Origin of the sequence: Streptomyces sp. NPDC056835 (genome assembly GCF_042789485.1) — a bacterium.
Classification (GTDB): domain Bacteria; phylum Actinomycetota; class Actinomycetes; order Streptomycetales; family Streptomycetaceae; genus Streptomyces.
Genome location: NZ_JBHUBB010000004.1, coordinates 229161 through 286091, shown reverse-complemented (window position 1 = coordinate 286091; position 56931 = coordinate 229161). Strand labels below are relative to the sequence as shown.

General features: G+C 61.8%; 53 protein-coding genes, 19 tRNA genes, 1 other RNA gene and 1 pseudogene (1 of these 74 cut by a window edge). 3 read left to right on the top strand and 71 right to left on the bottom strand.

Going from position 1 to position 56931, the window contains the following annotated elements; all coding sequences use genetic code 11:
* The 9 genes from ACFRMN_RS07035 to ACFRMN_RS06995 form a co-directional block, all read right to left on the bottom strand.
* Positions 1-179, bottom strand: the 5' end (the start) of a protein-coding gene (locus tag ACFRMN_RS07035; protein WP_383014422.1) for a cytochrome P450. It extends 1102 nt beyond the left edge of the window; only the first 179 of its 1281 coding nucleotides appear in the window; the start codon lies at positions 177-179; its stop codon lies off the left edge, out of view.
* Between the two features lie 54 nt (positions 180-233).
* On the bottom strand, positions 234-1874 hold the full coding sequence (locus tag ACFRMN_RS07030; protein WP_383014419.1) for an FAD-dependent oxidoreductase: 1641 nt from the start codon (positions 1872-1874) through the stop codon (positions 234-236).
* Positions 1875-2047: 173 nt separating this feature from the next.
* Entirely contained in the window at positions 2048-3829 is a 1782-nt protein-coding gene (locus tag ACFRMN_RS07025) for an ABC transporter ATP-binding protein (protein ID WP_383014416.1), read from the bottom strand.
* A complete protein-coding gene (locus ACFRMN_RS07020) occupies positions 3826-5250 on the bottom strand; it encodes an ABC transporter transmembrane domain-containing protein (RefSeq protein WP_383014413.1) in 1425 nt (474 codons plus the stop codon). Before ACFRMN_RS07020 ends, ACFRMN_RS07025 begins: the two co-directional genes overlap by 4 nt.
* A 618-nt stretch (positions 5251-5868) precedes the next feature.
* Entirely contained in the window at positions 5869-6003 is a 135-nt protein-coding gene (locus tag ACFRMN_RS07015; protein ID WP_383014409.1) for a hypothetical protein, read from the bottom strand.
* A 110-nt stretch (positions 6004-6113) separates the two neighbouring features.
* A tRNA-OTHER gene (locus tag ACFRMN_RS07010) sits at positions 6114-6198 on the bottom strand.
* A 445-nt stretch (positions 6199-6643) separates the two neighbouring features.
* On the bottom strand, positions 6644-6889 hold the full coding sequence (locus ACFRMN_RS07005; RefSeq protein ID WP_383014406.1) for a hypothetical protein: 246 nt from the start codon (positions 6887-6889) through the stop codon (positions 6644-6646).
* The gene (locus ACFRMN_RS07000) at positions 6886-7173 is read right to left on the bottom strand and encodes a hypothetical protein (protein WP_383014403.1); all 288 of its coding nucleotides are present in this window, start codon (positions 7171-7173) and stop codon (positions 6886-6888) included. Before ACFRMN_RS07000 ends, ACFRMN_RS07005 begins: the two co-directional genes overlap by 4 nt.
* Positions 7174-7189: 16 nt before the next feature.
* Positions 7190-7426 (bottom strand): hypothetical protein, encoded by a 237-nt coding sequence (locus tag ACFRMN_RS06995; protein WP_383014400.1) that lies wholly within the window; start codon positions 7424-7426, stop codon positions 7190-7192.
* A gap of 281 nt (positions 7427-7707) precedes the next feature.
* On the opposite strand from ACFRMN_RS06995, the gene ACFRMN_RS06990 reads away from it, so the two are divergent.
* Both ACFRMN_RS06990 and ACFRMN_RS06985 read left to right on the top strand, forming a co-directional pair.
* Positions 7708-8514, top strand: a complete 807-nt coding sequence (locus ACFRMN_RS06990) for a Scr1 family TA system antitoxin-like transcriptional regulator (protein WP_383014397.1) — start codon at positions 7708-7710, stop codon at positions 8512-8514.
* Positions 8504-8725: a DUF397 domain-containing protein gene (locus ACFRMN_RS06985; RefSeq protein ID WP_383014394.1), complete on the top strand. Its 222-nt coding sequence runs from the start codon at positions 8504-8506 to the stop codon at positions 8723-8725. Before ACFRMN_RS06990 ends, ACFRMN_RS06985 begins: the two co-directional genes overlap by 11 nt.
* Before the next feature lie 81 nt (positions 8726-8806).
* Here ACFRMN_RS06985 and ACFRMN_RS06980 read toward each other — a convergent pair whose 3' ends face one another.
* The 62 genes and pseudogenes from ACFRMN_RS06980 to ACFRMN_RS06675 form a co-directional block, all read right to left on the bottom strand.
* Positions 8807-9202 (bottom strand): hypothetical protein, encoded by a 396-nt coding sequence (locus ACFRMN_RS06980; RefSeq protein WP_383014392.1) that lies wholly within the window; start codon positions 9200-9202, stop codon positions 8807-8809.
* 988 nt (positions 9203-10190) lie between these two features.
* Entirely contained in the window at positions 10191-10424 is a 234-nt protein-coding gene (locus tag ACFRMN_RS06975) for a hypothetical protein (protein ID WP_383014389.1), read from the bottom strand.
* Positions 10425-10567: 143 nt separating this feature from the next.
* Positions 10568-10771, bottom strand: coding sequence for a hypothetical protein (locus ACFRMN_RS06970; protein ID WP_383014386.1), 204 nt, complete (start codon positions 10769-10771; stop codon positions 10568-10570).
* A 103-nt stretch (positions 10772-10874) separates the two neighbouring features.
* Positions 10875-11108 carry a hypothetical protein gene (locus ACFRMN_RS06965; RefSeq protein ID WP_383014384.1) on the bottom strand — a complete coding sequence of 78 codons (234 nt, stop codon included), beginning with the start codon at positions 11106-11108 and terminating at the stop codon, positions 10875-10877.
* 489 nt (positions 11109-11597) lie between these two features.
* Complete coding sequence (locus ACFRMN_RS06960; protein WP_383014382.1) at positions 11598-11843, bottom strand: hypothetical protein; 246 nt, start codon at positions 11841-11843, stop codon at positions 11598-11600.
* An 87-nt stretch (positions 11844-11930) separates the two neighbouring features.
* A complete protein-coding gene (locus ACFRMN_RS06955; protein WP_383014379.1) occupies positions 11931-12170 on the bottom strand; it encodes a hypothetical protein in 240 nt (79 codons plus the stop codon).
* 60 nt (positions 12171-12230) lie between these two features.
* Positions 12231-12455, bottom strand: coding sequence for a hypothetical protein (locus tag ACFRMN_RS06950; RefSeq protein ID WP_383014376.1), 225 nt, complete (start codon positions 12453-12455; stop codon positions 12231-12233).
* A 101-nt stretch (positions 12456-12556) separates the two neighbouring features.
* The gene (locus tag ACFRMN_RS06945; RefSeq protein ID WP_383014372.1) at positions 12557-12772 is read right to left on the bottom strand and encodes a hypothetical protein; all 216 of its coding nucleotides are present in this window, start codon (positions 12770-12772) and stop codon (positions 12557-12559) included.
* Between the two features lie 1920 nt (positions 12773-14692).
* The gene (locus ACFRMN_RS06940) at positions 14693-14911 is read right to left on the bottom strand and encodes a hypothetical protein (RefSeq protein WP_383014369.1); all 219 of its coding nucleotides are present in this window, start codon (positions 14909-14911) and stop codon (positions 14693-14695) included.
* 10 nt (positions 14912-14921) lie between these two features.
* Positions 14922-15365 carry a deoxycytidylate deaminase gene (locus ACFRMN_RS06935; protein WP_383014366.1) on the bottom strand — a complete coding sequence of 148 codons (444 nt, stop codon included), beginning with the start codon at positions 15363-15365 and terminating at the stop codon, positions 14922-14924.
* Positions 15366-15602: 237 nt separating this feature from the next.
* Entirely contained in the window at positions 15603-15860 is a 258-nt protein-coding gene (locus ACFRMN_RS06930) for a thioredoxin family protein (protein ID WP_383014363.1), read from the bottom strand.
* A gap of 164 nt (positions 15861-16024) precedes the next feature.
* Positions 16025-16207 carry a hypothetical protein gene (locus ACFRMN_RS06925; protein ID WP_383014360.1) on the bottom strand — a complete coding sequence of 61 codons (183 nt, stop codon included), beginning with the start codon at positions 16205-16207 and terminating at the stop codon, positions 16025-16027.
* Positions 16208-16783: 576 nt separating this feature from the next.
* Complete coding sequence (locus tag ACFRMN_RS06920; RefSeq protein WP_383014357.1) at positions 16784-17020, bottom strand: HNH endonuclease; 237 nt, start codon at positions 17018-17020, stop codon at positions 16784-16786.
* Between the two features lie 448 nt (positions 17021-17468).
* Positions 17469-18311 carry a sigma factor gene (locus ACFRMN_RS06915; protein ID WP_383014354.1) on the bottom strand — a complete coding sequence of 281 codons (843 nt, stop codon included), beginning with the start codon at positions 18309-18311 and terminating at the stop codon, positions 17469-17471.
* A gap of 449 nt (positions 18312-18760) precedes the next feature.
* Positions 18761-20626: a DNA polymerase gene (locus ACFRMN_RS06910; protein WP_383014351.1), complete on the bottom strand. Its 1866-nt coding sequence runs from the start codon at positions 20624-20626 to the stop codon at positions 18761-18763.
* Positions 20627-20694: 68 nt separating this feature from the next.
* Positions 20695-23112 (bottom strand): phage/plasmid primase, P4 family, encoded by a 2418-nt coding sequence (locus ACFRMN_RS06905; RefSeq protein ID WP_383014347.1) that lies wholly within the window; start codon positions 23110-23112, stop codon positions 20695-20697.
* An 88-nt stretch (positions 23113-23200) separates the two neighbouring features.
* Positions 23201-23392 carry an HNH endonuclease gene (locus ACFRMN_RS06900; protein WP_383014563.1) on the bottom strand — a complete coding sequence of 64 codons (192 nt, stop codon included), beginning with the start codon at positions 23390-23392 and terminating at the stop codon, positions 23201-23203.
* Positions 23393-24176: 784 nt separating this feature from the next.
* Entirely contained in the window at positions 24177-24479 is a 303-nt protein-coding gene (locus tag ACFRMN_RS06895; RefSeq protein WP_383014343.1) for a hypothetical protein, read from the bottom strand.
* 11 nt (positions 24480-24490) lie between these two features.
* The gene (locus ACFRMN_RS06890; protein WP_383014340.1) at positions 24491-25186 is read right to left on the bottom strand and encodes a hypothetical protein; all 696 of its coding nucleotides are present in this window, start codon (positions 25184-25186) and stop codon (positions 24491-24493) included.
* A gap of 590 nt (positions 25187-25776) precedes the next feature.
* Positions 25777-25953, bottom strand: a complete 177-nt coding sequence (locus ACFRMN_RS06885) for a hypothetical protein (protein WP_383014337.1) — start codon at positions 25951-25953, stop codon at positions 25777-25779.
* The gene (locus ACFRMN_RS06880; protein ID WP_383014334.1) at positions 25953-26780 is read right to left on the bottom strand and encodes a hypothetical protein; all 828 of its coding nucleotides are present in this window, start codon (positions 26778-26780) and stop codon (positions 25953-25955) included. Before ACFRMN_RS06880 ends, ACFRMN_RS06885 begins: the two co-directional genes overlap by 1 nt.
* A gap of 457 nt (positions 26781-27237) precedes the next feature.
* A complete protein-coding gene (locus ACFRMN_RS06875; RefSeq protein ID WP_383014331.1) occupies positions 27238-27534 on the bottom strand; it encodes a hypothetical protein in 297 nt (98 codons plus the stop codon).
* Complete coding sequence (locus tag ACFRMN_RS06870; RefSeq protein WP_383014327.1) at positions 27531-27725, bottom strand: hypothetical protein; 195 nt, start codon at positions 27723-27725, stop codon at positions 27531-27533. Before ACFRMN_RS06870 ends, ACFRMN_RS06875 begins: the two co-directional genes overlap by 4 nt.
* A 41-nt stretch (positions 27726-27766) precedes the next feature.
* Positions 27767-28318: a hypothetical protein gene (locus tag ACFRMN_RS06865; RefSeq protein ID WP_383014324.1), complete on the bottom strand. Its 552-nt coding sequence runs from the start codon at positions 28316-28318 to the stop codon at positions 27767-27769.
* A gap of 99 nt (positions 28319-28417) precedes the next feature.
* Positions 28418-29719, bottom strand: a complete 1302-nt coding sequence (locus ACFRMN_RS06860; RefSeq protein WP_383014321.1) for a hypothetical protein — start codon at positions 29717-29719, stop codon at positions 28418-28420.
* Positions 29720-30324: 605 nt separating this feature from the next.
* The gene (locus tag ACFRMN_RS06855) at positions 30325-30717 is read right to left on the bottom strand and encodes a hypothetical protein (protein ID WP_383014560.1); all 393 of its coding nucleotides are present in this window, start codon (positions 30715-30717) and stop codon (positions 30325-30327) included.
* A 430-nt stretch (positions 30718-31147) separates the two neighbouring features.
* Positions 31148-32026, bottom strand: a complete 879-nt coding sequence (locus tag ACFRMN_RS06850; protein ID WP_383014318.1) for a peptidoglycan-binding protein — start codon at positions 32024-32026, stop codon at positions 31148-31150.
* Between the two features lie 75 nt (positions 32027-32101).
* Positions 32102-33316, bottom strand: coding sequence for a hypothetical protein (locus ACFRMN_RS06845; RefSeq protein WP_383014315.1), 1215 nt, complete (start codon positions 33314-33316; stop codon positions 32102-32104).
* Positions 33317-33602: 286 nt separating this feature from the next.
* On the bottom strand, positions 33603-34259 hold the full coding sequence (locus tag ACFRMN_RS06840; protein WP_383014312.1) for a hypothetical protein: 657 nt from the start codon (positions 34257-34259) through the stop codon (positions 33603-33605).
* A 188-nt stretch (positions 34260-34447) separates the two neighbouring features.
* Entirely contained in the window at positions 34448-35536 is a 1089-nt protein-coding gene (locus ACFRMN_RS06835; protein WP_383014309.1) for a hypothetical protein, read from the bottom strand.
* 809 nt (positions 35537-36345) lie between these two features.
* Complete coding sequence (locus ACFRMN_RS06830) at positions 36346-38217, bottom strand: hypothetical protein (RefSeq protein ID WP_383014306.1); 1872 nt, start codon at positions 38215-38217, stop codon at positions 36346-36348.
* Positions 38218-39004: 787 nt separating this feature from the next.
* On the bottom strand, positions 39005-39337 hold the full coding sequence (locus tag ACFRMN_RS06825) for a phage tail assembly protein (RefSeq protein ID WP_383014303.1): 333 nt from the start codon (positions 39335-39337) through the stop codon (positions 39005-39007).
* A 108-nt stretch (positions 39338-39445) separates the two neighbouring features.
* Positions 39446-40015 carry a hypothetical protein gene (locus ACFRMN_RS06820; protein ID WP_383014300.1) on the bottom strand — a complete coding sequence of 190 codons (570 nt, stop codon included), beginning with the start codon at positions 40013-40015 and terminating at the stop codon, positions 39446-39448.
* A gap of 410 nt (positions 40016-40425) precedes the next feature.
* Positions 40426-40728, bottom strand: a complete 303-nt coding sequence (locus ACFRMN_RS06815; RefSeq protein WP_383014297.1) for a DUF5403 family protein — start codon at positions 40726-40728, stop codon at positions 40426-40428.
* Between the two features lie 775 nt (positions 40729-41503).
* The gene (locus ACFRMN_RS06810) at positions 41504-42517 is read right to left on the bottom strand and encodes a hypothetical protein (RefSeq protein ID WP_383014295.1); all 1014 of its coding nucleotides are present in this window, start codon (positions 42515-42517) and stop codon (positions 41504-41506) included.
* An 11-nt stretch (positions 42518-42528) separates the two neighbouring features.
* The gene (locus ACFRMN_RS06805; RefSeq protein ID WP_383014292.1) at positions 42529-42978 is read right to left on the bottom strand and encodes a hypothetical protein; all 450 of its coding nucleotides are present in this window, start codon (positions 42976-42978) and stop codon (positions 42529-42531) included.
* 751 nt (positions 42979-43729) lie between these two features.
* The gene (locus tag ACFRMN_RS06800) at positions 43730-45166 is read right to left on the bottom strand and encodes a phage portal protein (RefSeq protein ID WP_383014288.1); all 1437 of its coding nucleotides are present in this window, start codon (positions 45164-45166) and stop codon (positions 43730-43732) included.
* A 14-nt stretch (positions 45167-45180) separates the two neighbouring features.
* Entirely contained in the window at positions 45181-46428 is a 1248-nt protein-coding gene (locus tag ACFRMN_RS06795) for a terminase (RefSeq protein WP_383014285.1), read from the bottom strand.
* Positions 46429-47576: 1148 nt separating this feature from the next.
* Positions 47577-47897: an HNH endonuclease gene (locus tag ACFRMN_RS06790; RefSeq protein WP_383014283.1), complete on the bottom strand. Its 321-nt coding sequence runs from the start codon at positions 47895-47897 to the stop codon at positions 47577-47579.
* 19 nt (positions 47898-47916) lie between these two features.
* Positions 47917-47988 (bottom strand) — tRNA-Pro (locus ACFRMN_RS06785).
* 132 nt (positions 47989-48120) lie between these two features.
* Positions 48121-48192: transfer RNA gene (locus tag ACFRMN_RS06780), tRNA-Thr, on the bottom strand.
* Positions 48193-48242: 50 nt separating this feature from the next.
* Positions 48243-48316 (bottom strand) — tRNA-Leu (locus tag ACFRMN_RS06775).
* 57 nt (positions 48317-48373) lie between these two features.
* Positions 48374-48455, bottom strand: a tRNA-Tyr gene (locus ACFRMN_RS06770).
* A 1-nt stretch (position 48456) separates the two neighbouring features.
* Positions 48457-48538: a transfer-messenger RNA gene (gene ssrA, locus ACFRMN_RS06765) on the bottom strand.
* Positions 48539-48542: 4 nt separating this feature from the next.
* Positions 48543-48614, bottom strand: a tRNA-Phe gene (locus tag ACFRMN_RS06760).
* 5 nt (positions 48615-48619) lie between these two features.
* Positions 48620-48693 (bottom strand) — tRNA-Trp (locus tag ACFRMN_RS06755).
* A gap of 7 nt (positions 48694-48700) precedes the next feature.
* Positions 48701-48771 (bottom strand) — tRNA-Ser (locus ACFRMN_RS06750).
* 59 nt (positions 48772-48830) lie between these two features.
* A tRNA-Arg gene (locus tag ACFRMN_RS06745) sits at positions 48831-48902 on the bottom strand.
* Positions 48903-48976 (bottom strand) — tRNA-Met (locus ACFRMN_RS06740). It lies immediately after the preceding tRNA gene.
* Positions 48977-48978: 2 nt separating this feature from the next.
* Positions 48979-49050: transfer RNA gene (locus ACFRMN_RS06735), tRNA-Asn, on the bottom strand.
* Positions 49051-49080: 30 nt separating this feature from the next.
* A tRNA-Val gene (locus ACFRMN_RS06730) sits at positions 49081-49154 on the bottom strand.
* 178 nt (positions 49155-49332) lie between these two features.
* A tRNA-His gene (locus ACFRMN_RS06725) sits at positions 49333-49405 on the bottom strand.
* 1 nt (position 49406) lies between these two features.
* Positions 49407-49479: transfer RNA gene (locus ACFRMN_RS06720), tRNA-Asp, on the bottom strand.
* Positions 49480-49483: 4 nt separating this feature from the next.
* Positions 49484-49566 (bottom strand) — tRNA-Ser (locus ACFRMN_RS06715).
* Positions 49567-49571: 5 nt separating this feature from the next.
* A tRNA-Ile gene (locus ACFRMN_RS06710) sits at positions 49572-49647 on the bottom strand.
* Positions 49648-49649: 2 nt separating this feature from the next.
* A tRNA-Lys gene (locus ACFRMN_RS06705) sits at positions 49650-49722 on the bottom strand.
* Between the two features lie 4 nt (positions 49723-49726).
* Positions 49727-49797 (bottom strand) — tRNA-Gly (locus ACFRMN_RS06700).
* A 4-nt stretch (positions 49798-49801) separates the two neighbouring features.
* A tRNA-Glu gene (locus ACFRMN_RS06695) sits at positions 49802-49872 on the bottom strand.
* A gap of 419 nt (positions 49873-50291) precedes the next feature.
* Entirely contained in the window at positions 50292-51917 is a 1626-nt protein-coding gene (locus tag ACFRMN_RS06690; RefSeq protein ID WP_383014280.1) for a recombinase family protein, read from the bottom strand.
* Between the two features lie 78 nt (positions 51918-51995).
* Positions 51996-52403: pseudogene (locus ACFRMN_RS06685) on the bottom strand (ABC transporter ATP-binding protein); the annotation flags it as partial.
* 201 nt (positions 52404-52604) lie between these two features.
* Positions 52605-54020: a Gfo/Idh/MocA family protein gene (locus tag ACFRMN_RS06680; protein WP_383014277.1), complete on the bottom strand. Its 1416-nt coding sequence runs from the start codon at positions 54018-54020 to the stop codon at positions 52605-52607.
* 266 nt (positions 54021-54286) lie between these two features.
* Positions 54287-54730 carry a MarR family winged helix-turn-helix transcriptional regulator gene (locus ACFRMN_RS06675; protein ID WP_383014274.1) on the bottom strand — a complete coding sequence of 148 codons (444 nt, stop codon included), beginning with the start codon at positions 54728-54730 and terminating at the stop codon, positions 54287-54289.
* Between the two features lie 123 nt (positions 54731-54853).
* Between ACFRMN_RS06675 and ACFRMN_RS06670 the strand changes: the two genes are divergently transcribed.
* Positions 54854-56695 (top strand): ABC transporter ATP-binding protein, encoded by a 1842-nt coding sequence (locus ACFRMN_RS06670; protein ID WP_383014271.1) that lies wholly within the window; start codon positions 54854-54856, stop codon positions 56693-56695.
* The last annotated feature ends 236 nt before the right edge of the window (positions 56696-56931 follow it).

Here is a 56931-nt window from a genome sequence, read left to right as displayed (position 1 = left end):
CGGTCCGAGCTGAGCCGTGGGTCGTGGAGGAGGGCGACGATCTCCCGGTAGGTGCTCACGACATAGCTCCCGTCCTCCGCCCGCACCACGGGTGTCTCGCGCAGTTCGGCGTAGAGCGGGTACGGGTCGGCGCGGTGGGAGTGGTCGAGGATCCGCTGCCAGATGCTGGTCCGAGCCATGGTGGGTGTCTCCCGTACCTCAGGTGTCCGGACACGCGGTGAGCCGGGCAGGGGTCACAGATACGTTCGGCGGACCAACGCGGCTCGCCGTTCGCTGGGTCCGTGGCCGGTCACCACGACGGTGGCCTCGGGGGTGGGCCGGGCCGGGACCTCGGCCGCGACCGGGTGACCGTCGGTGGGCGGGTCGACGGTATGGAAGGAGGGCGGGAACGGCGCGGCCCGGTCGATCAAGCCCTCGTAGAACTCCAGCCACTTGGCCTGGTTGAAGGCGACCGCGGCGGTGACGCGCCCGCGGTAGCCGTAGACCGCGACGAAGCGGCGCTCGGCCGGCGATCCCTGGGCGATGACGACCTGGTCGGCGAAGGTCGGGACGCCGACGGACTTGATCTCGGTGCCGAACTGGGTGGACCAGAACTCCGGCAGCGCCAGATGCGGCCAGCGCTCGCTCTGGGCGCTGATCATGTTGTGCGCGGCGATCTCCGCCTGGGCGACCGCGTTGCCCCAGTGCTCCAGGGCGAGGTACTGGTAGTCGTAGAGGGGATGCGGGCAGCGCGCCACGTCGCCCGCGACGAACACATCGTCCGTGACCACACCGTTGACGTCGACGGCGCGGCACCCCGCGTCGCACGCCACTCCCCAGAACCCCGCCGCCAGCCCCGAGCCTTCCAGCCATTCGACGTTGCGGACGCTGCCGAGCGCGGCCACCGCGACATCGACGTCCAGGGTGCTGCCGTCGGACAGCCGGGCTCGCCGCAGCCGCCCGCTGTCGTCGCCTTCCAGCGCCTCGACCTGAACGCCGCACCGCAGGTCGACCCCGTGGTCGCGCTGCATCTGCGCCGCGACGCGGCCGATCACCGCGCCGAGCGCCCCGACCAACGGGGCGGCCCCCCGCTCGGTGACCGTCACAGGAACGTCCAGCTCGCGACAGGCGGAGGCGACCTCACAGCCGGTGAACCCGGCACCGATGACCAGCACCCGGCCGGGTCCGGCCGTCAGACGTTGGCGCAGCCCGTCCGCGTCGTCCGGGGTGCGCAGCACGAACAGCCCGTCGAGCCCGGCCTCGGCCCCGTTCGGCCAGGGGCGGGCACGCCCCCCGGTGGCGATGAGCAACCGGTCGAAGCCCACCTTCTCGCCGTCGGCCAGGACCACCTGCCTGCCGCTCAGGTCAAGACCTGTGGCCGCGACTCCCAGCCGCCAGTGCGCGTCGAGCTCGTCGCGGCGGGGCAGTGCGGTCCGCCGCGCCGGAACCTGGCCGGTGAGGACCTGTTTGGACAGCGGCGGCCGGTCGTAGGGGGGTTGGGACTCGTCCCCGATCACGGTCAGCGAGCCGGCGAAGCCGTCCCGGCGCAGCACCCGCCCGGCCCGCAGACCGGCCAGGGACGCTCCGACGATGACGATACGCCCGGTGCGCTTGAACGCCTCCTCAGGGCTCGCGGCGTCCAAACGCGTCTCAGTGCCCGGGGCGTTCACACGCGCCTCGGCCCCTGGCCGACGGTTCCCGCCGTCCTCACGGTCGAGGAAGATGGCCTGGACCGGGCAGGCCGCCGCGGCCCGCGCGATCTTCTCCCGCTGCGCGTCATCCGGATCGGTGTCGTACAGCAGCGCCTCGTCCCCGCGCATGGCGAACACATCCGGCGCGGCGAAGGCGCACTGCGCGTACCCCTGGCACCGTGTGAGATCCACGACGATCTTCATGTGGACGCCCCTTCCGAACGCCGTGGATCGACCGTTTCGTCCACCCCTACGCGCGCACGCGGTCAGGCCCGCTCTCTCAGTGGATCACGGCACACAGGGGACCGCACCCCGCCACGGGCCGGCGCCCCCCTACGCCCACGCCCACGCCCTACGTCCTACGCCCTCGCGCTCCGTCAGCCGTGCCAGGAGCGCCACAAGGCGGCGTACGCGCCGTCCGCGGCCACCAGCTCGTCATGGCTGCCCAGCTCGCTGATCCGGCCCTCCTCGACCACCGCGATCACGTCCGCGTCATGCGCGGTGTGCAGCCGGTGGGCGATCGCCACGACCGTACGGCCGTCCAGGACGCGGGCCAGTGAACGTTCCAGATGCCGGGCCGCGCGCGGGTCCAGCAGCGAGGTCGCCTCGTCGAGCACCAGCGTGTGCGGGTCCGCGAGCACCAGCCGGGCCAGCGCGATCTGCTGGGCCTGGGCCGGGGTCAGCGCCGTACCGCCGGAACCGACCTCGGTGTCCAGGCCCTTGTCCAGCGCCCGCGCCCAGCCGTCCGCGTCCACCGCCGCCAGCGCCGCCCACAGCTCGGTGTCCGCCGCGCCCGTGCGCGCAAGCAGCAGATTGTCGCGCAGCGCGCCCACGAACACATGGTGTTCCTGGTTGACCAGGGCGACCTGCTCCCGTACCCGCTCGGCGGGCATCCTGGACAGCTCGGCGCCGCCCAGTGTGATCCGGCCCGTGCGCGGACCGTAGATGCCCGCGAGCAGCCGGCCCAGCGTCGACTTCCCGGCGCCCGACGGACCGACCAGCGCGAGGCGGGTGCCAGGACTGACGTCCAGCGTCACCCGGTGCAGTACGTCGACGCCCTCGCGGTAGCCGAAGTGCACCTTGTCGGCGCTGACGTCCCGCCCGTCGGGGATCACCGACGCGTCGCCCGCGTCCGGCTCGATGTCCCGTACCCCCACCAGCCGGGCGATGGAGACCTGCGCGACCTGGAGTTCGTCGTACCAGCGCAGGATGATGCCGACCGGTTCCACCAGCATCTGGGCGAGCAGCGCGCCCGTCGTCAGCTCCCCGACCGTGATCCAGCCCTGGAGGACGAAGACCCCGCCGATGACCAGCACCGCCAGGAAGATCGTCGTATGGGTGACAGTGATGACGGGGAACAGCACGGAACGCAGCCAGAGCGTGTACCTCTCCCAGGCCGTCCACTCCTTGATCCGCCGCTCCGACAGCTCCACCCGGCGCCCGCCTAGGCGGTGCGCCTCCACGGTCCGTCCCGCGTCGACGGTCTCGGCGAGCATGGCCGCGACGGCCGCGTATCCGGCGGCCTCCGAGCGGTACGCGGAGGGCGCGCGTTTGAAGTACCAGCGGCAGCCGACCACCAGCAGCGGCACCGCGAGCAGCACCGCGAGCGCCAGCGGCGGCGCGGTCACCGTCAGCGCGCCGAGCAGCAGCGCCACCCAGACGAGGCCGATCGCCAGCTGGGGCACGGCCTCGCGCATCGCGTTCGCCAGCCGGTCGATGTCGGTGGTGATCCGGGACAGCAGATCGCCGGTCCCCGCCCGTTCCAGCACACCGGGCGGCAGCCCGACAGACCTGACGAGGAAGTCCTCCCGCAGATCCGCGAGCATCTCCTCACCGAGCCTCGCCGCGCGCAGCCGCATCATCCGTACGAAGACGGTCTGGACGACCAGCGCGATCGCGAACAGCGCGGCGGTGCGCTCAAGATGCAGCTCGCGCACCCCGTCGGAGAGCTTCTCGACGATGTCGCCGAGCAGATAGGGGCCGACCATCGAGGCGATCACGGAGACCGTGTTGACCGAGATCAGCAGGATGAACGGGTTGCGGTGCCGACGCAGCAGCTCGCCCACGTAGGCGCGTACGGTCGAGGGCGTCCCGACGGGCAGGGTCGTCGCCGACTCCGGCGCCGCCGGGTCGTACGCCGGAGGGGCCACGCCGATCATGCTGATTCCTCGATCTCTTCCCGTGCCCGCGCTGACGCCGGCGCCATGATCTGTTTCTGTTCGTCCTCGGTCTCGCGGGTGACGACCGCCCGGTAGCCCGGTTCGTTCCGTACCAGCTCGCGGTGGGGACCGACCGCGGAGACCTGGCCCTCATGGATGAACACCACACGGTCCGCGTGGTCCAGCAGCAGCGGCGAGGACGCGAACACCACTGTCGTACGGCCGGCCCGCAGCTCCTTCACGCTCTGCGCGATCCGGGCCTCCGTATGCGAGTCCACGGCGGAGGTCGGCTCGTCCAGCACCAGCACCTCCGGGTCGGTCACCAGCGAACGGGCCAGCGCCAGCCGCTGGCGCTGGCCGCCGGAGAGTGACCGGCCGCGCTCGGTGATCCGGGACCGCATCGGGTCCCCGCTGCCGTCCACCGACGCCTGGACGAGGGCGTCGAGGACATCGCCGCACTGGGCCGCGGCCAGCGCCTTCTCCGGATCGACCGCGCCGGACGCCGGGATGTCCAGCAGCTCCCTGAGCGTCCCGGACAGCAGGACCGGGTCCTTGTCCTGGACGAGGACGCTGGCCCGTGCCGCGTCCAGCGGGAGGTCGTCCAGCGCCACCCCGCCGAGCAGCACGGACGCGCTCTTCTCCTCGCCGGAGGCATGGCCCCCGAGGCGTTCGGCGAGCCGCCCCGCCGCGTCCGGATCTCCGCACACCACGGCGGTGAGCAGCCCGGACGGGGCGCGAAGTCCGGTGACGGGGTCGTACAGATCGCCCGTCGGCCTGGCGTCGTCCAGCCCGCCGCGCTCCTCCTCGAACGCGGTCCGCTCCAGCGAGAGCACCCGGGCCGCGCGCTTCGCGGAGGGCCGGGAGAAGGAGTACGCCATGGCGATCTCCTCGAAGTGCCGCAGCGGGAAGAGCAGCAGCGTCACCGCGCTGTAGACGGTCACCAGACCGCCGACCTCGATCCTGCCGTCCAGCACGAGCTGGGCTCCGTACCAGATGACCGAGATCAGCATGATGCCCGGCAGCAGTACCTGGATCGCTGAGATCAGCGACCACATACGGGCGCTGTGCACGGCGGCCTCGCGTACCTCCTGCGAGGCGGCGCGGTAGCGGCCGAGGAACAGCTCCTCGCCGCCGATGCCCCGCAGCACCCGCAGCCCGGCGACGGTGTCCGAGGCCAGTTCGGTGGCCTTGCCCGCCTTCTCGCGCTGGACGTCGGCCCGTTGGGCGGCGCGGGGGAGCAGCGGCAGTACGGCGAGGGCGAGCACCGGCACGCCGATCGCGACCAGCGTCCCCAGCTCCGGCAGATACAGCACCAGCCCGACGCAGATGAGCACGATCGCGATGGCGGCGGCCAGGAAGCGCGAGAGCGCCTCCACGAACCAGCCGATCTTCTCGACGTCGCCGGAGGTTGCACATAACAATAACCTCCCCTCTGACCTGCGTAAAGACAGCAAAAGGCCCCGCCCGGTGTGGTACCTGGTGGGGCCAAGAGCTAGCTAGTGCGGGTGGCCGTCCGGCTGTTCGACGGGTCTCGCAGGAGTGCATGGGCCCGCCGCATAACCGCGTCGTCGTTTACGGTCAGAATGCCGATGTACGCCCCTCTCCATCCGTACGCCGTGTTCCCGTACTGATGGGGTTTGATCTCTTGCAGGGTGTTACGTACTTCCAGCGTCCACGGCTTGCCCACGACTGCGAACCAGTCATCTCGTGGCTTGCCGCTGAGCGCCCATCCGGAGCAGAGGCACCAGCGTCCAATGTCCTCATGCGAAGCGTTTCGCGACTCATGTCGGGCAGCAATCGACCACAGGTCGGGTGCGTCTCCGTTTGGGTTGGGGACCGTTGCAACAACTCCCATGCTGCCTTCGCTGGTATATGCGAGTAGACAGTAGGTCTTGTGGTTCCAGTCGTACAGAAAGCGACCGATCGTCAGTCGGGTTGTTCCTGTGATCTGTTGTGGCATGTACTGACCCTATCCCCAGAGGGGCTACGCCCGGCCGGTAACTTGCCGCCGACCGGGCGCAGTTCAGCTGATCATGGGATCAGTGGCCGGGTGAGCCACTGCCCCCCTTGCCGTCGCCGTCCTCGATGTCCGTGTCGTCGGACCCGTGGCCGCCGTCGTCTTCGCCCCCCTGTGGGGTGGCCTTCCGCTTCAGTGCTTCCTTGAGAGTCAACAAGCTGTTTGCCTCCTCAAGTTACCGGCTCAGGGATCTCCTCAGCCGTTGTGCACTTTCTTTGGCCCTGCCCAGCCAATGAGCACCCCACATGCGTACTGGCCGGACAGGAGTCTCCGTGCCCGGAATCGAACCGGGGGGCCTGGACACCGTGACACACCACGGTGCCTCAGGGCTCTACCACTGAGCTACACGGAGTTGGGTGGCCCCGCCGCCGGGTGCGACGGGGCGCGTTCGAGCCTACTTACGCTGTTCACTTTCGTTCTTGATGGTGTCCCGGACCCTTTGCATCTCCGCGTCGGAAGACGTGCCAGAGGCCAACCGCCTCACGACGTCGCCCAGTTCCTCATCAGGAATGTCGTCGTTCCCGCCAGGAGGGGTTGTCATGTGTTGCCTTCCTTTCTCATGGGTTGCGTATTACCGGCTCTCCGTTCCTACCGGGCTCCCGTTACACTGGTTCCATCCGGTAGGAACGAAGTTTGTGCCCCCTCCCCTGCCGGATTACCTGGAATCAGCGGGGGAGCCTTTTCCGGTTGCCGTCGGCAGGGGAGGGGAATCTTCGGCTAGCTGAAAGCGATGACGGCACCCAGGGGCAGGAGCACCCAGAGCACTGCGAAGATCAGGGCCCACTTGACTAGGAACCTCATTCCGGCACCGCCAGGCACCCGGGGCAGTTGACTGCGCGGTCCCACTCGTCCCACTCGCACAGGTCCACCCGTGCGCGTGACCACTTGTCCAGGTCCGCATCCTTGTCCAGCTTGGCGCCGCAGTCAGGCGCTCCGCCTCTCCAGATGTGTGTCTTTGGCTTGGTGAGAGTCCCGCCACGCATCCGGTGCACGGTCAGCACGTCGCCGGGCAGGGTGCCCGGTACCCACTCGTCGGCGGTCACGTGGAAGGCCCACCAAGCACACGGCGCGCGTTCTCAAACTTTTCCAACTCGTCAAGTGCTGCGTTGACTGTCCTCGTCATCTGGCGGGCCTCGTCAAGCGAGATCCACCCGAGCGAGATCTGGTAGTCCTCTTGCTCACAGCGGCTACATGGGTTGTCAATGCCGATGTTTTCGAAATCGACTCCCACCCGCCGGAGCGCGTTAACAAACTGAGATGCCACTTCCTCAGCCGTTTCGCGTTCGTTGTTGACCCAGTACTCCGGGCCAACGGGTCCGTAATCCATGTCACCTACCTTCCTTTCAGAGCCTGCGGCGGTGGTTTGCCTCACTGACCTTGAGCCGGAGTTCCTGCATGGTCGTGCTGTCAGTTGCTGCGCGGTGCGGGTGCGCCGAGATGATTCCGCTGTACTTCTGGATTCCTGCCGCGTCACCGCGTGCTCGGCTTGAAGTACGTCCGTTGTGCGCCGCGTTGCAGATCACGCACTCAGGTACGGGTACGGGCTCAAGGTCCGGCGCCTGAACTTCGTTCTGGATCACAGCTTGCAACCTCTCCAGACGGGCGAGAGCTGCCCTGAGGGTGGCTGGCGTCGGCGGATCGTACGGGCCTCGGTGGATGCCGATGGGGTACGGAGCCCAGCGGTTAAGCCACGTTGCGCCCGCCGCTTTGAGGGGCGCCTGTGTCGTTCGTGTGGCAACCATCGTTCCGTCGTCCGCCCGTCCGTCGTTGGTTCTGTCTTGATCCATAGAACGGGCGGTTACGGGGTCGTCGCTACTGGCATCCTTGTGTCAAACCATGTGACACAGAGGAGCGTTGAGCTTTGGCCAACACCTACGGAGATTGGTTGAAGACCGCACGGGAGGCGAAGGGGTGGTCACAGCGGGAGTTAGCCGTCAAGTCGTTCCTGTCCCGCGCTCAGATTGCGAACTTTGAATCCGGTCGCAGGCACCCTTGTAAGTCGGACGCCATGCAACTTGACCGGGCGCTGGACACTCCGGGCGACGTACTGACGACGTTTCGGCCCGGTGCTGCGGATGAAGGGGACGTACCTGGCTGGTTCGAGCGGGGGAGGGCGCTTGAGCAACAGGCCGTAATAATCCGTGAGTTCGGTCTTGTCTTCGTTCCCGGCATCCTGCAAGTCGCTTCGTACGCCGATGGGCTCCTGAGGCAGGCATACCCACCGCTGAGCGCGGAGCAGCGTGCCAAGGACGTTGACACACGCACGAAACGGGCGGCTTTGCTTGAGGACCCGATGAGGCCCGTAGTCTGGGCTCTCCTGGAGGAGGGTGTGCTCAGGCGTCCAGTCGTTCGGCCCTCGATCATGGCCGAGCAACTAGGCCACATTGCAGACCTCGGTGAGCGTGAGCGCATCCGGGTACATGTACTTCCGTACGGCGCTGGGGTGGCGCTTCTTGACTCCATGGTCACGATCATGAGGTTTGAGGATCAACCACCCATCGCCTACACGGAGGGGCTACGCACGGGTGCCGTACATGACTCTCCGAGCGTGGTGCAAGAGATCGAAGACACATACGATCTTGCCTTGAGCGACGCCAAATCACATGAAGAGTCCCTAGTCATGATCAGGGAACAAACGGAGAAATACGGGAACCAAGATGCCAAGTAAGCACATCGCAGACGCGTCAACCCTGGACGGGTGGCGTAAGTCATCGCACAGCAGCACCCAGGGTGGGAGCTGCCTTGAGGTCCTGGACGGCTACTCAGGGGGCGTTCCGGTCCGCGACAGCAAAGACCCTCACGGCCCCGCGCTGATCGTCTCTACGGGCGCCTGGGGGGCGTTCATGGCCGCGACCAAGAACGGGGAATTCTCCCCGTAAAGCATCGATTCGGACATAAGGGACCCCCGGCGGCCGGCCTCCGGGGGTCCCTACTTTATGTAGTCAGTCGGTTACTGCTTGCTAGCAAGCACTCCGCAACCGGTTGGACGTCTCCGCAATCAGGTAATCCATCATCCAGCGCTCAGCGACGCGGGGCGTGTCTGTGATCAGCCACTGTCCGCCGGTCGCCACGTACCGCTGTTCCCGGAAGCTGAAGGCACGCGGCACGATGGCCAGCAGACTGCCCGTAGTGAGCCCTTGCATCATCACCCGGTGCCAGGGGACAACGGGCGTTTGTGAGAGCCCCATAGCGTCGCTCAGGGCCACGTATGACCGCAGGATGGCGAACACCTCTCGGATGTCCCGGCCAGTCTCAGTGGCCAGCATGCGTGGCTCCGGCCGCTTCCACGTTTCCCCGTTGTCGCTGACTTCTACCCACAGGTTCACCGTGAGATCGATTCGCGCCGTCTCGTCCATGTGTCGGACACTCCCCACTGCCGTTCGAACGCTCGTTCGTATTCTACCTGAGCCCTTCCCGCGTGTAAACGGATTACTACGCTCCGTTGTCAACGCGCGGAGACCACGTCATCTACTCAACACTTCCACATTTTAAGCCAAGTTGACGGGTTATTAGCTCCGCAGGCTACGCACTGTGCTAGTGCAATGACTCAGCGTAAGGGCCTTGGCCAAAGGTTGAGGGCGGCCCTTTGATTCCAAGGTGGGCGACTCTGAAACCCGTATAGACTCCGAGCTGCTATACGCTTGCGGTCCGGAAAGCCTCGGAATCGGGGTCACCCCCCACCCTTCACCTTCGATTCCAAGGCGAGACCCGCTTGTGACGTTGTGATCTCAAGGCGCGATTTGCACGCAACTATGTTTGCTCAAGCGAAGAGTCGTGATCTCGATGTGGCCTTACTCACAACCCAGGGCCATTGGCTTGACGCGGGTAGGCTTGCGTGATACCGGCTCATGCATGACAAGGCGCAGCAATAGCACTGAGCGACTGTTCGTGCTCATATGAGCGCAGCGTGAGGCGTAGCATAAGGGCCCGCCGCTGTCTACCCCGCGATGGAGGCGTGTGAGATACCCCACATAGGGGGCTCCATGAGGGGGGTGGCATCCGAAACACCCCCTAGAGGCGCAGCAAAGAGGGGCCGGTTTCCAGGCATCGCGCCCGCAACTCACCCTGAATGTTCAAGGTGGGGCGGCGGTCCTCGGTCATGGCTCACGGCGGCTCTGTGTGCCCGCGTAACGGCCTTGTGGGCTCGACTGGACTCCCCGTGTCGCCTAGGTGCTCACGGGCGCCAGCAAGGGCGTGTGGGCGCAGCAGGGTGAGGATGCCTCCTCGACCAGCGCCGACATCAGACGCGGCGTCGGTTAGTTCAGCGAACTACTCGGTGGGCCTTGTGAATGCGTTCACTTTCACAAGGGGGTCAAATGGGAAAGGGCCCTACGGGGCCCTCACTCACTGTCGCACTTGCCACTCTAGTAGGCTCTCGACGTTCAGTATCTCGAACCGATAGTCTGCGTCCGGGTCATTGAACTGTTCGGTGAACATGTCCTCATCCCACGCTGCCCGACACTCTTCCTGGTCTTTCATCAGATAGTACCGTTCCCGTACCACCGTTTCCCCGTAGGCCGCTTCGCTGTAGGTGACTACGTTCCCTTGTCCCTTGCGGACGCTCTTCGGGTGAGTCATTCTCGCGTCTCCCTCTGTGCTGTTGTGTCTTAATCATAGCACGATTCCGGGGCCACCTTGAACGTTCAGGGTGGGAATCGGTGTGGGCTACGCCACAAAGGAAGGCCCCTAGGATCGCTCCCAGGGGCCCAATCTACCGGCGCTTAGCCGATGTTGCGCAGACTGAATGCGCTAGCCAGAAGGGCATCTATGGTCTCCGTCTCGGTGCCGAGAGTCAGCGGCCAGTTCTCGCCCCGGTGAAGGTAGTATGTACCCTCAGACTGCGTCAGTTCCATTGCTTCGCCGTCTGCGCCCATCTCGGCGCGAGTTCCGGTGTAGATCGCCCATGCGCGGTTTACGTTCATCATGCTCTTGTCCTCTCGGCACCCCGGGCCTGCCCCTCGGTGTTGAGACAACAGTAGCACGAGAAAGGCCCACCCTGAACGTTCAGGGTGGGCCTTTCTCTGTGGGTTAGCTCACGTCGCCCGGAGCCTCAACCGGTCCACCGTTCGTGGGGCCGTCCGTCGCGCCGCTGGTCGGCTCGATCGTGGGGGACTCGCTCGGGGTGGTGGTGGGAGTGGCGGTCACGGTGACCGTGGGGGCCGTGACGGGCGCCGGAGAGATGGTGACAGTCTCGGTGACGGTCGGCCCCGGAACCTCGGTGATGTACTCCGTGGCCGGTCCCTGTGCGTCCCTTACGGTCATCGTGCCAGCCTCAGGGGCAACCTGCTGAGCCGGAGCCACGGGAGTCACCTGGGAGGCAGAAGGGGACAGCGTGGGAACCGGGGCGGAGGTGGGAGGTACGGGGGCGGGAATCACGGTGTCAGCCGCGCCGTCGCTGTTACCGCCCAGCATTGCGCCGAGTCCGAACAGCGCGACCCCACCCACGATGGCAACCTTCGTCTTGGTGGCCATCGTCCGGCGGTTGTTGTTCTCAGTCATTCTCTTGCCTCTCTATCTCCGCCTCGGGCCATTCCCTCGGCGTTGGAACAACAGTACCACGATTCAGGGGCCACCTTGAACGTTCAGGGTGGGGATCAGTGTGGGCTACGCCACATTATCGAGAGTCGTAGTTGGCCTTACGCTCCGTGACTTAGTTCGCTAAACTAACTATCCGCACCTTCGCTGCGTTCCGTTCTCTGGGCATGAAAAGGCCCCGCCCGACCACATGGGCCGAACGGGGCCGAGCGTGCGTTAGAGGGCTGTGTGATCCGACTCGTACGACTCAACCTCTCGCAGGTTGCCGCGCTGGTCCGCCTGTTGCCGCGCGGCAGTGAACATGACCTCAGCCTCTTCCGGGGTGTCGCACGCGATGAACTGTGGGGACTGGTCGGCGTAGATGAACGCGACAAGGAACGCGCCGTTCACGTCGCATCGGAACACTCGATCACCGTCATTCGTGCGAAAGCTTTCGATCTCTTCTGCTGCGTGCTGCGCCATGGTTGGTTCCTTCCGTTCGGTCTTGCTTACCGGTCTTACTATACACCACCCTGAACATTCAGGGTGGCCATCCGGTGTGACCTAACCTCACGCGCGCTCCCATCCATCCCCCAATAGATAGTGATCCGTCTCGTCTGCATAGTCCATCACGTCAATGATGCTGCGGAACTTTGCGCGGGTCACGGCCCGTTCATGTCCGACGCGCGTTACGGTGAGCGTCACATGAATGCGCACGTCTCCGGTTGAGTTGTACCGGGTCCGCAGCGTGATGGTTTCCACGTCCCACCGGCCCGGTACTGAATGATCCTTGCGCCACCGTCGAAGCATGAGAGCAGCATATCACAAAGGGCCCACCCTTGATGTTCAGGGTGGGCCCACGGGGGAGGGTTAAGCGGTAAGGCACTCCTCACTGCCCATGAACAGCGTCTCCCACTCCGCCGACAGGACCTCGGCGCGCTCGCAATCGGACAGCGTGGCCGTGCCCTCATTCACCTTACGGGCGAACGCATCAAGCTCTCCCAGGTAGTAGCGGAGCCCAACCTCACGACGGTTGGCGCGGCACTTGTCGGCAACGCGGCCGTTGGTGCACTTGCAGTCAGTGGTGATTGTCATTGCTACTCCCAGGGGTTCCGCCTCGGGCCATTCCCTCGGCGATGACTCAAGTGAAGCACGATTGGGGGCCGATCGCAACACCGGCCCCCGTGTGTGCTACCTCACTCGCTGTTCTCGATCTCGGCAGCCATGATCAGCAGCGTGTCTATGAGCTGTATGGAGTCCTGTACCCTATTGGCAGCAAGGCGGGCGGCGCTCATGTTCCCGCGCGAACGGGCCGTGACCATAAGGTTGATTCGGCTCTGTAGGATTCGACTTTCTCGGGCAGCAGCGGCGATGTAACCGGCGGTGGTGGGGATGATGCTGTTGCTGGGCATTCGGTGTCCATTTCGTCGCTGTCGCTCGGGCCGTTCCCTCGCCGACAACAGAACCATAGCATGTTCCGGCCCCCACCCTGAACGTTCAGGGTGACTAATTCGATGTGGCGCACCCCACATAGGGGAGGGGCCCCCGTTTCCGAGGGCCCCTCATACTTTAGGATGACGTGCAAGCTATGGGATGATCGCCTCTGTGGCGGATATCACGCGAACGTCAATGAGGCGCACGCCGCGCTTTGCGGCCTGCCGCTCTACAACCTTGCGAACCTCGGGAGCCAGTTCGTCAAGGTGGTTGGTCACGACGACAGCGGAGGTGCGGGATCGGCCGAGGGTAGTAACCTTACGGCGGACCGGTCCAATATTAGCAACCTCGCCCGTGATGCGAACCTGTGTGACGAATCCGTTCCGGCGGTTGTTCATGTGTTTACCTCTCCGTTATCCCGCTTCAGCGTGTCCGTTGCGGCGATGTCTACGACTGTACAGGACTTCCGGATCTTGCGCAACGCAATTCACGTCCCACCCTGAACGTTCAGGGTGACTCATCCTTGAGTATGACAAAGGGGCCCCGATTACCTCAGGGCCCCTCAGTTACTGTGGCTCAACGTCCGGGATGCGGTCCCATCCTTCGGCCCTCAGATCTTGTGTGACCGGCGCGCATATCTCGAAGCACTCCTCTACGGTTCCAAAGGTGGAGTGGGTTTCTGTGGCCTTTCCGCCGTGCGGATGGTCTATCAGGGTGAGGCTGTAGCCGATTTGTTCCCCGTTCCTGATTGCCTTACGCAGCCACATTGTGAACCGGTCTTCGCCCCGCATGAATACGCTGTACATGGTGTCCCCCAGGGTGGGGCCCCGAATCGCTCCGGGGCCCCTGTAGTGGTTGTCAGACGGTCGGGCGCGTCCATTCCACAGCGTCCGGGCAGAGGTACACAGGGAGGGGCTTACGCGACTTCCCGGGGATTGTGACGGTGGCGAAAAGGTTTCCCTTGCCCCCGCAATCGCCGCAAACTCCGTGCTTCCGGTACAGGTTGCCGTCCCTATTGACGTAGGTCATGGCGTCTATCCTCTCGCTGTGTCCCTCGGGCCAGTCCCTCGGTGACAAGAGAACGGTACCACGATCCCGCCCCACCTTGAACATTCAGGGTGGCTTTCCCGGTGTGGTGCGCGCCACATAAGCAAGAAACCCCCCGACCTGTAGGCCGGGGGGTTCCGAACTGTGGTTTAGGTCACTCGGCGTACGCGCCGATACCCTCGAACTCGTCTCGGCAATCGTCACCGCAGTACAGGCGATCCGGGGCGGCGGGTTCTGTCTCACAGTTCAGGCACGGGCGCGGGCCATATCCGCATCCTCCGATGTAATCCATGACATGTTCCTCTCGTCGCCCCTCGGGCTTGTCCCTCGGCGCTGATAGAACAGTACCACACGGAAGGGGCCCCGGTCTCCCGGGGCCCCGCCCTGTTTAGCCGATGAATCGACCGGCCCGGCATTGCTCACTGTCGCAGGAACTGTTCTCGAAGAGCCCGTCACAGTCACGTTCCCACGTGCGAGGGCGAGAGCCACACCATGCGCATGCGTTCGCTGCGCGCGTTCGAACATCCCGGGTTACGGTGAACATGTCTGCCACCTCGGGATGCTTCCGGGATTCGCGGAGCACGTAGGCAGCGTGGCTTTCGGCGACCGCTTTCTGAGTCTCGGTGCGGTTGTGAGTAGTCAGGATGTATCGCACGTCAACGTCTATGCAAGTCTTGCCGGGGAACCATGTCTGACCTTTGCCGTGTGCATTCTGCATTGCGCTGCCTCTCCGTCTCCGCCTCGGGCCGTTCCCTCGGCGACGACTCAAGTAGAGCATGGTCTAGTGGGTGCCGCAACATGAGAAAGGGCCCACCTTGAATGTTCAAGGTGGGCCCATGGGGGAGCGTCGGTCAGAACGGGCAAGCAGCCTCGGCAGCAAGCTCAGCCGGTGTGCGCTTCCAGAAGCTACGCCAGAACGGCTCACGCGGCTTCCATACGGGCGGCATGGTCGGGCAGGCCGTGCATCGGATGTACCTAATCAGCGCGTCAGTGCTTCCGTCGCAGATCTCGAAATCGCATTCATCGGCGCATGCGTTGCAGTTGTAGGCCGGTACCTTGTTCGTTGTCATGGGGGATACCTTACAGAGTCATGGGGTCGCGCGCAACCACCACCCTTGCAATACCGGCTGCTATGATCAGTGTTGCGCAGCGCGGGCACGGCTTGCGCGATATATACAGCGTGGACCCTGGTAGATCCTCGGAGCGTGCGCGTGTGATCGCGTTGTACTCGGCGTGATTAGCGGCACAGTTTGCGTAGTCGCTGTCGGGAGCGCACGCACTACGGCTCATCTGGCCACGCGGGCAGTTCCCGGCGGTTGCGCATCCGGGGATTCCGGAAGGTAGGCCGTTGTATCCGATGCTTACTCGGTGGTCGCGTGAGACGAGAACGGCGCCAACCTGTGCCCGTGTGCAGTCGGCGCGAGTGGCGGCCCATGTCGCACCGGCTAGATAGTACTCGTCCCATGAGGGGCGTTCCTGCGGGGCGCTGTCGTTGGCTTCTGGTTCCGGTCCGCCGCAGTTCATTGGGCATGATGCCCGGCAATGCGTCCGGCATGAGCATATGTGCCAACATGAACCGCTCTTAATCCTCATTGCGCCACTCCCGTACCCAACGTCGTTCTTCCGCGCGACGCGCCTTACGTTTGATCTTTTGGCGCCGTGCCATGCGCATAGGGGAACGCGCCGAACCGGTGTACTTGGTCGGCGCGTCCCCTTCACAACATGCGCAATGGTGGCGTAGCTCATGACTACGCCGCAGCATTAGCCGAGACGTCCGAAGAACTCATCTAGGGCACCCTGGCTCACGTTGCCCCGAATCTCCGCCGCAATGTCCCCGTGTTCGTCGTACGCGCGGAGCGTAGGAACCGCCGTAACGTCGTTTGCGCGAACGTCGTACGTCTCTACGTCGACGTAATCTAGGGCCATGTCGAATTCCTCGGCCATGTGCTGTACGAGCGGCCATGCGGCCTTACAGGGTCGGCACCATCCGGCACCAAAGAACGCTAGTCCGTAGGTCACTTCGTGATCTCCTTATAGCTGAAGTAGCCGGTAAAGGTCCCGTCCGCGTGGTGAACGAATAGTTCGTACCCGCGTGCGATCCACTTGTACGTGACCTCCGCCTCGGCGAGAATCAAGCCGTAGTGGCGCGGTTCGTCCTCGGCGTCCCGTTCGTACGCCGGGTGCTATCGGTCACCGCAACACGGGCAATCGCCCTCCCCGTCGAAGTAGAGTCCGATTTTTTCGGCCCTTGCGTTCGCGACGTCTGCGCTACCCGCTTCGATGATGACGTAAACGGAAATTCCGTTGTCCTCGTCGTAATCGAAACCGCCACCGCTGTTGTTCTGGTGAAATTCGTAGAAAGGCATGGGCTACTTTCCGTCTCGTTCGTGACAGATGGTGTGCGTGTGCGGACCCTTAGGGGCGGTTTCGGTGCGAGGGTTAGCCGGTGCCACGGGGGTCTTTGGCTTGTTGAGGTTCGGTGCCCTCGGCGCGGGGGCCGGACGAGGGGCCGGGACACTTACGGCGCTAGTGACGAACGTGTCACAATCCACATCATCGTTGCCGCCCACGTTGCACCCGGTAAGGGTGAGCGCGACAAGCGCCGTTACGGAAAGTGCGGTTTTCGTTCTCATGTGTTCCCCGAGCGAGTGTGTTAGTAGGCGGACCCACCCTGAATGTTCAGGGTGGGTCCGGGGGATGGTTGTGCTACCTAGGGACGATCTTTGTCAAGGCTCGGGAAGTACTTGCGGCCGTTCACCTGGTCAACTCCATCCCGAGGGCACGAAACAGGTTCCATGCTTCGTGGGAGTCGACAGCGACCGATGCGATTGTCTCGCCGTCGGCGTTCCGAACTTCAAAGTCAAAGCTATGCCCCGACTCTCGGGCCACGGTGACGGTTCCGCCGTCTTCGGTTTCAGCAATGTTGTGCATGAATGGGCCTTTCAGAAGGTAGCGGCCCATTCGGCGAGCGAACGGGCCCCCTTGTCGTAGTTGCAGGAAGCGCAAGCGGGAACGACGTTGTCAGGCGTGTCTGTTCCGCCCGAACTTATGGGGGTCACGTGGTCGACATGTTCGGCCGGTTCATCGCAGTAGCAGCAACCGGCAGACCAGCGGGAGAACAGGTCATTCCGCCGCACACTGGCACGAGGTTGCCTGGCGTGTGTGTTCCGCCCAGCCATACCGGCACGGCGTGCACTATCTCTTTCCATCCTCGTCCGCATCCGTTCCGGCAAGTGTTGGCTACGGCGGTCGCCTGCCAAAGGTCGATTAGCGCGCGTGTGTCTACGGGTTCGGCCCTCGGGTCCTCCCCGTACATCTCGTGCCACAGGCTGTAGATCACCTCTAGTTCCGTTAGGTGAGTGGCTACCCGTCGCCGGTACCGTGCTCGCTGTGTCTGTACGGCCCTGTGAGCCACGTTCTCATCGCGGTAGGCCCGAACCCTTGCCGGGTTGTTGTTGCGCCACTCGCGGGCCATCTCTGCGCGTTCTCGGCGCTGTCGTGCGTCCATCCGCTCACGGTGTTCGGGCCGTTGGCAGTCCTTACAGCGGTATTGAAGACCGTCGCGGGACCGGTCACGCCTCCAGAACTTGTCTTGGGGGAGTGACCGGCCACACGTGGAACACGTCTTCACAGGGTGACGCCCTCGGACTTCCGGTATGCGTTGCATCGGTCACACGTGCACGGCGTAAGTCCCGTGATCTTGCCGTACCGCTTCGCGAATGACTTGTGTGCAGCCGTGCGAGAGAACCGGACGGCGCCGGTAGAGCATTTGAGTTCAGCGGCAAGAATCTCATCCGCCTCGGTGCCGCTTCCGAGATCCCTTTCGCCGATTCCCCAACGTGCTCGCAGTACGCGCGCTTGCTTGTCGCCCATGGTTTCAATGACAGCGCGCACGAGTGCCCTTTTGTGCTTAGCGGCGTCGGCGTTCAGGTCTTCCGGGGTGACCAGTTCCTCAGGTACGCCGTAGTTCGTTTCGAGCACATCAGCGAGCGACGCCCCTTCTTCACCGTTCGGCATGTCGAGAGACACGGAACCCTCCCACGCCATGCGGGCAGCGTGCGCACGTGTTGCAGACAGCCGCTTGCCCGGTCCGGGGTCCGTCTGCACCATCTGCTCTATGACGTCAAGGTCATCCCCGTATTCACGTACGTACGCAGTGAAGAGCTTCATAGCGTCCCGGTCGGCCCCGGTCGCTCCGGCGTTCCGCTCCTCACGCGCTGTCTCGTACATGGTGCCCTCAATGGTGCGGTACATGAACGCGTGGAAGTTGTCAACGCTTCCGCCGGTGAATCGGGGGAGTGCTGCCCACAGTGCCATTCGGCCATCTTGCATGAGGTCATCGTGGTTGTTCGGTGTTCCTACCCGGTTGGCGATCTGTGTCATGCGCGGTTCCATCTCGCGAATCACGACCGTGATGGCGTTCATGTCGTTGTTCTGTGCGTCCGCGATGAGTTCAGGCGTAAGCGCCATGGTGCATTCCTCCGGTTTTCTTGGCTGCACACACCGAGAGGGGTGTGTGTTAGGTCCCGGAGGGGACACAGGCGCACCGAACTACGTGAGCTACGTCACATGCGTAATCAGGGCATGGGAGGGTACGCGGGCCCCGTCCGGGATGGTGCTTGGACGGGGGTTGCGCGGCCACTCGTCTTTGCTGCGCTTAGCTAACGCGGCAGGTCAGCGGGATGCAAGGGGGTTGGACATGACAAGTCGACGCCCAAAGGGGTGCCTTACCTACGAATCGAAAGTGACAGGGCTCTATCGAACACGTTCCTCAAAACGAGGGGCGACGGAGAACCATGATCAAAGGCTGACATCCCTTCTGCCCGGTATGCCACCGGCTAGGAAATAGTTTGAACACTGAAGTAGCCCCTAACCCCACCCTGAACATTCAGGGTGGGGTTGTACGCCGCAGGGACGATCTAGAAATCGGCCCCGTACAGCGATCCCCAGGAACACAGACCCTTCGTTTCAGCCGTCGCTGTAATCGCCACGCCACCCAGCGTCATGTTCATGCACGCTTCGATCTCGCGCATGATCTCGTCTACGTTGGCGCGCGGTACACTTGAGACCGTTTCGTCATGCACCGGAAGGCGAAGGTAAGGGGTGAGACCCCGGCTATCCATCTCGATCAGCGCCTGTCCGAGCACATCACGCGCGGCAGACTGAACCTGATAGTTCGTCACCGCAAACACGCGCCACCGGTCCAGCGGAAGGAACCGGCCCGTGATCGTCTGCGTAACGTAGCCGTTGCTCTTGGCAATGCGGGACTCTCGCGCTGCGAACCGGCGAATCTCCGGGTATGCCCGGTCGTATCCGGCGATCGCACGCTCTACGGCGCCGATGCTTGTACCTGTCAGCTTGGCAATCGTCTCGGGGCCACCGCCGTACACCTTCCCGAACCCGATTCCCTTGCACAGTTTGCGCAACTTCTCATCCGGGTCCGGGATGTTGGGAAACACGAGATCGCGCGTAAAGCTGTGAAGGTCGCCACCCTCGGCAATGACCTGCTTCATGCGCTTAACATCAGCAAGAGCGGCCAACACGCGCATCTCTACGGCGTCAAAGTCGCATGTGACCATGACGTGACCCTCATCGGCAAGCAACGCGCGCCGAATCATCCAATCCGAGGACGGTAGCGTTTGCGCCGCAAGGTCTCCGCTGATACTCATACGCGCCGTGCGTGCTTTCAGTGTCGAGATGGTGGGGTGGATACGGCCGGACGAGTCGGCGTTAGTCAGGAACTTTTCGACGTACGCCTTGCGCCACTTGCCCGCTCGCTTACTGCGAATGACAGCGTCTGCCAGCGGATTAGCGTCTCGTCCCCCGATTCGTTTCCATGACACCGGGTGCATGTCGGCAAGTGCCATCATGACCGACTTGTCAACGCTAAGATTCCCAGACTTCGTCGTCTCGGTTAGCGTCTCGCCCATGGCCTGTAGCGCGTCGATCACCTGTGCATTGCTGTTGACGTTCTCGACGCCATACCGACGTGCCTTACGCGCGAACCTATCGGCTTCCTCGGCCAATCGGCCGTCCAGCTTCCGGCAGTAATCCTCGTCGAGAACCATTCCAGTACGCTGCATAGTCGCGCAGATGCGGAGTAGTTCGTGCTCATAGTCCAACAGCATCGGGCGCACACCCATGCGCGACAGTTCCGCGAACAACTTTGGGTACAGTCGGTGCGTGAGGATAACGTCCAGTCCGGCATACAGGTTATACGTGGGGTGGTCTAGAGGGATTCCCTGCCACCCAGTCTCCTTGGTGAGTCCGAGGGACCGGAATACGGCAGTCAAGTCCCCTTGAGTGTCGGGGGAGTGGGGGTCAATCCAGCGGGCAGACAACGGCTTTAGACCGGTGCCGATTCCGCCGTCTTGCGGCTCCCGAGGGTCGCACAGGTGGGCCATAACACGTGTGTCTCGGGTGATCGGCGCTAGGCTTTCCAACGGAATACCGGCGCGCTGGTTCAAGACAAGCCAGTCAAACGGCGCGTTGTGAATGAGCAGCCGTGGGCGGAGAATGCGCAAGAACCACGAGACAACCTCTTGGAAGTATCCGCCCCGTTCCCAGTGGATTACCCACGCTGTGTGACTGTCGCCCATTTGCACGGTACGTAGGCCGAAGGAATCGGCAAAGATGTTGAGCCCGGTTGTCTCAGTATCCAGCGCGATAGAACCACGACTAGCGGCCCACTCCGCCCACTCGCGGAACCGCTGCAAGTCGGCGTAGGTTTCCGGAACGTTCACGGTGACGCTGTCGCCCGCAACGTCATGTTTGTATACGCGCACTGCGAATCCTCCCCAAGAATGAGGGGCCCCACCCTGAACGTTTAGGGTGGGGCCCCTGAATGTCTCGCCTACTTAGCGAAGATGCCCGGTCCGTCCGGGGCGGATGGCGTCAGTGTTACGCCGATAAGCGCCTGTCCCTTACTCGTTCGGGTTCGCTGAATGCCCCGTTCCTCTATCGCGCGATAGAACAGCGTGCGGGACCAAACCTCTCGCGTCTGCAACCCCTCAGCTTCGCACCAATCGCGGTAAGCCTGATAGGCATCGGTGCCGTCCACGCGTGACAGGTCACCGGTCGGGCGCAGGATGTCAGGGAAGAATCCGGCGAGAGTATCCGAAGTTTCCCGGTACTCTCGCGTTGCGTTCCTGACCTCGTCGGGGTCCTGTAGCCCATTGCGGTACCACTCCATAGCGCCACGGACAGCCCATGCGATGATTCCGGCGCGCTCAACCAACAGCTTGCGATCTAGGTCATAGTCGCGTTCCTCCGGGGCAAAGTAGCGCTTGAAGGGCACTAGCTTGACTCGTCGCCAAAGCCCCTCATCCTGTGACCTAAAGCTAGGCTTGTGGTTGGTCGCAAGCATGATCAGGAACTTAGGCTGAAACGTAAAGAACTCCTTGTTGAGGAATCGTGCACTCACCCTGTCCTTACCCGTGAGCCGCTTTAGTACCGACTCGGACATAGGCTTTCCGCTTTCACCCTCGGACGCCATGACGAGACGTGCCGAACGCAGCGCTGCGATATCGTTCGGAATGCCCCCTCCGCCGTTCTTACTCTCGAACGTGGCAAACGGCGTAGTCTGCGTGATGTCTCCGAAGATGCTTGACAGCGTCTCCGCGTACACGCTCTTACCGTTGGCGCCCTTGCCCCAAAGCACAGCGAAGCACTGTTCAGACGAATGACCCGTGATGCCGTAACCAGTCAACCGCTGTAGGTACCCCGGCATGGCAGGCATACCCGGCATGATCTCGGACATGAACTGTTCCCACCGGGGGCACTTAGCCGACGCGTCATAGTCGACCGGCAGAGACGTTGTCAGCATGTCCACCGGATCATGAGCGCGAATGATCCCGGTCCGTAGGTCAACCACCCCGTTACGGAAACTCAACAGGTCCGGTCGCGCATCGAAATCGTCGGGCAACACGTGCACGTTCGGAACCGACTTGAGTTCCTTAATCAGGTTGTCGATTTTGTTCGTTGTGGTAAACGGCTTAGCGTGCTCTAGGTCGTTGGCCATGATGAGCGCGGCACCCATCCGGTGCACTTCCTGACGCACCTTAAGGTCAGACTGAGTCCACACGCGGCCATCCCACACGTAGAACCCGAGGCCGGACGCGTACTTGATTCTGTTGTTCGTCCACGCAACAAGCGCGTGTGCGTTCATGACGTCGCTCTCGCCGTACTTGTCGTACAGACCTGCAATTACGCGGGCAGCGTCCAGGCCCTCGGAAGCGCTAACGGAGTCCGCGCCGGTCCGGACAGTGATCTCGGCGGACGCCTTAGCCTGCGCAGCAGCACGGGCAGGGGTAGCCGACGAGACAGCGCGGTGAAACTCTGCCGGAAACGCTTCCGGGGAGTGAACACGCCAATCGTTGAGGTCTTCACCCTTGCGCGGAATGGCAAGCGCATACACATCGACACCATGGGCGGCGAGCGCAGAGGATAGACGCTCAGTGAAAGTGTTACCCGCCGCGTCGTTGTCACCGGCAACGATGACTTGAGTTCCGCGCAGACCCTCGGCGAGTTCCGCCACTAGTTCCGGCGATCCGGCGAGTGAGGCACCCCGAACAGCGACCGCGTCATAGCCGACAGAAACCGCTGTGAGCGCGTCTGCGGGCCCCTCGGTGACGATGGTTGCCCCGTACCCCCCCGAGCCCCTGAAAACGCCGTACAGGGCCCACCTGTGGCCCTCAGGATTCTTCAGTCCGACCCACCGACCGGGGCACATGCCGGACAAGTCGCGGCCCTGTAGTCCTCGGGGGATGCCGTCAAAATCCTTGAATGGCACAGTGAGGCGGGGGAAGTTAGAGAGCGCGAGAGAGCCGTAAAGGAACTGATTACCAGCGGGGGAGTAGCCCAACTCGAGTTCCGCCATTAGGTCATCACTCAGCCCGAACCGCTCAACCGCGTACGCACGTGCCCGCGCGGGGCCATCGTTGACGTAGTCGAACAGTGCGGCAGATGTGGTGTCCACGAAATAGGCGAGAGACGCTGTGTGCCCATCGTTGACCAGTGCGGGGGGTTCAGTAGGAACGGTGTTGCCCTCTCCGGTTACGTCGAAAAGGTCCGTCCAGTTGAGCCGAGCGGCCTTACGGACGTCATCGTTAACGCAACCGGCACGGCACGTAAGACGTACCTTGTTGTTCTCACCTCGCCAAATTCGGAGCGACGGGCGGGTATCCCTGTGAGCCGGACAGCGGGCAATGTAACCACCGTCCGACTGTTCGGAAACGTCGGAAAAGCGATCAAGGATCTTTGAGAATTCCATGGTTTCTCCCTTCAGTGACCACGAGCGAGCCTGTTAGGTGGTCACGCTCCGTCGACGCCGGCATTTACGGAGCGTGACAAACCGCAGGTCAGAAGGGTGTGGGGAACGTGTCGTCACCTCGCCATTCCATGAGCGTCTTAGCGCCTTTGGAAAGGTTGCACTTAGCGCACGCCGGAACCATGTTGTCCGCTGTATCAGTTCCACCCTTGGATAGCGGAACCACATGGTCTAGATGCTCGGCCCGTCCGTCCGGGCAGTAAGCGCATCGCCACCGCCACATGGCCATGATTGCCGTGCGGCTGTACTCCTTGTGCTCGGTGCCATAATCCTCGGCCCTACGCCGTTGTGTAAGCGTGTGCCGCTTATCCACGGGGAGACTCGCATAGTACTTCCGGCGATGCTGAGCGGAACGAGCCTTGCGGCACGCGGCACACGCCGATGATGGACGCTTAGCCTTACCAGCGAGAAAGTCAGTAGCGGGCTTATCCCGCCCGCATAGTCGACACGTCTTCACAGTCCCCACCTTCTACGGATTTCCGCACCGCGCGAGACAGCAGCGGCAATAGCATCTACGTACCGTGACCAGTCGGCCCGCTGTTCCACATTCGCGTGAAGCCACAGCGTGTCACCGGTCCCCATCGTGCGAATGTCCCCAAGTGCCGGAGCGTTGGCGTACGTAATCCGGCGATCCATGAAACCTCCCTAGCCACCCTGAACGTTCAGGGTGAGAAACCAAAAAAGGCCCCGTACCACAGCAGTTAGCCATGGCACGGGGCCCAAAGAATGCGGTTAGTCGTCGCCCCCCGTGGGAAGTACGAGCCGCACGTGTTCAGCGGAAATCCACACGACACGCTGTGACTTGCGCCGAGTGAATCCCGACTCATCGCCGGTAGGCTTGACGCGAAGCATGGGCACAAGGCGACCGCCAACTAGGCGAGTGGTCACCTTCTCAACCCGTGCGTCTGTCATCCGTACGCGGTTACCCTGCCGCGCGGCGTAAGCAACCAGGTCTCCCCGGTACAGTTCATCGCCTGCATAGTCGGTGACAACCCCACGCTTTCCCACTAGATCACCGAGTAGCGGGGAGCCTCAGCGACCGGAGTAACTGACACGGTCTCGGTGCCCTCGGTCTCGATCTCGTCCGGCGCGTCTACAGCCTGCGGAGCCTCGGTGAAGTCCACGAGAGACGCGAGAATCACGCCATGCTCAATGTCCCGGCCATCCTCCAGCTTGATAACCTCGGCGTTCTTCGCGTCGAGAACAGGAGCGAGGGAAACAGCCTGTCGGGTGCCGGACGCGCGGACTACGTACATGTCCGCCTCTCCGTACTGGTTCGAACGGCCATCGGTAACGAGGTAAAACGCCATGGTGGTCTCTCCTAGTAATCGGTGTCAGCGTCGTCCGTGATGGCTTCCGCCCACGGCTTAAGAACCTTGATCGCGGGGCGCCGGTAAGAAACCTCGCGCCCCTTCTTCGTGGTGTACTCAACTAGCTCAAGCTCGAACTCAGCCAGAGACTCGCCGCCGACACCCTTTAGGGCCGTCCAGTACTCGTCAAGGAACGGAAGTACCGTCCAGGAATTCGACTGGAAACGGAACACCCCTAGGCCATAATCGTCGGCAAGGCGGAAATTCAGCATGGTGTACGGCTGAGGCCCCCGGCCACTCTTTGCGTACGCCTTACGGTCCTCCATGAGAGCAGGGCAACCACACGGCTTACCCCGGTCCTCATCCATCAGGCTTTCTACGCCATCACAGTGATGAATAAGCTGGTTGGTACGGCTGTAAAGCCGCATGTCGAATCGGAGGGAATCCGGCCCGTCGATAACGACTAGCACCTTATCGACGTCGGTGATGATCTCGTTAAAGTCTTCACCGGCCGTCTCCCACTCACTAGGAGTTCCGCCGAACAGCTCGGCAAGCTTGCCGATTACCTCAGTACTGTCCGTCGTGATTCGGAACGTCGGAAGGGCAACAGCCTGCCCGTTCACCTGACGACCAGAACGGAACCGGCCAACCGTAGTAGCCTCACGCTTGCGCGGCTTAGCGTCCGGGTCGGTCTCGAAGATGCGCATGGATGACAAACTGTTCCCCTCTCGTAAATGGCTTCTGAAACGAGAGGCAACCGAAAATGTCTCGTCCCACCCTGAATGTTCAGGGTGGGTATCCTTGCTGCCCGGTTGCCTCTCTAATTTCTACGAGGGGAGCGTGTTAGTAGCCTTATTCACGACAGCGCGTCATTCCCACGCTACCGCTGTGGACTCAACGTGCCCCGACACGAACTCATAGCTGTACCCTGGCCAGCGACGTTCCCCCGTTACTCGGCTTGCTGCCGGACCGGAAGCGCTAAACGGACCGTAGAACCGTTGAAACACGTCCCCTGTATCCTTGTGTCGAATGTTGACAACAGCGCGGTACAGGCGCGTCTCATCCCCATTAAGCGTGCGTGCCATCGGCCGGACCCCCTCGGAGAAGTAGGCGTCCCACTGGTCGACCGGAATCTCAACGTACGCCGACTCGACCCAAGCAAAGATGCGGAGCGGGCGCGGATACCGTCCGGAACCGTTGTACCGAATCACGTTGCGAACGTTCTTCGCAGTCTCGTGACCCTTCCATTCCTCGTTCCGGTATGGAACGTGGCTGAGAAATGACCCAGGTGGCATGCTCACTGGCTCATCTCCTTACCGGCCTTGACGCCCTCGGTGTACGCAACGTCACTCAGGTACTGAGACGTAGCGAGGATATGATCGCGGATGGCGATAGCGTTCGGATGCTCAGCGAGCAAGAGCGTCATAGAAATGATGGACATCATGTACTCGGCGTCGTTCTGAATCTTGTCCATTACTTGCCTCTCCGTTCCGTGCCAGTAATGATGCGCGCGTTACCGAAGGCACCCTGTGCAAACGGCTTACCAATAACGGTCGAAGAAACCTCACGGTCCCAATCGAACGTCCTTCGCAGGTTCAGGAAGCAACCGAATACCTCGGCATCGAACCGAACTGGCTTGAACTTCCAACGAGTATCCGTGATGTGGAGTACTGCCGCAGCGTCGATGAGCGGCATTGGCTCGCTGTTGCCCTCGGGATCGATAAGCCGGTCAGCGAACCCGTAAGCGGCCATCTGTAGCGCCACCTCGGGGTACGTGTCCTTACTCGTCTTCCAGTCGACAATTACGGTGACAGTCTCGCCGTCGTCACCTGTGATACGCAGCAGTGCGTCAAAGCTACCGGCGTACTGGTGCCTGTCGGACCATGCGACATCTTCCGCGCGAAGTAGCTGCGGCTGAACCTTATCTAGGAACTCCGAAAAGTTCTCGTAGTAGGGGCGCATCTGAGAGGGGAGATCCGCCGGATTGACAACCTCTTCACGAATCATCCGCTCAAACAGGTCATGAGCCTCGGACCCAATACCGGCACGGGTCTTTGTGTACCGGCGGTAGGCGCCCTTAAGGAAGTCGACGGCCCCATCTCGGTCATACTTCGCAATCGACGTGACAGCGGGCAGGTTATCGACCGCCGCCTCTGCCGTCGTCTTGGCCGCCCACGGGGTCAGGAACGGCTTAGGAAGCATCGCAAGTACCGAAGTGACACCCGGTACCCGTTCGTTCGTCTCAGCGTTGACGTAGAAGCGCGAACCCCCGCGCTGAATCGTTGTGACCTTTCCGGCCATGCATACTCCCGAAGTCTGCGGTTACTGTCACGCAGCACTAGGGGAGTCTGTTAGTCGTGTGTCGAATGCTGTTTCTGAGACGCGTTTTGGTTCGGCCCCTACGCGTTATGGCATGACCCATTTTCTTTCTCAGAATCGACATTCGACACTCAGGACAGCAGAAAGCCCCGGTCCTCTCGCTGTGGAGTGGGCCGGGGCCGGGTGTAGCGAGTCTGTTAGACGTTTCTCACCCGTTCCTCTGCTTCATCGCTCACAAACTCTACTGACGCGCCGTACCCCCCTTTGTTGCGCATGACACCGGCCACGGTGGACCCAAGGTGGTCAGACACGTCACACGACAGCACGCTGATCATGTCGCCGTACCTTGCTGTTGCTGGTACGGCGACTTGGTACGTGATGGGTCCACAGTCGGAACCGTGCATAAGGCACCGGCCCTCAGTGATGTTTCGTCTGTCGCTCACGCTCGCTCCTCTCCGGACCTCATGGCCTTAGGGTCCCTGTTGTCAACGACAGTTAAAGTCGTCTCGTTCGGTAGCTCGATACTTGCCGCTCGCCCCGTCTTCAGCGTCTCGGCGAGATCGTTCATAGTGCTGTTCGACAGGTAGTAGTCGAATCCGTCGATCACGTACATGGCTACCTCGCGCAGCGTTGACAGGCGCTCCATTGAGCCACCGTCCTTCACTGGTTCCACGAACAAGAGGTAGTTAGCCGACTCGACGGTTACGCGTTCTTCGCTGTCGTACTCGGTTGTCATTCGCTTGCCCCTTCCTGGCCCCTCAGCGCCTCTAGGAACGCCTCAACCTCGGCCCCTGGGAGTCGGGACCGGTCCTCGGTCAGAATGATGTGTAGCGAGAACCTGAGACCTCGGCGGCGAGCCTCATGTTCTTTCCGCCGTTCCTTTCCGAACTTCCTCTCTTCCCTCGCATTCGCTTCCTCGGTGTCCATCCGTAGGATCTCTAGACCGATGATTCGCGCGCTATTCTCACTCACCGGTGTTCACTTCCGCTCGGGTCCGGGGGAAGGTCGAACGTTCCTCGCGCACTGTGCCACCCCCACAGATAACCGGCCACAACGTCCAGCGAAAGGGCGTGAAACTCGGTCTCGTCGCCGGTCGCGTTCACCACGTAGCCTACAAGCTTTCGACACACGGTGCCGGTTGCGCGCCCGTACGGGTCGTCCTCGGGACTGTCTAGGATGGCTTCCGCCGTGTCTCCGTCCCTGTCCCACGTAAACCGGTAACCAGCGTGGTACATGGTTTCTGTCGCGTAGTTTTCGCGGGCCACAAGATACTCGCTTGCCCCGTCGTACGACTCGACATAGACAAGCTTTGCCCCGTCTTCCGTACCGCCCACATATACACCCGTGGGCGTATTCTCATCCCCAGCGTCGATGTACAGGAAAGCGGCGATCAGGGTTTTCCCGCTTTCGTCGTACACCTTGCCACCCTTGGCGCCCTGATCATGCCGGAACATGTGGCCGTGCACGCCGAACGTGACAAGCTGTCCGGGCCAGTCTCGCGAGATTCCGTCGTCACTCATTTCTTGCACCTTCGCTTTCTCACCCTGAACGTTCAGGGTGACAGATGGACCGGGGCCCCCACTCAGTTTCCCGAGCGAGGGCCCCAACTTGTCGGCCGATTAGTCGCGAGAAAGCTTGGTCAGAGCCTCACCCATCTTGGACATGACTCCCGTGATCTTCTTCCGGAGCGCTTCGGCCTGGTCTGCGTCGTACTCTTCGGCGTTCTCCAGCACCGAGACAAGAAGGTTGCTCACGCTGTCCAGTGCCTCAGCCTGAGTGTCGAACAGGCTCTTTTCGGTCTTCTCTGCACCCTCGCCCTCGCCCTCGCCCTCGCCCTCGCCCTCGCCCTCGCCGGAGGTGAGTTCCGTCTTCTTCTTTGCACCCTCGGCGAGTTCCCTGTTCTTCTCCAAGCGCTTACGAGCCGTCCGCTCCGCGATGCTTTCCGGGTTAATCTTGTACTCACGGAAGAGGATCGTAGAGACGGAAACCCCTTCCTTCTTTGCCATGTCGACCTGTCGCGGGAACAGTTCGGCGGCGCGCTCGGCGTCGTTGTCCATGGATCGGACGAGCTGGGGAAGCAGGGCGGAGAACTGGTAAGAAACCTTGTCGGACAGGTCCTTACGCAGATCGTCGAAGTCGGCAACCTTGTTCTGGTATCCACTGTCAAGCAGCTTTTCGGCCGCCACGTCGTACGTCTTGCCGGACAGCTCACGATACGGGGTCGCACGGCCGTTAAGGTCCGGGTCGCCCTTGGAGTTGAAGGTGCGGAGACGCGCCTCCAGCAGCATGTTTGCGACCTTACCCGCCGTTGCCTGTGCGGTTTCTTCGGCCTTCAGCCCCTCGGCCACGACCGTCGACGTTTCATCGATGATCTCTTCGTAGCCCTGAATCTGCTCAATCGATTCGGTCTTCTCCCGCTTGGCAATCGCGGTACCGGCCGTCTCGCCATTTGCTCGGTTCTGGGCCTCTGCTGCGGCGTTCTTGAGTTCCATCCTGAGTCCGGCGCGCTGAGTTGCGGTTACCTTCAGCAGCTCGGCCTCACCCTGCGTAAGCATTGCCTTGATCTTGTCGGCGTCCGACTTGTTGAGCTTGTCCAGCGATTCAACCATGGCCCGGATGTCCGTCCGAACCGTCTCGAACGTCTCGGCAGCCTTGGCCTTTTCCTCAGCGGTGGCGGTCTTCGGGGCCATTTCGGTCTCCTTGGTGTCGTTCTCGGTGCTTGTGGGGAAGAGCTTAGCGCAGTTGGCGCACACGTTCAACTCGCCGTTGAAGTCGTCCGCCGGTGTGGCAGGCTTACCGTTGCACAGCGTCTCAGTCTCCATGCCGTTGACCTTGACAATGTGGGGGGTCTGGCCCTTGCCGACTCGGGCGACACGCTCACCAGCGGAAAGAACGTCCTGAACCTTAAGCTTCGCGGTCATCGTGGTTTCCCTTCGGTTTGGGCCGACCCCCTGTCGGCCTCACAAGAAGAACAGTAGCGGTCCCCCTGGGGCGTGTCAACTCGCCACCCTGAATGTTCAAGGTGGAATCTATTGCCGCAGGTCAAAGGAACGATTGAGCAAGGCGAACGCGCGAAGTAGCTTTTCGGGAGAGTGGTCGAACGCGCCGAGTGCGATGGCACACCGTCGGCAGATTGTTCCGACAACGGCCCCTGTGTCGCGGCGAACGGCCGCATTATGGTGCTTGGGCTCCTCCGGTGCGGGACTGTCGCAAATTTCGCACGGCTTGCGCTCCAGTTCGTCCAGTACGGCGGGCGGAACCTTGAGATCTAGTGCGCGGCGAACGATATTCCAGTCGGGGGACATTCGGCGAAGATCCGGCGCACGTCCAGAGCGGGAGCGCTGCTCTTGCCGTTTTCGGGTCACGCGTTTTTTGTGGCACTCAGGATGATCTTTAAGGAACCCCGGCTTCTCACACTCTGGGCACACGGGTTTGCGTGTACAGCGGCTGTTTCGTTTCATGGCCAAGCAGTTTACCACAACGCAAAGATGCCCCCACAGCGCGTGAGCACCATGGGGGCATCGGGTCAGAATGGGAGTGTGTCTACGTGCGCGTGTAGGTCAGAGACCGTGCGGTTGTTCACGATCCGTAGGTTCGTTGGGACGCTTTCTAGATCAGTCTCGCTCCTGTGCGTCATCTCCTCCACGCTGGGGCGGATGATCCGGACCGTACGGAACCCTAGCCGAACAAGCGCGTCATGCTCGTTCCGGTATCTGACGTCAGTTACGACAATGTGTCCGTCTGTCATGTTGGCCATGAGGACACGTACCCAGTAGTTAGGATCATGTTCCCGAACGGACTGCCCAACATGTTGCAGGATGCGCCGAACCTCGGGGAACTGTTCCTTCGCTGTATCCCATCCCACGTTTTCGATGAGTTTGGATAGGCGGATGTGGATGTGACCTACCAGCGGGATCATGGGGTCTATCTCTAGTGCCATATCCTTTAGCGGGTCAGCGAACGCAAGCCGCGTGTACCCGAATCGGTCGACCAACCGGGCCCCCACAGTGTCCTTACCTGAGCGAGCCCGACCAATCAGCGCAATATCTCTCATGTTCTTCCCGAGGGGAGCGGGTTAGACGTTCTTTCGGTTCTCCGTGCGCTGTACTGCCTCACCTGCACCGAGAACGGCCGCAGATAGGGCTAGAACAGCCTCGGAGGGGATGTCCGGCACATAGTGAGCCACAAGTGCCACAGCCGCTACAGCGACCGCATAGAACCGCGTAGCGTGAGTCTTGACAAATGCCATGCGTGATCCTCTCGATTGTTACTTACAGTGAGAAACCGCGGGACCGAAGTCGGGGGAAAACGGACATAGGCCCCGCCGGCATTTTCACTCTCTGTTACATTCAGACCTTGGGGACCTTAAGGGCATCCCATGTCGTCTTACCGGGCCACCCGTCCGCGTCCGCCCCGGAGAACCCACGCTTACGCTGCCACTTTGCGTATGAGCGCTTGTCAGCATCGGTCCACTGCGGACCGGGACCGGAGGTATACGCCGAGCATCCCTCGGCAACTAGCCGCTTTCCCATGGCCGTTACGATCGCTGACTTAGGGTTCTTCTTGAACCATGCAGTACCGGGGAACGGCGCATACGTCTTTGCCGGAGCAGGAATCCCCTTTAGCCGTGCCGCAACATCAGCGCGAAATGCGTTCATATCGAACGCTGGACCTGACTTGGATCCGATCGGCCCCTTTGGGTCGATCTTGCGCGACGTTCCTTCCTTGTGACCGATCACAGAGTTAGCCGTCCATCCGTGGAAACGGCAGATAGCAGCGGCCCACTTGACCGCAGCGTCGTACTGTGCCTGCGGGTAGAAGTCGGAACCGTTACCTAGATTCTCGATCTCGATTCCATACGTGCGCGAGTTTGCATCGATAGCGTCCGGACCCGGTACAGGGTGCGTAGCTGACTCCGCAACCATGGCATTGAACGCGTTAGTCGCGAATTCTCCGGCATGGTTCGCGCGCCCGTTACCGACCATGTAAACCGTTCCGGTCTTGGGAAGGTACGAGTTACACAGCGGCCCCGGAAGATCCGCCGTGCCGTTGAAGACAAGCGACTTAGAGTCGGTGCCTGCCGTGTGATGGATCACAACACCGTTCACGGGCCCGAAAGCCTTGATGTGGTCACGGTTGTTGGTTCGCCAACCGGACATCTCGGAAACCGTCAGCCCCTCGGCGCGTAGCGCTGCAACGAACTGATCAGCAGTCATGGGGGTTGCCATAGAAGATCCCTTCAATGAGGGGGACCCTGCCAATAGCCGACGGGGTCCCGAGTCACCCTGAACGTTCAGGGTGGGTTACGCAATGCGTCGGGCGCTGAGGTAACAACCAGACTTTAGGACCGTTGCCGCTGCATTCGACGTACCCTGGGCCCAGCGGAGCGTCAGGCTTCCGGCGGTTGTCCCGGTCTTGAGTGCACCCTTTAGTGATGTACCGGTGGTGACCGAGAATGTATCGGTTGTCCCGATCGTCTGCATACCGGCACCATCGTTGTCGGTCCAAACCATCGTTGCGCCGCTAGGTCCGGTCCATCCGATCGCCATTCCGCCACCGCCGTTTGTCCACACGACTACGGCCTCAACCGCGTATGTCGCATTCGCTACAACCGGTACCACTAGGTGGTTATCGGCGGCCAGAGTTGCCGTACTGGCTCGGCTCGTATCCGCAGACTTGAGCGCGATGTTCTCGGCGATCTGCGCTGCGGGAATCAGGCCAGCAGCGTCTAGTGAGGCAACACCGTTTGCGGTAGCTCGGGCGGTTGTGGCGATAGCTCCAACATCAGCAGCGGCAAGCGTGACCGTGGGTCCGGCCTTACCATTCACCGAGGTGACCGCGTTAGGATCGGCAAGTGTAGGAAGCTGTGCAGCAGGAACCTTGCCGTTTGTCCCGAGTGATGCAATACCGGACGCAATGCCGACGCTAGCCGTAGCAACCGCCCCGATAATTGCCGGAGTAAGCGTTACGTTGCCCGCTCCATCTGGCTGTACGGCGTTCACTGCGGTTACGGTGCCGGAGCCTGCACCGTTCTGTCCCGCTGGACCTTGCGGCCCTGTGTCGCCCTTCACGCCCTGAATGCCCTGGTCGCCCTTGGTTCCCTGTGGGCCGATTTCGCCCTTAGGGCCCGGCGGACCAACAACAGCAACGTACGTTGGCGTATATGGGTCCGTAGGTGCTAGCTCATCTAGCCACGGATCGACTAGTGACTGTGGAATCTTGACAGCGTACGGCTTACGATCGGCCATGCCCTGTAGGCGCTCGGCAACCCAGTAGGCCCAATCGGTCGGATTCGAGCCTGTAGTGTCCGTAGCGGGCAGCGTGACGGTAAACCCGCCCTCGGCATCCAGCGGGATCACTACCGGGCCGGTAACGAACGCCTCGGCTTCCGGGAATGTTAGGGGAGTAGGGGCGAGGAATTCCACTGATCCGGCAAGCGGTCGGCCGTCTGGACCAAGGTACTTGCCGTGCAGTGTCACCGTAGGCACGGATGCCGGTAGGTTGAACAGTGTTGCCACGTTATGCCCCCTCGGTCCCACCCTGAATGTTCAGGGTGGTGTCTGCGTTTGTGGCTACATTCAGCATGCCGCGCAGTTCTGCGTTCTCACGCCGAAGCGCCTTCACTTCCGTTGTCAGTTCCGCTACTTGTTCAGCTAGGCGATCTGCGCGTAGCTTCTGTGCCTCTGCCTCTTCCCGCCACGTGTCCGTGATGCCACGCTTGAACTTCTGTAGCGCAGCAAACACGAACACGAGCACAGGAACGACTAGCTCTAGGCCAGAGAAAATTGATAGATTCATCGGCCTCTACGATCGGTAGTAAGGTTCTGCGATATCTCCGGGGCGGGTGATATCGAAAGTTCCGCCGGAGTACCAGAACCAACCGGCGGTGGTGGCATCCGGTAGGCGTTCCTGTGGAAGACCCACGCAGTAGTGCATGTTCGAGATGTTGTAAGAGCCATCCCACGGGATGTCAATCTGATACCACCCTGAATTCGCAGTCCAGTTGCTAGAACCCTGCGCGCGACGCTCAGCCAGCATTCGGTAGCTGTTAGAGCTGTCGTTGCTGATGTTCATTGGTCGCCAGTCACCAATACCGGTCGACTCATTCTCGGTCGTTAGCTTCGAGAACGCGTAGAGCTGTCGGCCCGGATCACCCTTCATCGGCACACTATCCGGGTTACGGTGTTGTAGCTCAATGGTGTAAATAGCGTCGTCGGCGTCGGTGTAATCCCAACCGAACTGGACACCGTGAATCCACCGGATCTTTCCGATACCGATGCTGCGGCTACCGTCGCTAGGGCCATGAATCGTCATCACGCTACTAGCCGAAATGCATTCCTTAAACTGCGTGCCGTAAGCGTGCCGGAAGGCAGCCACCCGCATTTCAGCCTCGGATCGGCCCTTGATCATGCGATCCGTGATGAACTTCAGCTCTAGTCGGTCGTACTTCAGACCAGACACGTTCGCAATGCCACACGATGACCACTCGTTGTTCCCGAGACGTCCTCGGCCAATAGCGGCCCATTCTGTTGTGGGGTACTGGTCGAAAACCGTCTGAGGAACTGGGCGACGCTCTAGCTCATCAATCCGCTTTTGTAGCGCGCGGATCTCCGTCGTAAGATCCGGGGTAGTCATGCTGGGACGTACCATTAGTTCTCCGTCTCCTTGAATAGGCTGGTCTGAACGAGGGACAGCGTTAGTCGGTCGCTGCCATCCGTAGCAACGGAGACAACCGTCTCGGTCACGGTGTAGTCATCGGCAACCAGATTCAGGAATCCGTCGTCCGTAGTGACACCCACGCTCATACCCGGACGCAGCGAGAGGGGCGAGAACAGCCCAGGATACGTGCTAGCCGTAGGCTGAATGATCGGCGCTGCCTGATAGCGGAGAGCAGAACGCACCTTGTACTGAAGTGCCGTCGTCTGCTTAATGCTGCTCTCGCTCAGAATCTCGTTCACATGCGGAATGCGCGACAGTAGCGCGGGATTGCTGTCCGATGCGTACGGGGTCAGGGAGGCCGTGCCGTCCGTGGCACCAACCGCGTACACGTTGGTAGCTAGCTCCGTTCCGTCAACTGAGAGTTCCGAGAATTCACAGTTCACAGACTGTTGCAGCGAAACACCAGAGTCGTAAGGGTGCCGGTTCGGCGTGTTGTAGATACGGTTACCGATCGTCTTTCCATCGGACACCCAATACGGGTCCATGTACAGGAAGAATCCGCCACCGTAGGTGCCCGTCGACATGTTGAGTGCCGTAACGTCGTCTGCGAGGTCAGCGAACACATCAGCCAGAGACTTGAACTCGTACTTGATCCACGTACGCGTACGAACCATGTTCGTGGGAGTCATTCCGCTGTGATCCGTGTCAATTCCGTCCGTGATAGACGTGATGAGATTCCGGATCATCTGTGTCTGTTCGATGTTCTTATACGTGACGCCGTTTACGCCTGTGTTTCGGTAGGCGTAGTAAGACAGATATCCCTTAGCGGTAATCTCGATTGTACGTGTCGTTAGGTTTAGCCGGTAAGCCCACAGTAGGCCACCCCACATTAGGGACCCGTCACGCTCGATAGCGACACCGGTAATCACGGGGAACAGGTCATCAGGGGTAAGCGATGAGCCGTCGACCTTTGGAACACCGATAGGAATTGAGACCGTAGCCGAACCGGCCTCATCCATGACATAGCCGTAACTCAGCGCAGAGAAGGGAATCTCAGCGTAAACACCCTTGGTCTTCATGTTGTACAGGAGTACGCGGTACGTAGCCACTTAAACCCACCGATCGCGCCACTTGTAAACGGCCGTGCCCGATGCATTCGAGCCGCTGTCGGAAAGAGTTAGGAAGCGTGTACCGGGCGCGTAGTTCGGAGCCTTAGCGGTGAACGAGCCGGAGCCTGGGAACGAAACCCGACCACCTGTCTCAGCGTTCGTCAGTACAGGGTTCGTAAGGTTCGTGAACGTGGCCACCGGGGAAGCAACCCACGAGCCATCGAATTGGACGCGCGTAGTTGCCCCCTTGCGAAACGTTACGGCCGACTCGTCAACTGCATAGATGTACGGATCGGTTGCGAATAGCTCAACCTCATACGCACACGAGAGACGCGCGAACGATGCGTCAAGGGGAGCAGACCGGCGACGAGTACGAGCATTCACATACGCCTCACGACCATTGGCCATACCAGGAATACGGAATGCTAGCCGAGACTCACCAGACACGCCGGGGGAGAACGCGCGCTGAATCAGGTTGTTTGCGGCGCTAAACTCACCTACCGAGTTCGCCTGAACCTGTAGGGAAAGGGCAACTGGGCGACCGCCCATGTAATCGTTACCGGCCCATAGTCCGTCTCGCTGAATAAGCGTTACGTCGTTCGTCCGGATGTCCGGCATGGTCGCGATATCGAAAGTTGTGTAGTTCACGGCGGGTAGCGCCTCGGCATCACCAATCGTGATAGGCCCGTATGAGATCGTCCAGTCAAGCACTATGGAACTCCCAGGGATGGGGGGTGGGTCGAGAACATGCCCCGACCCACCCTGAACATTCAGGGTGGCTATCGCCCCTGCGTACGCAGAGTCCATGCCACCTCTCGCGCAATCTCGTGCGGATCGGCGTTTGTCTCGGCATTAACCGTGACGTTCTGTGCTGGTCGAATGGTCTCGGTCGTGCTGGCACGCTGAGCGTCCAGCGACTTGCGTAGGGCGTCGGCTGTTGCCGCTCCTGCACTGTCAGCCTGTGGAAGTGCGGACAGAACTTCTAGCGGACTGGCCACCTTGCGCATCATCGGTGGTGCCGAAAGCATGATGTCTGCGGAGGATGCCGTTAGGGACATGCCACCAAATCCGCTGTCGTCCGGCACAATCGACATGCCCATAAGTCCAACCTGTGAAATGTCAGGCACACCAGGAATGGCGTTGTACGCCCGAATCAGGCCGTTGATTACCCCGATGATTCCGTTGATTGCCGACTTGAACCCGCGCTCAATCTTGCCCGGTAGGTCTCCAATACCGTTCCAAATTCCCTTGAAGAACCCGACAGCATCAGAGCAGAATGAGCGGATAGAACGTAGGGTGTCGGTCAGCTTGGCAATCCAGTCGCCTAGCCACTCGATAATGGTGCGGACAGCGGGAACCAGGGCGGATACAATGCCCGAAACGAGCTGAGCAATGATCCGAATAATCGGCGTGATGATCGGTACGAGAATGCGTAGGGACGCATCGATAAGCTGAGCAAGAAGAGGCAGTAGTGGCGTGATCGCTACGATGATGTCCATAAACGCCTGCATTAGCGTGCCGAGACTCGGACCAAGCGCGCCCATGATCTGCGTTGCGATATCCACAAACAGTGGAATCAGGATGTTAAGAGCGTCTAGAATCGGCTGAATGATCGCGGGCAGTGCCGAAAGTACCGGCTGTAGCAGAGTCAGTAGCAGTGTGCCGAGCTGAGTTACCAGCGGTGCAAGTTGCATGAAGATTGGGGCAAGTCCGTTCACCAGCGACTCAATGAGCGGAAGTACCGCCATGAGGATCTGTGAGATGACCGGTACTAGTGCCTGAATCAGCGGAACGAGAATCTGTACTGCCTGTGCAACGATCGTTCCAAGAACCTGCCCCAGTAGCGTAAACACTGGAGTAAGAGACGTTAGGATCGGCGTAAGGGACGTGATCGCAGACGAGATTGCCGGTAGCGCTGCCTGTGCAAACGCGGTGAGTCCCGGCATGATTGCCTGAATGGCAGCACCGAGGGCTCCACCTAGCGCCTGTACAAGCTGACCAACAAGAGGGGCGATTGTCTGAACAGCGGGAACCAGTCCAGCCGTTAGAGCGCTAATCAGCGTGACCAGTCCGCCAGACAGACCGTCAAACAGCGGCGCGAATGCCTCCGACAGACCACCTAGAAGGGGACCGAGAGCAGCGAGAATGTCACCTAGTCCGCTGAACAGCGAGTCAAGCGACGCACCGGCACCGTCTGCATGCTCGGACATGGAAGCGAACATCTCGCCTAGGCCCGTACCAAGATTGCCTAGACCGGACTTCAGCCCGTCAAGCACCGGCCCTAGGTTCTGAGTTGCAGTCGTAAGCCCTGGCAGGGCATTCGTTGCCAGACCTAGAACGCCCTCGGTGAGCGGCTGAATCGTCTCAGCACCGGCAGCAAACAGGGGCCCAAGCTGTCCGACGAATGCCTGCACCTGCGGCATGACACCGATAAGTGCCTTACCAAGTGGTTCTGCCACCGTGGCAAACTCGGACTTGATACCTGCTGCTGCCGACTCGAACTGTGCCTTTAGTTCATCGCTTGACGCAATGGCGAGAGCACCGATAGCAGCGAACGCGACCGGAAGCGCAGCGAGAGCGCCACCAGCAGCAACACCGGCTAGACCAATGGCACCGACACCGATACTCGCCTTAGTGGCGACACCGGCCACGCTTCCAAGGGAACCGAGCATTCCCGAGATAGTGCCACCCGCGCGGGACAGTCCGCCGTTACGGTCAACGTCGACATTGACGGTTGCCGTACGGTCTCGGGCGAGACGTGCTAGGCGTGCTTCCGCATCGCCATCATTCAGGTTGACGTTGACTGAGACGTCACGGTTTCGTAGAACGCGCCGTAGTTCAGCGTCTGCACCACGAGTGTCTACGGCAAGGTTGACGCGGATCTGAGACCGACGTTCCACACGGTCTAGATAGCGCTGTAGGGCCGGAGCAAACCGCGTAGTGTCAGGCAGTACCCGGATGCTTACGCGTCCGCGTTCCGTCCCCCCTGGACCGGCCATGTGTACCCCCTAGGGTTAGGCACGCGAAGCTGACCCTAGGGCTTGGGCAACCGATATTCAGGAATAGGCATCGCGTGCGGATTGTTTCGGATCAGAGATTCCGCAGCGCTTACCTTGCGCTTGCGCGTGCCCGGTCGCTCGAACGCCTTTGGCTTGTTCGGCTTACGCTTAGCGTTCTGCGACGACACTGCCCACGTTGTCATGTTGACCGAGTCGATAAGAGCAGCAAGTAGGTACGCATTTGTGTCCCACCCGGTAAACTCTCGGCCGCCTCGGATTGCAGCGACGAAAGCAGATTCTTCCGGAAGATGCGTTACGTACGCGATACAGGTACGGGGTGAAACAGCACCGCAAACAGCATCAGACAGACGGAGACCGTAATGTCGCTGAAAGTCTGCGGCTAGCTCGGCCCCGTACTTGTCGCACATCTCCCGGAGAGTTAGGCTTCCGGGCCCTGTGTCGCCTCACTCCAAGCCTTGATAAGTGCAGCCTTGCCACCAAGTGGCAGTACGTCTAGTACAGCCTTGAACGCCTCGGGCTTGTCGACTACGGCAAGCATGACGTTGTCAATCGCGTCTTCCTGCATATCGGCGTCGGCGCCGTCGGAGTTCACAATGGTTACCGCGTCAGTTACGGCCTTACGCTCATGGCGGGGGAGTACCAGCACAGAGCGGAGCGAGTAAGCCGTACCGTCCGGCCCCTCAAACTCAACAGCCTTGTAACTCTCCTCAACCTCCGTCATAAGGTCATCAAAGGTAAGCTTGTTTGCCATGGGTGGTCCCCTTTAGACGTGTCGTAGTTGGTCCCAAGAAAAGCCCTTCCCCCGGCGGGACCATTACCGAGGGAAGGGAGTCACATCACCCTGAACATTCAGGGTGGGTTATGCGGCGGGCGGCGTAACCACTGCGGTGAAAGCGTCGATGTCACCGAGCGAACCGTCCGAACCGGACAGAATCGTTCCCGAGATAGGGAACTCCAGAAGTGCCGTAGGGTCGAAAGTGATTGCATCCGAACCAAGCAGCGACACATTCGGGAAGTACAGCGGAAGCATCGACGTTCCATCAACAACTACGATGAGCAGTGCCTTAGCCTGAGCGGTTGGCTTGGCTGGAATCTTGAACGATCCGTCAGCCTGAACGGCACCATCGTTGGCACCAAAGTACAGCTTGTACGTGTCGACCGACGCCTGTAGCGCGTTGAGCTTTAGCGAGTACGTGACATCAGGGTTCGTCGTTCGCAGCTTGGGGTTCTGCCACGATCCGCGCGTCTCCGGGTCGTCACCGTCTCGGCCAAACTCGATACCATTCTCTAGCGACGTGTGACCGAGGGAATCCCAACCCGTACCAGGGTTCAGTGGGTCAAACGCCCCCGTGGGCTTAGCCTTGTTTGGAGTAGACAGGTAAACGTATCCGGTACCCGGTAGAACTACCGAGTCATTCTCTAGCGCCATGGGTTACACCTTCCGTGCGGTTCGCGCTGTTAGTTGGTAGGTCGCAATAAAGCGACTCAGATTTGCATAATCACCGGGGCCCGGATTCCATGGGCCGGAAACCTCGGTGAAGTGGGATAGCGAACCCTCGGCATTCGAGAACTGCAACGCGCACGCGTCAACGAGGATGGCTCGAACCTCTCGGCCGAGTCGCGACGCTGAGCGCCGGTCCGTGTGCCACACCTGTACATCCATCAGCGCACGGTCATAGAACCGCGCATCGGGAGCGGCCCCTCCGGCCCGGTGAATAGCCACGAGGGGGCTTGCGGCGTCCCAATCGGCCGGTAGGTCCGCCACGACACGAACGGCCGTTAGGCGGGCACGTACGGCCTCTAGTACCAGGGCCTCAATGTCGGGGAGGATCGGCGTACTCACTCCAGCCCCTTTTCGATCGCGTGAATGCCTCGGACAGGTCGGCCCGTACGGGAATCGATGTGTCCCCAGTTAATAGAGATGGCGTTCCGGTCCGTGATCGCAACCAGCCAGTCTTGCCGACGATGAGGACCGGACGCCTTCACCACCTTGATTGACCGGATAAAGTCACCGGTCTTGTTGTGTGCTGCTGCGGCGTCCCTTACTTTCTGTGCTCGACGTAGAGCCTCATCACGTACCGCGTCATTAACACCAGGAAGATTGGCGAGACGCTTGCCGAGTCCGTTACGAACTGTGGCCACGTTCGATCACCTCGGCAGTAGTGAACCGCGTACGGCCAGAATGCGCGCGTACGGTTGGGGGAGCGACTACCGACCACTCGGCACCGAGCATCGACACACGCGACCACGGACCAGCGGGCAGCGTCTTGCCAAGTAGCTTGTACCGGCGTGGCTGATTCCAGCCGTTCGGATCGTCGGGGGACATGGGTTGCGCAAACGCCGTGACTTCAACCGGCGTACCCTCACCGGGCTTTGTCCCGCCGTACCCGTCATCGACAAGCACAGCGGGATAAACGGTGACGGACACCGGGGCACGATCAAGAATCGCCACCTCGGTAATCCTTCCCATGTGGCCAATAGCGGTTCTTCGCCACGTAGACTGGGCGAGACACCGGCACAGACACGAGACCCGTACGGCCAGAAGCCTGCCGGATCGTCGTAAGCTCATCAGGTCGGAAGAAGTTACCGGCCGAACCCGCCTCAGGAAGACGGTAGTTGTACTCACCCGCCGTCTCGGACACGTACCCCTCAGGGTTACGCATACGTCGTTCGGCTACAGCGAGCACAACGACGGAAACAGCCTCGGGAACACTGTCAACCCGCCACGTAGGCAGACCGTACAGCCGCGCAAGTGCTGAGACATCAGCTAGAGCAGCACCAGCGGCCACGCGCTCAACATCCGAGAACGTGACCGACATACGTGCCTCTAGGTCCTCAACCGTTGCTAGAGCGGCCATAATTGGTACCTCCCTAGCTAGGGATGCCACCTTGAACATTCAGGGTGGCATCCTCACGATTACTCTGCTGCGACAGGCTCTAGCGAGACACGTAGTCCGCGTAGCTGAGCCTTTACGATGTTGCTCGCCGTAGGTGAAGCGATGACAGCGCCGGTTGCATCCACGTACTGACCACGGGCGTTAACCAGCGGGTCAAGTACCGGAGAGATGCCGGTGTAGACCGATAGGAACGAACGATCCATGGCCTTATCCGAGTTGTAGTCTCGGATGTACCGCATAGCCACACCGTTAGCCGTCTGTGAGGAAGCGAACGCAGCACCGGCCGGAGCGACCGGGGCGATAAGTGCTAGCTTGAACGCCGTTGGGTGAACCGCGATCATCTCGTCAGGCTCGACCACATCGGACGCAACGATCGTGAAGCCGTACAGGCGACCGATCGAGGCCTCTCGTAGGGCGTCCGTCGTACCCGACTCGTCTAGCTTCGTTAGGTGAGGGTCACCGATTAGAAGAGACTCGATCTCGGAACCGACTAGGAGGATACGACCACCCTGCGGAACGTGGTTATCGTTCAGCTTGCGACGTAGCTTCGGAATGGCAAAGCGGATTGCCTTGGCCTGTGCCTCGGGGTCAGCGTTGCGACCGATTACGACCTGTGCGCCGTTCGCGTCCGTAAGACTCGGTAGGGTCTCCAGCGCGTCACGGACCTTTAGGTCAAGGTCCGAAGCGATCGACTCAACCTGTGGCGCAAGGATCTGAACACCAAACGACTCAATATCTAGCGTTGCCTCGGCATCGGTGATGTCCACGGCTGAATAGACGTGAGTGTCTAGCTTGACCTGAATCGTAGACTCAACGATCTCATCCGTCAGAATTGAACGCGTCTTGGAACGCGTGATTGCCTCGGAACGAGCAGCTAGAACGGCCGGACGACGAATGTTCAGAACGTCGCCCTGAGCGCCCTTGAAATCTGCCGCAGACTGCTTATCGATGAAAGCTGACAGGATCATCTGTCGCTTAAGAAGGGGGAGCGCAGCGCCTACTAGCTTCTGCTGCTGCTTAATGAATTCGGACATGCGGATTACTCCTAGAAGTAACGGTTAGCGTTGAATAGCCGATCGGCTAGCTTCGCGCCCTCGGCCGTTGGGTCGTCGTTGTCGGTCGGATCTAGTCCGCCCGTACCGAGGGACGAACCCTTGGCCGTGACGTACGTAGCTAGCGCCCTTGCATCCGCCTCCATCGAGTCAGCGCGGAGCATCCCCATAAGCTCATCGGGGATGTTGTGCTTGCGCGCCATGCGCTCTCGGTTCAGCTCTAGCTCTAGCGCTGTTGCCTTGGCCGTCGCTGCGGCAGCATCAGCAATCGCCTTAGCGGTAGCGTCAGCGTCCTGTGCGGGCGTCTGCGGCTCTGCCACGGGAGGAGTGACCACAGGGGCCGCCGGTGGCGTGACAGGCTCCACAACGGGCGCAGGGGGCGTTGCCGGGGGAGCCTCCGGCGTCACCTCGGGCGTGCCCTCTGGCTTCTTTTCGTCTGCCATTAGTTCTCCGTTCGGAACGCGTTAACAAAGTTGGATAGCTGAGATGCGCCGGAACCTTGGGTGTCTGTCCAACGTGCGCGCCACTCATCGGCTCGTCGTCGGTCATCCGCTGGAATGGAAGAACCCTCAAACAGCGGTACCGTCTGGCAACGGCAACTCGGGTGATACGCCTCGGGATTCTGCTCATCAAGATACGAGCGGGAAGCGCGGGAAGAGTTGCGGCTATCGGTGTAAACCAGACCACGGCTAGCAAGCATCGCGCAGAACCCACAAGGGTCCGCCTCGGTCTTCCGGTAGTAGCCGACTACGTCTCGGTCACTCTCGCGTGCGTGAACCAGCGTGGAACGGCCACCATCCATAACGGCTAGGTCCGTGTTTTCACGCAGGGGGCCATACACCAACCGGTCAAGTTCCGCCATAAAGTCCGGGTCATCGAGACGCGAACGGACAGGCTCAACAACGGGGTAGAAAGCAGGGCCCACACCGTCACCGGAATTGACGCCGGACCACAGCGAGGAAGGTGCGGGACCTAGACCAGCATCCCGCCGCACGTCATTGTGGAACCGCTGAGCAAGTTGAGCAGACTCGGCGCGTGCGCGCTCCACTTCGCGCCGGTATGACTCGAATAGCTGATCAGGATTGCTCAGGTTGTCCCGAGCATCCCGGACCCACCATCGAACTAGCCACGACAGAACGCGGTTCGCAACGCTGTCCTGTGCGTCCCGATAGTTGGTTGTCAGCGTGTCTAGGCTCACTTCGCCTCACCCGGCTTAGGTGGCTCCGCCGGGTCCTCCCCACCCTGAACGTTCGGGGTGGGGGCAGGAGTAGCGGCAGCAACCTTGACCGCCTGAGCGTCCGCCTTTTCCTTGAACTCGTGGAACTTGTCCACGTCAGTCTGAGAGAAACCGGGAAGCTTGTCCCAAAGAGCCTCGGGCGGAACCGAAACCATCTGAACTAGCTTGCCGTACGCATCGGCCGTCTGAGCAAGCGAACGAGAACCCGTGTCACGCCAAACAACCTGTGCCTTACGGTCCTTAGCTAGCTTGGACTTGCCGAGAACCTGAGCGCAGAGACGCAGCACCGTTTCCCATGCCTCACCGAACGACTGCTTTAGCGCGTCAACCTTGCGGGTAAGCGCGGACTCAGCAGCAGCGAGAGCATCGGCCGATAGGTTGGCCATGTTGCCTAGGAGGTAGTGCGGGGGAGTCTGCGACACAGCGGCCATGTGCTGAACATTGAGTTCTAGCGACTTGTGGAAGCCGTCTAGCGACGTCTCGGACAGCTCGCCAAACTTGGTGTCGGGGTCCTCGGCCATGAGCGCGCGCGTAGGGTCGAACTGAATCGACTTGTACAGCGGCTCACCGGTCTCGGGGTCGGTGCGAACCTCACCAGTCGCAGGGTCCACATCGAGAGGCGGAGCCATGCCAGTTACGTAACGGACCTTGAATGACCCGTACGTCTGCGCAATCAGTAGGTCAAACCAAGTCTGATTGATCCGGTCGCACACCGGAATGAGCGGCTGCACCATACCGACCGAACGGCCAAGTAGGTCAATGTTCGCAGCGAAACGAACTAGGGGCGTAACGCCGAACCCGTGCGGAGTCTCACCGGAAATCGTCGGAGTCGTGTAGACCTCCCCAAACGCGCCGGTCGTTTCCTTATACGTGATATCAACGAACGCGTAATCGTCCATGTATCGAGCACGCTCTAGCGTCCCGGTGTCCGGGTGCTGGAAAATCTGAACCGCGTACAGCGGGAACTCATCCGACACCGGGTCTTCATACGCGGCCCACACGCGGAGAGGTGAAACAGGCGTGATCTTAGGTCCGTCGCTGTCCGACGAAACAACCACGTATGAGTGCCCGTAAACTAGGGCCCCCTCATGAACGACACCCTGTCGGGCGTCCATGCGGTTATCCTGCCACGCGTCCCATACCTCAGTACCCTTGCCGGTCGATGGGCGGAACCCGTCGACCTGTAGGTTCTGTAGGGGAGCGGCAACCACCCAAGGTAGCCAGTTATGAATAGCGCGTTCTGCGAGTAGCTTGTATTCGGCGTTTGCGTTCACCGGCATATATGGGGCAGCGTGCTTGCCCCGGTAGTACCGGTCAATCTCTTCTAGCCGCTCGTCATACTCATACCGTAGACGCTCTAGAGCGTGCTCTAGACGACGCTTGATACTTGCCATCTAGGGCACCCTCTCTATGTTCCGAACCCCCAAACGCGACCACTGCGGGGACGCTTGAGCTTTCCGGATTCGACTAGGTTGTGTCGGGCGAGATCAGCAAGGAGCGTTGCGGCGTAACCGTCAACCTTTCGCTTTGACTCGCGGTGTTCCTTCGTGAAAGACACGCCAAAGCGATTGATCTTGCGCTTAGCGTTCATGACGTGACGACGTAGGGTTCGGTGGCCGTTGTGCTTGACCCGACCAGCCTCTACAGCGGCCACAAGACGTTCATTGGCCTGTGTGATCTCGGGCAGACCACCGCGCATGTCCCGGCCAACCGATGACTTACCGGAAGCCTTGACAGCTAGACGCGTGCGGTACTCCTCAGACCAGGACTCAACCTCTGATTCCCACAGGGCAACGTCCGCGAAGAACCCGACTACGTCATAGGTCGCGAACGCGTGATGGACAGCGCCGTCAACCTGATCACGGGGGGCCTCCCAACCGTCACCAGCGGGGCCGTCCGACTGTTCCCAAATGCCGATAGGCACGATGAGCCGGTCAGACATGCGCATGGCCACAAGCGCTGTTGCGTCGTCTGTCGAACCGCCATCGAACCCGAGAGTGATCCGGTCACCGCGCTTTAGCTCATCTGTGGTTTCGCATGCGTCCCATGCCTGCGGAGAGATCAGCGAATCGTCATCAGACACAAGCTGATTCAGGAACATTCGGCGGGACTGGTAAGCGGGATACGTTCCGGCATAGATCGTGGAAATGATCCAGTCGACGTCAAGCCAAGTAGCGTCACCGCGCGCCGCAATGATTCCAGCCTCTAGCGCCTCACGGTCACCGAGGTTCGGAATAGCGGGAGCCTCTAGGCTGTCGTAGTAGACACCGGCCTTATGGGGAGTCGCAGGGTCCTTATCGCGCAGCTTGGCCCATGCGTGATACGTGCGCTCGGCTACGGAGTCTTCACCCGGTAGGGGAGCGTTCGTGATCTCCAGCGCTCGGGCACCACCACCGCGTGACTTGGCAAGATTTCCTGCAATGGTCATCGCCATTGCGTGGCCCCCGTTGGCCTCCACCCAGTGCTGTGTTTCGTTGAGGAGATTCATAGTTGCCCGGCCCCCTTCAAGGGCGCGAGCCGAACTAGTCACGGCCTCAATACGGTTGCCGACAGCGGAATAGATAATCGTCTTGCCGATATCGATGCCGTACTTTTCGATGGCCTCTTCGCTGAAGAGGTTCGGAAAGACGGTCATCGTGTTACGGGTCTGATCCATCGACGTTGCAGCGATCTGAACCCACGCGCTGTTCTGCGTCTTAGCAACGGGGAAACCGTCCGGTCCCCAATGGGAGAAACGGCACGGGCCCACAAACTCGAAAGCACAGAGCGCAGCGGTAAACGGGTCCGTAACTTACCCCAACCCTTAAGACGCCGGATCGTTCCCTGTCGGTAAACGAAACGGCCATTCTCGTCAATCTCATACCAGCGCTTAATGATCCGGATCTGTTCCGGAGTGAAACGCCAGGGCTGACCCGCTTCGGGGCCGTCCGGCTGTAGTAGATACTTGCTGCACCACAGGAACGCCCACACGCCTAGCGTGCGGTTGTCCGGCGGAACGTAGTCATCTTCAATTGAACGTAGAGGCTCAAGGATCAAGGTAAAGTCACCCCCCTTCGGAAGTCATGAGGAGGGGTGCCCCACCCTGAACGGTTCAGGGTGGCTACGCCTGCGACTTGTACGCGGCCATAAGGTCAGCAATGCCAGAATCAACCTCGGCGGCCTCGGCCTTAGACAGCTCAATACGCAGACGTCGGCGTGAACCCTCTGTGGTGAGTAGGTCAGATGAGGCAGCAATGACAGCAGCGAAAAGCTGTCCAGACAGACGCTGGCCCTGATTAAGGTTGCGGCTCATGGCCTCGGCCACGAATGCGGCTTGTGCCCAATCAGACGGCTCGAAGAAGAACGACTGTCCCGACTGTGCTAGGGAGTCATACCAGCGGCGTGCGATAGGGTGCCAGTCCGGGTCAGCCTCGGGAGCAGGGGCGCCCTCGGGCGTGTTGCTCGGGGCCGTAGCTAGCTCAACCTCGGGGGCGTTGCGGCGGCGTCGCTGATCATCCCGCTTAGGGACGGGTCCACGGCTTCCCATCAGTTCCCCCTACTGGTAGACTCGGCTCATGACCCCGGAAAGATGGAAGATTCAAGGCCCGGACTCAGTACACATGTGCGTGCGATGTGGCAGAGATCGGCCAAGACGCAAGATGGCGAAACTGATTGACCGGGAAGGTGGGGGACTGGCCTGTTCACCAAGAGACAGACAAAGCCTTGAAGAATGCGAAGCTATTCAAGCGGCGAGCGGATAGCACTCCGACACCAGGAGACAAGCGGTAGAAGAACCCTCGGCCTTTTGGTCGGGGGTTCTTTGCGTTACCACACGTCCGGTACGGCCTCACGTCGACTTCCGGGGCCCGTAGGCGCGGGACGAAACGGCCTCTGCCGTGCGGCCAACGACTCGGATTGCGTCTTACGCCGATGGCAAGGGGCGCAAAGTAGCTGTAGGTTGCCTAGGCTGTGATCGTGCGGGTTGTGGATATGGTCAACGTCCGTACCGGGCGAAGTGCAAAGGGACTCGTCCTCTCGGACACCCTGACACACGCCCCGGTCACGGCGGATAACTTGACGCCGGATGCGTTCCCACTGCTGAGTAGGGGGAAGCTCAGAACGGCGATTAGAAGATGCCCAAACCATGCGGCACCCTTTCTGTGAGTCTGACTGGCAGGGTTCGAACCTGCGACATCCTGTTCCCAAAACAGGCGCTCTACCACTGAACTACAGTCAGATGCGGCCAGACGGCCGTTGCTTTCCGCCATGGATTCGAACCACGATTGTCGGGTTCAGAGCCCGAGGTCTTGCCGTTAGACGAACGGAAAAAGTCGCGCCGGACACCATGGTTACGGCCAGTCCAGCGCAGAGCCCCATGCAGGAATCGAACCCGCATCACCTGATTACGAAACAGGCGCACTAGCCATTGTGCTAATGAGGCAAGTCACGAGCGGGCGGCCACTACTACGCGCAGTACCTTTCCCGCTCTCGTACCCACTAAGGGAGTCGAACCCTTAAACTCTGGTTTCTAAGACCAGCGGCTTTGCCAGTTTGCCTAAGCGGGCTTGTGGCGGTTTTGTTTTAAGGCACTAGCGCCAAAGGCGGAATCGCAACCGCCCAAGTGGATAGCGAGGGATTCGAACCCCCTCAGCCGAAGCAACAGGGTTACAGCCTGCCCCGACTCTCCGACGTCGGCGCCTATCCAAGGTGGAGTATCGGGGAATCGAACCCCGGTCCGCGCTGTCTCCGTCATGCGGCCCTACAGCACGTCGAAACCGTCATACCCCAAAGTGCCACCCGAGGGCATCGAACCCCCACGCACGGGATTTCACCCCGTAGCTCTGCCAATTGAGCTAGAGCGGCAAAAGCTGAGCCGGTAGGAATCGAACCTACGTCATTCGGTTTTGGAGACCGACCGGGATTCCAGTTACCCCACGTCCCAAAGTTTCAGCGCGATACAGGATTCGAACCTGCGTTGCCCCCTTCGCGGGGGAGTCCTAGGCCGCTAGACGAATCGCGCAACCGTGCGTTTGCCCGTATGCATCCGGGTGACGGACGGTTAGGGGAGCTACCCCGTTGTTGGCACAGAGGGAATCGAACCCCCATCACACGGTTCGTAGCCGCGTACACTATCCGTTGTGCTATGCGCCATGGTGAGTGGGACGGGACTTGAACCCGCAACAGCGGGGATATGAGCCCCGAGCTTTACCATTAAGCTACCCACAAGCTGACACGGCTGGATTCGAACCAGCAACCTAGCGGGTAACAACCGCTTGCGCTGCCATTGCGCCACGCGTCATAGTCCACCCTGAACATGCAGGGTGGGAAGTTGGCCCGGTCGGAATCGAACCGACAGCTTCCGCTTTGTAAGAGCGGCACTCTTCCAAATTGAGTTACGCGCCATTGGGGCGGCGTGGGGGAGTGTGATCCCCGCTCGCTAGGTACCCTTCCGGATGCGTGCGCACGCAGTGCCGGTACTCTCTCTCTAGCTCTAACGCCCGTGGACCCTGTCGGATTCGAACCGCGATTGCTCCGTGCAAAAGAGCCGTGTTACCGGATTACACTACAGGGCCCGTAAAAGGGTGACGGACGGGACTTGAACCCGCAACACCGGGGGTCACTGCCCCGTGCTCTGCCATTGAGCTACCGTCAACGCGCGACATACGGGATTCGAACCCGTGATCTTCCGGTTGACAACCGGGTGCCCTAACCGCTAGGCCAATATCGCAAGGCGGAAGATGAGGGAGTCGAACCCCCAAGCCTGTTAAGACTGACGCTTTTCAAGAGCGCGCGGTACGCCAATACCCGATCTTCCATAAGTGGTCTGCGCGACGGGAATTGAACCCGCAACCTCCGGTGTATCAGACCGACGCTCTAACCGTTGAGCTACGCGCAAAGTGATTCCGGTAGGACTCGAACCTACGGCCAAGGGATTAAGAGGCCCCCGTTCTACCAACTGAACTACGGAATCAAAGAGTTCCCGGTCGGAATCGAACCGACGTAAGCACTTTGGAAGAGTGCCGTGTTACCTCTACACCACGAGAACAAAGTACCCCCGAGGGGAGTTGAACCCCTACCTACGGATTGAGAATCCGGAATGCTACCGCTACACCACGGGGACATGGGCCCAAACGGCTCATACCGGAGGAGAGGGCCGGGAAGTCGACGCAGGACCGGGGGGAGTGCTCAGTCCACCGTTAGCGTGTGCGGCAACCTCCCTACATGCCCTACGAGGTGTGTGTGTTAGGTGTCCGTCCGGGCCCCTACAGCGAAGAGGTTCGACGGCGTGTGTCGAAGTGTCGATCCGGCGGTGCGTTCTTGCTTAGTCCCCATGTGTATAGGCTCTGACCTAAACCAATACCCAGAATCGACACTACACCACATAACCCCAGGTCAGAGCGGTGTTGGTTCTGAACCGGGCCGCTCTCCGCTGACACTCCGAAACCGGAGAAAACAGAAAGGGGCCATGATGCACTCGGCATCATGGCCCCCTCGCTGCCTGTGATGTGGGCTAGCTCACACTAGCTCCACCCTGAACGTTCAGGCTGACTCGTCCGCCCACTGGATACGGACTCGCTTTTCTCCGTTGAAGCGTGCCCCAACGTACGGGGATGGCTTGACGTAGATGCGATCGATGACCAGCCCCAGTAGCTCACGCTGTTTCGCCTTATCGCATTTCTCCCAATATTCGGTCACGGTCTCGTAATCCAGCAGGAACGAGATATCCACGCGCGGACCGCCGAAATTGGCTAGCGCTGCCTCGGCTTCCTGTACGTCGTGCATGGCGTCCCTGTGTGCCGGTCGGAAGAACTGAGCGGCGGGCCCGTCGTAGAGTCCATCTCGCTTGTCTTGGAGCAATTGACCGAGTCGCTTTTCAGCGTCCCGGAATGCCTTACGTGCGTGCTCTGCCTCGGCTGATTCCTCGGGTCGTTCAATGCGCGTCCATCGTTCGCTGATGATGGCTAGTAGGTCGTCGTCCTCGGCGCTGTTGACGACGCGCGCCCGCCACATGTGGAAGATGTACGGTTCGATGGTGCGGCCCCATACGCGTGCGGGGCGGGGGCACGGGCGGCCTCCCTGTGTGCTTCCGCAGACGTAGCTTTCGCCGGTGAAGAACATGTTCCGGCCACAGCTGTCGCACTCCAGTCGTACGGTGAGGAGGTGGACGGCTACACCGCGCTCACGGGGGCCAGGGCTTCCGCCGAACGGTGCATCGAAAGCCCGTCCTTTAGCGCCGCTACCTGCGATTGCTGCGGCTTGTTCCTCGTCGGTTACGAGTGGTGTTTCGTCGGGGCCCATGAGGCTTACGCGGTTCCCCTTTTCGTTGCGGTATTCAACGGTCTTATTCCGTCCTCGGCCGTCTTCGACGCGGAGGTGTACTATCTGCCATCCGGCATAGGCAGGGTTCGTGATCCAGCGGCGGAGCGTAGTGGGTATCCACCGGCTATCGTCGGGTACCCAATCGCCATTTGTGTAGGAGTGGTGGGGGATTCCCTTTGCTTCCAGCGCCTTGGCAAGACCGTTTGCGGATGCTCCGAGGGAAGAGAGCCGGAAAAGCTCTCGCATGACGTCGGCGCGGGTTTCGGTCATACCGGGCATGGCGGGGGTGTGGTCTAGGTAAAGGTGTCTGTCTTTGCCGACCCTTAGGCCGAATGGCGGCCATCCGCTCACCCATTCGCCTTTATCTCGCTGTGTCTGCTTGACATCCTTTACGCGGGTACTTAGGCGCGAGGAGTAGGTTCGGGCGCGTTCCGCTTCGCTGATGATGCGTTCGCGGTCTCGGTCGTCCATTGAGTCAAGGCGGTCCCAATCGAAGATGACTCGGGCTTTGCCGATGACCTTTAGTACGTCCTCGGCACCCTTGCGCGAGAACCGGTCAAGCATGTAGACCCACAGAGCTTGGGACTTGCCGGACGTGATTGCGGCTAGTGCGCCTTCAAACTCTTCGCGCTTTCGGTCTTTGAATGCGGAGCCTAGTTCTGTCCAGACATGCCGAACCGTGTAGCCGTTGCGTGCGGCCCATGCTCGACCCTGTCGTTCCTGCTCATCGGTGCTTACTTCGCGTAGTCGGTCGTTCTCGGAGAGTACTTTCGACTTGCGGCACAGCAGATCGACGTATTGGATTTCTGACGGCTTGTCAGCTCCGGTCCAACTGATCTCGTTCACGGGTCCTCTTGGGTTTCGATGGTGTCTGAAACCCCCGAGGTGGCCGTGTTAGCCGAACTGATTGTTCGGTGCAGGCACCCCGGTCGAGACGGCGACGACCTCACCGGCGGCGACCCGGCGGGTCAGTGCCGAGCCGAGCTGGGCGGTCTTGCGTGCCAGCAGCTGCTGGACGCGCGCGGCGGCGGTGATCCAGTTGGTGACGGCGACGCGGTGCAGCATGGTGTCGCCGACCGAGATGGCGGCGCCGCACAGCGCGATGAAGCCGCCGGCGAACGCGAGCCGGCCGCCGGAGCGGTCGATCACCGCCTGGACGGCGAGCCCGGCGCCCACCGAGAGCCCGGCGATGCCCGCGAAGTGCAGCAGGCCCCAGCACACGGCCTTGGTCTGTCCGCCCAGCTGACTACGTCCGAGCCACAGCAGGAACCGGGGGCCCGACCTGGCATCGGGAACCCCGGGATCGGGATACGGAAGGTCGCGAATCTGCATGATGTCCCATGACTCGTGGAGTGGCCCAAACCGTGCAAGGTTCGCCTTTTTGGAGTGCCCGGGGCAATGGGTTTTCCACGCGAAGAGCCAGAACGAGCCAGGGGGCGGGGCACAGGGGGCGCCGGGAGGCGGGGGCCGGACGGTGCGGGGGCCGACTGTACGGGGGCCCCACGATACGCACCGTACGGCCCCCGCGCCCGGTCACTCCTCGGGTCTGTCGGAGTCCACCCCCGCGCGGGCCTTGCTCCATTCACCGCGCGTGAAGTCGGGGATCCGCTGCGGGGCTCCGTTCGCCTTGAGCGACGCGTGGCTCAGTGGCACCGGCGCGGTCCAGGTCGCCGCGTCGTACACGTCGAAGTCGGGCACGAGGCCCAGCCGGACGCACTGCATCAGCCGGAAGACCATGATGTAGTCCATCCCGCCATGGCCACCGGGCGGATTGGCGTGCTCCTTCCAGAGCCAGTGGTCCCAGTCCGCGTACTTCCCGAAATCACCCCAGGAGTCATCGGTGTGGTCCGGCTCGATGTAGATGCGCTCGGGATAGTCCTCGAACACACCCTTGGTGCCACCGAGACTGTTGATCCTGCTGTACGGGTGTGGCGTCGACACATCGTGCTCCAGCCGGATGACCCTGCCCTTCGCCGTCCTGACCAGACTGATCGTCCGGTCGCTCTCGATGTACGTCTCCTTCCAGCTCGGGTCGCCGGGCGGCATATGGGCGGCGCGGTACTCGGCGAGCCCGAGCGCGGGCGTGCCGACGCTGGTGATGGAGACCGCGCGGTCGCCCCGGTTGACGTCCATGTAGTTGGCGACCGGGCCGAAGCCGTGGTTGGGGTAGAGATCGCCACGCAGCCGCGTGTGCCAGAGCCGGCGCCAGGGACCCTCGTAGTAGCCGGGGTCGAACATCAGGCCGCGCAGATCGTGGTTGTAGGCGCCCGCGCCGTGCAACAGCTCACCGAACTTGCCCGCGTGGGCCATCCGGAGGACCCGCATCTCGTTCTTCCCGTAACAGCAGTTCTCCAGCTGCATGCAGTGCCGCCGGGTGCGTTCGGAGAGATCGACGAGCTGCCACAGCTCGTCGAGGCGCATGGCGATCGGACACTCCACCCCGACGTGCTTGCCGTTCAGCATCGCCGACTTGGCCATCTCGAAGTGGAAGTCCCAGGGCGTGGCCACATAGACGAAGTCGAGATCTCCGCGGGCGCAGAGATTCTCGTAGTCGTCCTCGCCGTTGGTGTAGACGGCGGGGGCGGGCTGACCGGCGCGCACCACCTTCGCGGCGGCGCTCTCCGTCTTCGCCTTCACCGGGTCGCAGAGCGCGACGACCCGGACACCCGGGACGGCGAGAAAGAGGTCGATCATGCTGCCGCCGCGGTTGCCGAGGCCGATGATGCCGACCCGTACCGTCGTGCGGCGTTCGAACGGGACCCCGGCCATGGTGCGTCCCTTGCGCGGGGGCGCCGAGGTGTCGGCGGAGTCGGCGGACGCGGCCGAATCCACGGCTCCGGCAGCCGCGGCGGGTCCCGCCGCGGCCGCGGTGCCGCCGGAGAGAGCGGAGAGGCCGAGCCCGGCGCCCGCCACTCCCGCCGTGGTCCGCAGGACCGAGCGGCGGCTCATCTCTCCTTGGGCTCCGTCTTCTCTGTCCTCACCGACGGATGTGTCTTCCGTACCGGGGTTCTCCGGTGCTGCGTCGTGCATCGACCCTCCAAAGGGGGAGTTGACGTGCGCGGCTGGTGCGTGAACCTCGGAAAGGACCTTGGCCGCCGACGCGGGCGATGCGCAAGGTGATACGCAAGGGTCCGATTGGACTCTTGGGAACGGGCTGTTGGACTCTTCTGGGCTCCGCCGGGCGCCTGGACGATGAGGCCCTGCCCGGTCCGGGGTCAGTGGTGGCGCTCGGGGCAGCCGTCGACCAGCGTCGACAGCAGTCCGCCCAGAACCTCGCGCTGCTCGGCGGTCAGCGGGGCCAGCACATCCTCGGCGGCCGACCGGCGGGCGACGCGCAGGGCCCGCAGCGTGGCCCGGCCGGTGTCGGTCAGCTCGATACGGACCACGCGCCGGTTGGTCGGATCGGGGGCGCGGCGCACCGAGCCGCTTGCCTCCAGCCCGTCGACCAGGGAGGTCACGGCCCGGGGCACCACTTCGAGACGCTGGGCCAGGTCGGCCATCCGCGGCGGCTTGTCGTAGGACGCGACGGTACGCAGCAGCCGGGCCTGCGCGGGAGTGATGCCGATCGGCTCCAGCTGCCGCTTCTGGACGCGGTGGAGCCTGCGGGTCAGCCGCAGCAGCTGCTCCGCGAGCAGGCCGTCGGAGTCGGGGGTGTTCATGGCGGAATAATATCAGGACTATGGTCATTGTGAACATAGGTAACAGTGAGCTATGCTCGGCGAGTCTCACCCGTCGTATGTCCGCCGAGCCCTCAGTCGGCCCCTCAGCCATCGAAGGAGCCCATGAAACCCGAACACGTGACGTGGACACCCTCGTCCCGCCCCGGTGATCCGGGGCAGCCGGAGCCGCCCGCCCAACTGCGGCGCATCTTCGGTCTCTTCCGTCCCTACCGCGGCCGGCTCGCGATCGTCGGGCTGCTCGTCGGCGCGTCGTCGCTGGTCACGGTCGCCTCGCCGTTCATGCTGCGCGAGATCCTCGACACCGCGATACCGCAGGGCCGTACCGGACTGCTCAGTCTGCTCGCCCTCGGCATGATCCTCACGGCCGTCGTCAACAGCGTCTTCGGCGTGCTCCAGACCCTGATCTCGACCACGGTCGGCCAGCGGGTCATGCACGATCTGCGCACCGGCGTCTACGGCCGGCTCCAGCGCATGCCGCTCGCCTTCTTCACCAGGACCAGGACCGGCGAGGTCCAGTCCCGTATCGCCAATGACATCGGCGGTATGCAGGCGACCGTCACCTCCACCGCGACCTCCCTGGTCTCCAATCTCACGGCCGTCGTCGCCTCGGTCGTCGCGATGCTCGCCCTGGACTGGCGGCTCACCGCCGTCTCGATGATTCTGCTGCCGGTGTTCGTCTGGATCAGCCGCCGCGTCGGCCGCGAGCGCAAGAAGATCACCACAGACCGCCAGCGGCAGATGGCCGCCATGGCCGCCACCGTCACCGAATCGCTCTCGGTGAGCGGCATCCTCCTCGGCCGCACGATGGGCCGTGCCGACTCGCTCACCAAGTCCTTCGCCGACGAGTCCGAGCGGCTGGTGGGCCTGGAAGTGCGCTCGAATATGGCGGGCCGGTGGCGGATGTCGACCATCGGAATCGTCATGGCCGCCATGCCCGCCCTGATCTACTGGGCCGCGGGCATCGCGCTGGGCGCCGGTGGCACGGCTATCTCCATCGGTACGCTCGTCGCCTTCGTCTCGCTCCAGCAGGGCCTGTTCCGGCCCGCCGTGAGCCTGCTCTCCACCGGTGTGGAGATGCAGACGTCGCTCGCCCTCTTCCAGCGCGTATTCGAATACCTCGATCTGCCCGTCGACATCACCGAGCCGGATCGGCCGGTCAGGCTCGACACGATCCGTGGTGAAGTGCGGTTCGAGAACGTCGACTTCAGCTATGACGACAAGGGGCGCCAGACGCTGCGGGGGATCGATCTGACAGTCCCGTCCGGCGGCAGCCTCGCCGTCGTCGGCCCCACGGGCTCCGGCAAGTCGACCCTGAGCTATCTCGTACCCCGGCTGTACGACGTGACCGGCGGCCGGGTCATGATCGACGGCGTCGACGTACGCGACCTGGACTTCGACACGCTCGCGCGGGCCGTCGGCGTCGTCTCGCAGGAGACGTATCTGTTCCATGCCTCGGTGGCGGAGAATCTGCGCTTCGCCAAGCCGGAAGCCACCGACGAGGAGATCGAGACGGCCGCCAGAGCCGCCCAGATACACGACCACATCAGCTCGCTCCCCGACGGCTACGGGACGCTGGTCGGCGAGCGCGGATACCGCTTCTCCGGCGGTGAGAAGCAGCGGCTCGCGATCGCCCGCACCATCCTGCGGGACCCGCCGGTGCTGATCCTCGACGAGGCCACCAGCGCGCTGGACACCCGTACCGAACACGCGGTGCAGCAGGCCATCGACGCGCTCTCCGAGGGGCGCACCACCCTCACCATCGCGCACCGGCTCTCGACCGTCCGGGACGCGGACCAGATCGTGGTCCTCGACGCGGGCGCCATCGCGGAGCGGGGCACGCACGACGAACTGATCGAGCAGGACGGCCGGTACGCCGCCCTGGTGCGGCGGGACAGCCGGCCGACGCATCAAGAGGCCGAGGCGCTGGCGTCGGTCTCCCCGTGACACGGCGGCGCCGTCGCTCCGGTGACACGGCAGTGCCGCCGTTCCCCCGGGACGGGGAGCGACGGCACCGCGTTCGGTGAGCGGGAGTGCGTACGCTCCGTGACCGGACCGGGCCGGACCGGCCACCGTCGGCAGGTGGCCTGCGTGGGGATCGTATGCCGTTCGTATGGTATTGCCGCGTTGCCCGTGTCGGCGCGCCTGAAGTGCCGGGTTCGCCGATCACTCCGGGTTAGCGT

Excerpts from the sequence above, each read along its gene's own strand:
- ACFRMN_RS06950 (WP_383014376.1), bottom strand. The coding sequence starts at position 12,455 with ATGACAATCACCACTGACTGCAAGTGCACCAACGGCCGCGTTGCCGAC.
- ACFRMN_RS06980 (WP_383014392.1), bottom strand. The coding sequence starts at position 9,202 with ATGGACGAGACGGCGCGAATCGATCTCACGGTGAACCTGTGGGTAGAA.
- ACFRMN_RS06680 (WP_383014277.1), bottom strand. The coding sequence starts at position 54,020 with ATGAGCCGCCGCTCGGTCCTGCGGACCACGGCGGGAGTGGCGGGCGCC.
- ACFRMN_RS06885 (WP_383014337.1), bottom strand. The coding sequence starts at position 25,953 with ATGGACAAGATTCAGAACGACGCCGAGTACATGATGTCCATCATTTCT.
- ACFRMN_RS06890 (WP_383014340.1), bottom strand. The coding sequence starts at position 25,186 with ATGCGCATCTTCGAGACCGACCCGGACGCTAAGCCGCGCAAGCGTGAG.
- ACFRMN_RS06860 (WP_383014321.1), bottom strand. The coding sequence starts at position 29,719 with ATGACCGCGAAGCTTAAGGTTCAGGACGTTCTTTCCGCTGGTGAGCGT.
- ACFRMN_RS06865 (WP_383014324.1), bottom strand. The coding sequence starts at position 28,318 with ATGAGTGACGACGGAATCTCGCGAGACTGGCCCGGACAGCTTGTCACG.
- ACFRMN_RS06855 (WP_383014560.1), bottom strand. The coding sequence starts at position 30,717 with ATGATCCCGCTGGTAGGTCACATCCACATCCGCCTATCCAAACTCATC.
- ACFRMN_RS07000 (WP_383014403.1), bottom strand. The coding sequence starts at position 7,173 with ATGGATTACGGACCCGTTGGCCCGGAGTACTGGGTCAACAACGAACGC.
- ACFRMN_RS06970 (WP_383014386.1), bottom strand. The coding sequence starts at position 10,771 with ATGATGAACGTAAACCGCGCATGGGCGATCTACACCGGAACTCGCGCC.
- ACFRMN_RS06955 (WP_383014379.1), bottom strand. The coding sequence starts at position 12,170 with ATGCTTCGACGGTGGCGCAAGGATCATTCAGTACCGGGCCGGTGGGAC.
- ACFRMN_RS06940 (WP_383014369.1), bottom strand. The coding sequence starts at position 14,911 with ATGACAACGAACAAGGTACCGGCCTACAACTGCAACGCATGCGCCGAT.
- ACFRMN_RS06965 (WP_383014384.1), bottom strand. The coding sequence starts at position 11,108 with ATGACCGTAAGGGACGCACAGGGACCGGCCACGGAGTACATCACCGAG.
- ACFRMN_RS06670 (WP_383014271.1), top strand. The coding sequence starts at position 54,854 with ATGAAACCCGAACACGTGACGTGGACACCCTCGTCCCGCCCCGGTGAT.
- ACFRMN_RS06900 (WP_383014563.1), bottom strand. The coding sequence starts at position 23,392 with ATGTGGCGGTGGCGATGCGCTTACTGCCCGGACGGACGGGCCGAGCAT.
- ACFRMN_RS06935 (WP_383014366.1), bottom strand. The coding sequence starts at position 15,365 with ATGAACTGCGGCGGACCGGAACCAGAAGCCAACGACAGCGCCCCGCAG.
- ACFRMN_RS07025 (WP_383014416.1), bottom strand. The coding sequence starts at position 3,829 with ATGATCGGCGTGGCCCCTCCGGCGTACGACCCGGCGGCGCCGGAGTCG.
- ACFRMN_RS06960 (WP_383014382.1), bottom strand. The coding sequence starts at position 11,843 with ATGGCGCAGCACGCAGCAGAAGAGATCGAAAGCTTTCGCACGAATGAC.
- ACFRMN_RS06825 (WP_383014303.1), bottom strand. The coding sequence starts at position 39,337 with ATGGCAAACAAGCTTACCTTTGATGACCTTATGACGGAGGTTGAGGAG.
- ACFRMN_RS06675 (WP_383014274.1), bottom strand. The coding sequence starts at position 54,730 with ATGAACACCCCCGACTCCGACGGCCTGCTCGCGGAGCAGCTGCTGCGG.
- ACFRMN_RS06925 (WP_383014360.1), bottom strand. The coding sequence starts at position 16,207 with ATGCCTTTCTACGAATTTCACCAGAACAACAGCGGTGGCGGTTTCGAT.
- ACFRMN_RS06835 (WP_383014309.1), bottom strand. The coding sequence starts at position 35,536 with ATGAAGACCAAGGGTGTTTACGCTGAGATTCCCTTCTCTGCGCTGAGT.
- ACFRMN_RS06790 (WP_383014283.1), bottom strand. The coding sequence starts at position 47,897 with ATGGTTTGGGCATCTTCTAATCGCCGTTCTGAGCTTCCCCCTACTCAG.
- ACFRMN_RS06985 (WP_383014394.1), top strand. The coding sequence starts at position 8,504 with ATGCCAAGTAAGCACATCGCAGACGCGTCAACCCTGGACGGGTGGCGT.
- ACFRMN_RS06905 (WP_383014347.1), bottom strand. The coding sequence starts at position 23,112 with ATGGAATTCTCAAAGATCCTTGATCGCTTTTCCGACGTTTCCGAACAG.
- ACFRMN_RS07030 (WP_383014419.1), bottom strand. The coding sequence starts at position 1,874 with ATGAAGATCGTCGTGGATCTCACACGGTGCCAGGGGTACGCGCAGTGC.
- ACFRMN_RS06895 (WP_383014343.1), bottom strand. The coding sequence starts at position 24,479 with ATGGCGTTTTACCTCGTTACCGATGGCCGTTCGAACCAGTACGGAGAG.
- ACFRMN_RS06975 (WP_383014389.1), bottom strand. The coding sequence starts at position 10,424 with ATGACTCACCCGAAGAGCGTCCGCAAGGGACAAGGGAACGTAGTCACC.
- ACFRMN_RS06810 (WP_383014295.1), bottom strand. The coding sequence starts at position 42,517 with ATGTCCGAATTCATTAAGCAGCAGCAGAAGCTAGTAGGCGCTGCGCTC.
- ACFRMN_RS06920 (WP_383014357.1), bottom strand. The coding sequence starts at position 17,020 with ATGGCTGGGCGGAACACACACGCCAGGCAACCTCGTGCCAGTGTGCGG.
- ACFRMN_RS06945 (WP_383014372.1), bottom strand. The coding sequence starts at position 12,772 with ATGCCCAGCAACAGCATCATCCCCACCACCGCCGGTTACATCGCCGCT.
- ACFRMN_RS06795 (WP_383014285.1), bottom strand. The coding sequence starts at position 46,428 with ATGGATCAGACCCGTAACACGATGACCGTCTTTCCGAACCTCTTCAGC.
- ACFRMN_RS06870 (WP_383014327.1), bottom strand. The coding sequence starts at position 27,725 with ATGGACACCGAGGAAGCGAATGCGAGGGAAGAGAGGAAGTTCGGAAAG.
- ACFRMN_RS06805 (WP_383014292.1), bottom strand. The coding sequence starts at position 42,978 with ATGGCAGACGAAAAGAAGCCAGAGGGCACGCCCGAGGTGACGCCGGAG.
- ACFRMN_RS06915 (WP_383014354.1), bottom strand. The coding sequence starts at position 18,311 with ATGGCGCTTACGCCTGAACTCATCGCGGACGCACAGAACAACGACATG.
- ACFRMN_RS06880 (WP_383014334.1), bottom strand. The coding sequence starts at position 26,780 with ATGGCCGGAAAGGTCACAACGATTCAGCGCGGGGGTTCGCGCTTCTAC.
- ACFRMN_RS06820 (WP_383014300.1), bottom strand. The coding sequence starts at position 40,015 with ATGGCGCTAGAGAATGACTCGGTAGTTCTACCGGGTACCGGATACGTT.
- ACFRMN_RS06800 (WP_383014288.1), bottom strand. The coding sequence starts at position 45,166 with ATGGCAAGTATCAAGCGTCGTCTAGAGCACGCTCTAGAGCGTCTACGG.
- ACFRMN_RS06850 (WP_383014318.1), bottom strand. The coding sequence starts at position 32,026 with ATGGCAACCCCCATGACTGCTGATCAGTTCGTTGCAGCGCTACGCGCC.
- ACFRMN_RS06875 (WP_383014331.1), bottom strand. The coding sequence starts at position 27,534 with ATGACAACCGAGTACGACAGCGAAGAACGCGTAACCGTCGAGTCGGCT.